The 48975-nt window shown below is 66.9% G+C and carries 47 protein-coding genes (1 of these 47 running past the window's edge); 26 read left to right on the top strand and 21 right to left on the bottom strand.

Annotated features, from left to right (window positions below):
* Window positions 1-137: 137 nt before the first annotated feature.
* Together H3005_RS19605 and H3005_RS19600 are read right to left on the bottom strand one after the other, a co-directional pair.
* Window positions 138-362 carry a CstA-like transporter-associated (seleno)protein gene (locus H3005_RS19605; RefSeq protein ID WP_089236433.1) on the bottom strand — a complete coding sequence of 75 codons (225 nt, stop codon included), beginning with the start codon at window positions 360-362 and terminating at the stop codon, window positions 138-140.
* Window positions 362-2443, bottom strand: a complete 2082-nt coding sequence (locus tag H3005_RS19600) for a carbon starvation CstA family protein (protein ID WP_100460021.1) — start codon at window positions 2441-2443, stop codon at window positions 362-364. Before H3005_RS19600 ends, H3005_RS19605 begins: the two co-directional genes overlap by 1 nt.
* Before the next feature lie 269 nt (window positions 2444-2712).
* Here H3005_RS19600 and H3005_RS19595 point away from each other — a divergent pair, with 269 nt between their 5' ends.
* A complete protein-coding gene (locus tag H3005_RS19595) occupies window positions 2713-3564 on the top strand; it encodes a pirin family protein (RefSeq protein WP_100460019.1) in 852 nt (283 codons plus the stop codon).
* A gap of 84 nt (window positions 3565-3648) precedes the next feature.
* Here H3005_RS19595 and H3005_RS19590 read toward each other — a convergent pair whose 3' ends face one another.
* The 4 genes from H3005_RS19590 to H3005_RS19575 form a co-directional block, all read right to left on the bottom strand.
* A complete protein-coding gene (locus H3005_RS19590; protein WP_180166231.1) occupies window positions 3649-4107 on the bottom strand; it encodes a hypothetical protein in 459 nt (152 codons plus the stop codon).
* 196 nt (window positions 4108-4303) lie between these two features.
* On the bottom strand, window positions 4304-5023 hold the full coding sequence (aqpZ, locus tag H3005_RS19585; protein ID WP_089236428.1) for an aquaporin Z: 720 nt from the start codon (window positions 5021-5023) through the stop codon (window positions 4304-4306).
* Window positions 5024-5144: 121 nt separating this feature from the next.
* A complete protein-coding gene (locus tag H3005_RS19580; protein WP_191078835.1) occupies window positions 5145-6008 on the bottom strand; it encodes a pirin family protein in 864 nt (287 codons plus the stop codon).
* Window positions 6009-6629: 621 nt separating this feature from the next.
* Complete coding sequence (locus tag H3005_RS19575) at window positions 6630-8693, bottom strand: 3-hydroxyacyl-CoA dehydrogenase NAD-binding domain-containing protein (RefSeq protein ID WP_191078829.1); 2064 nt, start codon at window positions 8691-8693, stop codon at window positions 6630-6632.
* Between the two features lie 235 nt (window positions 8694-8928).
* Between H3005_RS19575 and rpoE the strand changes: the two genes are divergently transcribed.
* From rpoE to recO, 9 genes are all read left to right on the top strand, one after another.
* Window positions 8929-9549, top strand: coding sequence for an RNA polymerase sigma factor RpoE (gene rpoE, locus H3005_RS19570; RefSeq protein ID WP_025877103.1), 621 nt, complete (start codon window positions 8929-8931; stop codon window positions 9547-9549).
* On the top strand, window positions 9546-10421 hold the full coding sequence (locus H3005_RS19565) for a sigma-E factor negative regulatory protein (protein ID WP_191078828.1): 876 nt from the start codon (window positions 9546-9548) through the stop codon (window positions 10419-10421). The genes rpoE and H3005_RS19565 overlap by 4 nt, the downstream gene beginning before the upstream one ends.
* A gap of 76 nt (window positions 10422-10497) precedes the next feature.
* Window positions 10498-12036: a DegQ family serine endoprotease gene (locus H3005_RS19560; protein ID WP_191078827.1), complete on the top strand. Its 1539-nt coding sequence runs from the start codon at window positions 10498-10500 to the stop codon at window positions 12034-12036.
* A 185-nt stretch (window positions 12037-12221) separates the two neighbouring features.
* Entirely contained in the window at window positions 12222-14015 is a 1794-nt protein-coding gene (gene lepA, locus H3005_RS19555; RefSeq protein WP_165781022.1) for a translation elongation factor 4, read from the top strand.
* Window positions 14016-14069: 54 nt separating this feature from the next.
* Entirely contained in the window at window positions 14070-14864 is a 795-nt protein-coding gene (gene lepB, locus H3005_RS19550) for a signal peptidase I (RefSeq protein WP_059064781.1), read from the top strand.
* A gap of 34 nt (window positions 14865-14898) precedes the next feature.
* Window positions 14899-15282: a DUF4845 domain-containing protein gene (locus tag H3005_RS19545; RefSeq protein ID WP_100553201.1), complete on the top strand. Its 384-nt coding sequence runs from the start codon at window positions 14899-14901 to the stop codon at window positions 15280-15282.
* Window positions 15272-15952 (top strand): ribonuclease III, encoded by a 681-nt coding sequence (gene rnc, locus H3005_RS19540; protein WP_032977092.1) that lies wholly within the window; start codon window positions 15272-15274, stop codon window positions 15950-15952. Before H3005_RS19545 ends, rnc begins: the two co-directional genes overlap by 11 nt.
* Window positions 15949-16845 carry a GTPase Era gene (gene era, locus H3005_RS19535; protein WP_025877117.1) on the top strand — a complete coding sequence of 299 codons (897 nt, stop codon included), beginning with the start codon at window positions 15949-15951 and terminating at the stop codon, window positions 16843-16845. The genes rnc and era overlap by 4 nt, the downstream gene beginning before the upstream one ends.
* Before the next feature lie 18 nt (window positions 16846-16863).
* On the top strand, window positions 16864-17583 hold the full coding sequence (gene recO, locus H3005_RS19530) for a DNA repair protein RecO (RefSeq protein WP_191078826.1): 720 nt from the start codon (window positions 16864-16866) through the stop codon (window positions 17581-17583).
* Between the two features lie 552 nt (window positions 17584-18135).
* Here the strand turns inward: recO and H3005_RS19525 are convergent.
* Window positions 18136-18858 (bottom strand): response regulator, encoded by a 723-nt coding sequence (locus tag H3005_RS19525; RefSeq protein WP_089238050.1) that lies wholly within the window; start codon window positions 18856-18858, stop codon window positions 18136-18138.
* 128 nt (window positions 18859-18986) lie between these two features.
* Between H3005_RS19525 and rlmD the strand changes: the two genes are divergently transcribed.
* Entirely contained in the window at window positions 18987-20321 is a 1335-nt protein-coding gene (gene rlmD, locus H3005_RS19520) for a 23S rRNA (uracil(1939)-C(5))-methyltransferase RlmD (protein WP_099818938.1), read from the top strand.
* Between the two features lie 49 nt (window positions 20322-20370).
* Here rlmD and H3005_RS19515 read toward each other — a convergent pair whose 3' ends face one another.
* On the bottom strand, window positions 20371-20991 hold the full coding sequence (locus H3005_RS19515) for a hypothetical protein (protein ID WP_191078825.1): 621 nt from the start codon (window positions 20989-20991) through the stop codon (window positions 20371-20373).
* Between the two features lie 94 nt (window positions 20992-21085).
* On the opposite strand from H3005_RS19515, the gene H3005_RS19510 reads away from it, so the two are divergent.
* From H3005_RS19510 to H3005_RS19475, 8 genes are all read left to right on the top strand, one after another.
* Window positions 21086-21571: a CYTH domain-containing protein gene (locus H3005_RS19510; RefSeq protein ID WP_191078824.1), complete on the top strand. Its 486-nt coding sequence runs from the start codon at window positions 21086-21088 to the stop codon at window positions 21569-21571.
* Window positions 21572-21663: 92 nt separating this feature from the next.
* On the top strand, window positions 21664-22371 hold the full coding sequence (locus tag H3005_RS19505; RefSeq protein ID WP_191078823.1) for a DsbA family oxidoreductase: 708 nt from the start codon (window positions 21664-21666) through the stop codon (window positions 22369-22371).
* A 162-nt stretch (window positions 22372-22533) separates the two neighbouring features.
* Window positions 22534-23541, top strand: a complete 1008-nt coding sequence (gene nagZ / locus H3005_RS19500; protein WP_191078822.1) for a beta-N-acetylhexosaminidase — start codon at window positions 22534-22536, stop codon at window positions 23539-23541.
* Window positions 23541-24095 carry a hypoxanthine-guanine phosphoribosyltransferase gene (locus H3005_RS19495; protein WP_025879180.1) on the top strand — a complete coding sequence of 185 codons (555 nt, stop codon included), beginning with the start codon at window positions 23541-23543 and terminating at the stop codon, window positions 24093-24095. The genes nagZ and H3005_RS19495 overlap by 1 nt, the downstream gene beginning before the upstream one ends.
* An 81-nt stretch (window positions 24096-24176) precedes the next feature.
* Window positions 24177-24923, top strand: a complete 747-nt coding sequence (locus H3005_RS19490; RefSeq protein ID WP_099818943.1) for an S-methyl-5'-thioinosine phosphorylase — start codon at window positions 24177-24179, stop codon at window positions 24921-24923.
* A gap of 88 nt (window positions 24924-25011) precedes the next feature.
* Window positions 25012-25218 carry a cold-shock protein gene (locus H3005_RS19485; protein WP_019183439.1) on the top strand — a complete coding sequence of 69 codons (207 nt, stop codon included), beginning with the start codon at window positions 25012-25014 and terminating at the stop codon, window positions 25216-25218.
* Between the two features lie 384 nt (window positions 25219-25602).
* The gene (locus tag H3005_RS19480; protein ID WP_191078821.1) at window positions 25603-26871 is read left to right on the top strand and encodes an NAD(P)/FAD-dependent oxidoreductase; all 1269 of its coding nucleotides are present in this window, start codon (window positions 25603-25605) and stop codon (window positions 26869-26871) included.
* Between the two features lie 177 nt (window positions 26872-27048).
* Window positions 27049-27318, top strand: a complete 270-nt coding sequence (locus tag H3005_RS19475) for a hypothetical protein (protein WP_100554172.1) — start codon at window positions 27049-27051, stop codon at window positions 27316-27318.
* Between the two features lie 33 nt (window positions 27319-27351).
* Here H3005_RS19475 and pdeM read toward each other — a convergent pair whose 3' ends face one another.
* The 4 genes from pdeM to H3005_RS19455 are packed head-to-tail and all read right to left on the bottom strand — an operon-like array spanning window position 27352 to window position 33041.
* Window positions 27352-27993, bottom strand: a complete 642-nt coding sequence (pdeM, locus tag H3005_RS19470; protein WP_191078820.1) for a ligase-associated DNA damage response endonuclease PdeM — start codon at window positions 27991-27993, stop codon at window positions 27352-27354.
* Window positions 27983-30442 (bottom strand): ligase-associated DNA damage response DEXH box helicase, encoded by a 2460-nt coding sequence (locus tag H3005_RS19465; protein WP_191078819.1) that lies wholly within the window; start codon window positions 30440-30442, stop codon window positions 27983-27985. The genes pdeM and H3005_RS19465 overlap by 11 nt, the downstream gene beginning before the upstream one ends.
* Complete coding sequence (locus H3005_RS19460; RefSeq protein ID WP_191078818.1) at window positions 30439-32046, bottom strand: ATP-dependent DNA ligase; 1608 nt, start codon at window positions 32044-32046, stop codon at window positions 30439-30441. The genes H3005_RS19465 and H3005_RS19460 overlap by 4 nt, the downstream gene beginning before the upstream one ends.
* Window positions 32043-33041 carry a ligase-associated DNA damage response exonuclease gene (locus H3005_RS19455; protein WP_191078817.1) on the bottom strand — a complete coding sequence of 333 codons (999 nt, stop codon included), beginning with the start codon at window positions 33039-33041 and terminating at the stop codon, window positions 32043-32045. The genes H3005_RS19460 and H3005_RS19455 overlap by 4 nt, the downstream gene beginning before the upstream one ends.
* 114 nt (window positions 33042-33155) lie before the next feature.
* On the opposite strand from H3005_RS19455, the gene H3005_RS19450 reads away from it, so the two are divergent.
* The gene (locus H3005_RS19450) at window positions 33156-34793 is read left to right on the top strand and encodes an acyl-CoA dehydrogenase family protein (RefSeq protein WP_191078816.1); all 1638 of its coding nucleotides are present in this window, start codon (window positions 33156-33158) and stop codon (window positions 34791-34793) included.
* Between the two features lie 319 nt (window positions 34794-35112).
* On the opposite strand, the gene H3005_RS19445 is transcribed toward H3005_RS19450, so the two are convergent.
* The 3 genes from H3005_RS19445 to H3005_RS19435 form a co-directional block, all read right to left on the bottom strand.
* Complete coding sequence (locus tag H3005_RS19445) at window positions 35113-35523, bottom strand: hypothetical protein (RefSeq protein WP_089236410.1); 411 nt, start codon at window positions 35521-35523, stop codon at window positions 35113-35115.
* 149 nt (window positions 35524-35672) lie between these two features.
* The gene (locus tag H3005_RS19440; RefSeq protein ID WP_089236409.1) at window positions 35673-36014 is read right to left on the bottom strand and encodes a hypothetical protein; all 342 of its coding nucleotides are present in this window, start codon (window positions 36012-36014) and stop codon (window positions 35673-35675) included.
* A 124-nt stretch (window positions 36015-36138) separates the two neighbouring features.
* Window positions 36139-37314, bottom strand: coding sequence for a thiolase family protein (locus H3005_RS19435; RefSeq protein ID WP_100553193.1), 1176 nt, complete (start codon window positions 37312-37314; stop codon window positions 36139-36141).
* Window positions 37315-37495: 181 nt separating this feature from the next.
* Here H3005_RS19435 and H3005_RS19430 point away from each other — a divergent pair, with 181 nt between their 5' ends.
* A complete protein-coding gene (locus H3005_RS19430) occupies window positions 37496-40333 on the top strand; it encodes an autotransporter serine protease (protein ID WP_191078815.1) in 2838 nt (945 codons plus the stop codon).
* Between the two features lie 85 nt (window positions 40334-40418).
* Here H3005_RS19430 and H3005_RS19425 read toward each other — a convergent pair whose 3' ends face one another.
* Entirely contained in the window at window positions 40419-41516 is a 1098-nt protein-coding gene (locus H3005_RS19425) for a Glu/Leu/Phe/Val dehydrogenase dimerization domain-containing protein (protein ID WP_100553191.1), read from the bottom strand.
* Between the two features lie 269 nt (window positions 41517-41785).
* Between H3005_RS19425 and H3005_RS19420 the strand changes: the two genes are divergently transcribed.
* On the top strand, window positions 41786-42865 hold the full coding sequence (locus H3005_RS19420) for an HDOD domain-containing protein (RefSeq protein ID WP_100553190.1): 1080 nt from the start codon (window positions 41786-41788) through the stop codon (window positions 42863-42865).
* Window positions 42866-42868: 3 nt separating this feature from the next.
* Here the strand turns inward: H3005_RS19420 and H3005_RS19415 are convergent, their stop codons facing one another.
* The 3 genes from H3005_RS19415 to H3005_RS19405 all read right to left on the bottom strand — a co-directional run bounded on the left by H3005_RS19415 (window position 42869) and on the right by H3005_RS19405 (window position 45804).
* Window positions 42869-44437, bottom strand: a complete 1569-nt coding sequence (locus H3005_RS19415; protein ID WP_191078814.1) for a phospholipase D family protein — start codon at window positions 44435-44437, stop codon at window positions 42869-42871.
* A 121-nt stretch (window positions 44438-44558) separates the two neighbouring features.
* On the bottom strand, window positions 44559-45257 hold the full coding sequence (locus H3005_RS19410; RefSeq protein WP_100461343.1) for an RNA pseudouridine synthase: 699 nt from the start codon (window positions 45255-45257) through the stop codon (window positions 44559-44561).
* A gap of 46 nt (window positions 45258-45303) precedes the next feature.
* On the bottom strand, window positions 45304-45804 hold the full coding sequence (locus H3005_RS19405; protein WP_191078813.1) for a M48 family metallopeptidase: 501 nt from the start codon (window positions 45802-45804) through the stop codon (window positions 45304-45306).
* Window positions 45805-45865: 61 nt separating this feature from the next.
* Here H3005_RS19405 and H3005_RS19400 point away from each other — a divergent pair, with 61 nt between their 5' ends.
* A complete protein-coding gene (locus H3005_RS19400; RefSeq protein WP_100554171.1) occupies window positions 45866-46423 on the top strand; it encodes a DUF2058 domain-containing protein in 558 nt (185 codons plus the stop codon).
* Between the two features lie 106 nt (window positions 46424-46529).
* Window positions 46530-46796, top strand: coding sequence for a DksA/TraR family C4-type zinc finger protein (locus H3005_RS19395; RefSeq protein WP_025879161.1), 267 nt, complete (start codon window positions 46530-46532; stop codon window positions 46794-46796).
* 530 nt (window positions 46797-47326) lie between these two features.
* On the opposite strand, the gene H3005_RS19390 is transcribed toward H3005_RS19395, so the two are convergent.
* Window positions 47327-47920: a mechanosensitive ion channel family protein gene (locus H3005_RS19390; RefSeq protein WP_080353823.1), complete on the bottom strand. Its 594-nt coding sequence runs from the start codon at window positions 47918-47920 to the stop codon at window positions 47327-47329.
* A gap of 35 nt (window positions 47921-47955) precedes the next feature.
* Complete coding sequence (locus tag H3005_RS19385; RefSeq protein ID WP_100553187.1) at window positions 47956-48135, bottom strand: hypothetical protein; 180 nt, start codon at window positions 48133-48135, stop codon at window positions 47956-47958.
* A gap of 126 nt (window positions 48136-48261) precedes the next feature.
* Here H3005_RS19385 and H3005_RS19380 point away from each other — a divergent pair, with 126 nt between their 5' ends.
* Both H3005_RS19380 and H3005_RS19375 read left to right on the top strand, forming a co-directional pair.
* On the top strand, window positions 48262-48840 hold the full coding sequence (locus H3005_RS19380; RefSeq protein ID WP_191078812.1) for a sigma-70 family RNA polymerase sigma factor: 579 nt from the start codon (window positions 48262-48264) through the stop codon (window positions 48838-48840).
* Window positions 48837-48975 carry the start of a hypothetical protein gene (locus H3005_RS19375; RefSeq protein WP_191078811.1) on the top strand. 389 nt of this gene lie beyond the right edge of the window, so 139 of the gene's 528 nt are visible here — the first part of the coding sequence; the start codon lies at window positions 48837-48839; its stop codon lies off the right edge, out of view. Before H3005_RS19380 ends, H3005_RS19375 begins: the two co-directional genes overlap by 4 nt.

Genomic DNA, 48975 nt, shown 5'->3' with positions numbered 1-48975 from the left:
TCCTGCAAGCCCACACCGCCCCACCAACCAAACAGAAACCCAGAGCCGACGCTTCGGCCGTTGCAGTTGCAGTTGCAGTTGCAGTTGCCGTCGCTTCTGCGGGCGCCGGGCTGCAAGCCCGGCACCCACTTCACACTTCAACAGCAGCGACCGCCGTTGCGCCCGCCATACCGCGCTTCCTGCCGCTCGCGGAAGAACGTCTTGTAGTCCATCGGCTCGCGGTCCGGATGCTTCTCCCGCACATGCCGCACATAGTTGTCGTAGTCGGGAATGCCGCAGCACAGCCGCGCCGTCTGCACCAGGCGTCGCCATAGACGGCGATGCGCCTGGTACTGCCCCACCGGAACCAGTTGCGTACTCATTACAGGTCCACCATTTCATGCGGCTTGAGGGCCACGTACGGGGTCTCGCGGTCGCTGCGCTGCGGATTGCGGCGCGCCGCCACGATCGTCTTGATCGAATACACCAGCACCGACGCCACCACCAGCAGGAACAGCGCAGTCAAGCCGGTGTTGACATAGGCGTTGACCACGATCTGCTGCATCTGTGCGACCGACTTTGCCGGTGCGGTGATGGTGCCGCTGGCCAGGGCGTCCTGGAACTTGTGCGCCTGGGCCAGGAAGCCCTGCGCCGGATTGCTGTCGAAGATCTTGATGAAGCCGGCGTAGGTGGTGCAGATCAGCAGCCACACTGCAGGCAGCGCGGTGACCCACGCGTAACGGTCACGCTTCATCTTGAACAGCACCACCGTGCCCAGCATCAGCGCGATGCCCGCCAGCATCTGGTTGGAGATGCCGAACAACGGCCACAACGTCTGGATGCCGCCGAACGGATCGACCACGCCGGTGTACAGCAGGTAGCCCCACAGCGCCACGCAGCCGGCCGTACCGATGATGTTGGCGGTCCACGACTCGGTCTTCTTCAGTGCAGGAATGAAGTTGCCGAGCAGGTCCTGCAGCATGAAGCGACCGGCACGGGTACCCGCATCCACAGCGGTGAGGATGAACAGTGCCTCGAACAGAATGGCGAAGTGGTACCAGAACGCCATCATCGCGTCGCTGCTGCTGGGGATCGCCTCATGCAGGATCTGCGCGATGCCCACCGCCAGGGTGGGCGCACCACCGGCACGGTGCAGGATGGTTGGTTCACCGATGGCTGCGGCCGTGGCCGTCAGCTGTTCGGGAGTAATGGTGAAGCCCCAGGTATTGGTGATGTAGTGCGCGGCCGACGCTGCATCGGCACCGATCACGGCTGCCGGGCTGTTCATCGCGAAGTAGATGCCCGGATCGATGATCGAAGCGGCCACCAGTGCCATCACGGCCACGAACGATTCCATCAACATGCCGCCGTAGCCGATGTAGCGCATGTGCGCTTCATTGGCCAGCAGCTTCGGTGTGGTACCCGAAGAAATCAGTGCATGGAAGCCCGACACCGCGCCGCAGGCGATGGTGATGAACAGGAACGGGAACATGCCGCCCTTCCACACCGGCCCGTCGCCGCTGGCAGCGAACTGGGTCAGTGCCGGCATCTTCAGTTCCGGCATCACCACCAGGATGCCGATGGCCAGCGCGATGATCGTGCCGATCTTCAGGAAGGTCGACAGGTAGTCGCGGGGTGCCAGCAGCAGCCACACCGGCAGCACCGAGGCGACGAAACCGTAGCCGATCAGCATCCAGGTGATCTGGGTGCCGGTGAAGGTGAAGGCCGGGCCCCAGGTCGGGTCTGCTGCCACCTTGCCGCCGAACCAGATCGCGGCGAGCAGCAGCACCAGGCCCACCACCGAGATCTCACCGATCTTGCCTGGCCGGATGTAGCGCATGTAGACGCCCATCAGGATCGCGATGGGCATCGTGGCGATCACCGTGAACATGCCCCACGGGCTTTCCGCCAGCGCCTTGACCACCACCATCGCCAGCACGGCCAGGATGATGATCATGATCAGGAAGGCACCGAACAACGCGATGGTGCCGGGCACCTGGCCCATTTCTTCGCGTACGAGGTCACCCAGTGAGCGGCCGTTGCGGCGGCTGGACAGAAACAGGACCATGAAGTCCTGCACCGCCCCGGCCAGCACCACACCGACCACCAGCCACAGCAGGCCGGGCAGGTAGCCCATCTGCGCGGCCAGCACCGGGCCGACCAGCGGACCGGCACCGGCAATGGCGGCGAAGTGGTGGCCGAACAGCACGTGCTTGTTGGTCGGGACGTAGTCAAGGCCATCGTTGTTGATCACCGCCGGGGTGGCCCGGGTCGGATCGATCTGCATCACCTTGTCGGCGATGAACAGGCTGTAGAAGCGGTAGGCGACCAGGTACAGCGATACCGCCGCCACCACGATCCACAACGCATTGATGTGTTCACCGCGTCGAAGCGCCACCGTACCCAGGCAGAACGCGCCGAGCAGGGCGAGGGCCGCCCAGCCTATTTTGGAAAAACCTTTCATGAGGTGCTCTCTCCCGGAAAGACAGGCAAAGAGTCCCGCGTGCCCTTGGCAGGGTCAATGTGCACGGGACCATTCAGCGGTAGTACTTTGGTCGTACATGGGTGTGGCAGGTGGCGATGTTCCCTCGCTGCCCACAACGCAGGCGGTGCCGGCGTGCGGACATGACATGCGGCGAACACCAGGGATGGAACAATCGGTTGCGACGGCATCCATTGGCGTTGCGCGCTGCAGCGTCCATTTTTACTGGCATCCATCCAACAGGAGTCACCATGAGCCTTCCCGAGCCGGTCCGCGTCCTGCGCACCATCCGCGGCATGCCCACCTCCGACGGTGCCGGTGTCCGCCTGACCCGGGTCATCGGCGGTCCGTCGCTGCCCGACCTCGATCCGTTCCTGCTGCTCGATGAATTCGGCACTGATCGGGCCGAGGACTACATCGCCGGTTTCCCGGAGCATCCGCATCGTGGTTTCGAGACCGTTACCTACATGCTCGATGGCCGCATGCGGCATCGCGACAATCACGGCAACGAAGGCCTGCTGACCCCGGGCAGCGTGCAGTGGATGACCGCCGGCCGTGGCCTGGTGCATTCGGAGATGCCCGAGCAGGAAAGCGGGCAGATGCGCGGCTTCCAGCTGTGGGTGAATTTGCCGGCGCGCGACAAGATGACCGCGCCGAAGTACCAGGAATTCGCTCCCGAAAAGATTCCGGTGGTGCGGCCGGCCGAAGGCGTGCAGGTCAAGGTGATCGCCGGCACGGTCGAGGGCACGGCGGGCCCGATCGCGCAGCCCGCCACCGATCCGCTGTATCTGGATATCGAACTGGCCGCCGACCGCGCCTGGACCTATGCGCTGCCGGAAGGCCACAACGCGTTCGTCTACGTGTTCGAAGGCGGGCTGACGGTGGGCGAGCAGGATGCAGCGCGCGACGTGGCGCGGCAGGAACTGGCAGTGCTGGGCGGCGGCGAGCAGCTGCATCTTTCGGCAGGTGCTGAAGGTGCGCGGTTGATCCTGGTGGCGGGTCGCCCGCTGCGCGAACCGGTGATGCGCCACGGCCCGTTCGTGATGAACACCCGCGAAGAACTGATGCAGGCCTTCGTTGATTTCCAGGAAGGCAGGTTCTGAGGGGCAGCGCCGGGCCATGCCCGGCGGATGCCCGGTGTGCCGGATCCTGCGGGGACGCTGCCAAGCAGTCATCCCCGCACCCTCTCAGCGGCCGTCGGCCACGGCAGACGGCGTCAGGTTCATGCCCTGCGCAAGCTGCTGCAGTGTGCCCAGTTCCTGGGAGCTGTCGGGATACAGCGCGATCTGCGCGTAGCGACCCTTGTCCAGCTTGACCACGCTGATGCGGCGTTCGGCATAACCCGGTGGCTCCTGGCCGCCCAGATCCGGCTGGTACCAGTACATCGATTCACCGGCAAAGCTGCCCTTTTCCTGGCGCAGCGAGCGGGTCAGGGGAATGCCCGGATCGCGCTGGCTGAGCATCAGGCTCAGCACTTCGCGACCGTCCCCGGTGGCCGCACGGCAGATCAGGAAACCGGACTGTACCTGCTGCTGCCATTGCAGGCCGCTGCTGGCGGGCAATGAAGGGCATTCGACCGGGGCCTGCGCGCAGGCAGACGCCGCAACGAACAGCAGGCTCGACAAAACAACAGGCGCGAACTTCATGCATCCCCCAAGGTGGCGTGTCGTTGGCACCGCCGGTGTCACCGGCGGCTGAGGCATCCCATCCCCGGATGCCGTCCTGCCCGGCGAAAGCACGGGCGGATGACCAGACCTTAACGGAACGTGAGCGATCGCACAAATCGCGGTTACATCCGTAACCATTGCGGCCGAAGGTCGGCCGCAATGGCACGGTCACGGCTCAGCGGTCGTTGCCGATCCACTTGTAGATGATGCCGCCGATCGCACCGCCCAGCAGCGGGGCGACCCAGAACAGCCACAGCTGGCCGGTTGCGCCGCTGCCGGCGAAGAAGGCCACCGCCGTGGAGCGGGCCGGGTTCACCGACGTATTGGTGACCGGAATGCTGATCAGGTGGATCAGGGTCAGGGCCAGGCCGATGGCCAGCGGCGCGAAGCCTGCCGGCGCCTTGCCATGGGTCGCGCCCATGATCACGATCAGGAACACTGCCGTGAGCACCACTTCGCACAGGAACGCGGCAGCCACGCTGTAGCCACCGGGCGACAGCGCACCATAGCCGTTGCTGGCGAACGCACCCGCCTGGCTGCCATCAATGGCGAAGCCGCTGGCACCGGAGGCGATCTGCAGCAGGATGAAGCCGGCCAGCAGGCCGCCGGCCACCTGGGCGATGATGTAGGGCAGCAGATCCTTGGTCGGGAAGCGGCCGCCGGCCCACAGGCCCACGCTGACCGCCGGATTGAAGTGCGCACCGGAGATATGGCCGAACGCGTAGGCGCCGGTCACCACGGTCAGGCCGAAGGCCAGCGCCACGCCGAGGAAACCGATACCCAGCGGATTGCCGTCGCCACCGAACTTGGCGGCCAGCACAGCACTGCCACAGCCACCCAGAACCAGCCAGAACGTGCCGAGGAACTCGGCGGACAAGCGTTTACCCATGCTCATGTGTTGCACTCCTTTGACGGTCGAAAGTGTGATTTATGTCACATTTCAGTGATCAGCGGGTGACTGTAGCGTCAACGCCGGGTGCAGGGATACACCCTCGGATGTGTGCAACACGCGATGCTCAATGCTCGGGCAGGGGAATGAATTCCTTGTCGTCGCCGGGAATGGTGCCGAAACGCCCGGCTTCCCAGTCGTGCTTGGCCTGCTCGATACGTTCCTTCGAACTGGAAACGAAGTTCCACCACAGATGGCGCGGGCCATCCAGCGGCTCGCCACCGAACAGCATCGCCTTCACCGGCGTCTTCGCGCGCAGGCGGCCGCGCGCACCGGCTTCGGGAATCACCAGGTGCTGGGCCGGAATGTCCACGCCATCCAGCTGCGCTTCGCCCTCGAGGATGTACAGCGCACGCTCGCGGTGACCATCATCGATGTCGATCTCTGCATCCGGGTCGAGGTCGATCGCCACGTTGAGCGTATCGGCGAACACCTTTACCGGCGACTCCTCGCCGTAGGCGCGTCCGGCGATCACCCGCAGCCAGGCACCGTTGCGACGCTGCTCGGGCAGGGTGGCAGCCGCATGGTGGTAGAACGCCGGTTCGATTTCCTCATGCGACTTCGGCAACGCTACCCAGGTCTGCGTGCCGTGGATCGGGTTGTCATGGTCACGGTCCAGTTGTGGCGTGCGCTCGGAATGGGCGATGCCACGGCCGGCGGTCATCCAGTTGACGTCGCCGGGACGGATCACCTGGTCTGAACCCAGCGTGTCGCGGTGGCCGATGGCGCCCGACCACAGATAGGTGACGGTGGCCAGGCCGATATGCGGATGCGGGCGCACGTCGATGGCCGTACCGGGGTGCATGAGTGCCGGGCCCATCTGGTCGACGAACACGAACGAACCGATGCTGCGGGCCTGCAGGGTGGGCACTGCACGGCGCACTTCCAGGCCGCCGATGTCGTGTACGCGCGGGGCGATGATGGTGGTCATGCGGGCGTTCTCGCTGGCAGGGATCAAGGCGGTCAGGATCGCATGCTGTCGTGACGGTGACATTCCCCGTTCGGGTAACAGGTTGTTCCAGCCAACGGCGCAGCCCCTCGTGGCTGTTGGTTGGTCGCTGAAGGCAAAAGCAGAAGCCGCGCTTGGCCGGGCGGGTGGGTTGCGCAGGGGGCGCTGCAAGTACGTCCCTGTAAGCTCGGGCGCCGCATCCATGCGGCTCACGCCCCTGCGCAACCCACCCGCCCGACCTCTGACAGTTTCCGTGTGCCGTCCAGCCACGGAGAAGAAAAAAGAAAATCAAAATCAAACGCTGGTCGCTTCGCTCGCATCCACGCATGGCGTGGATCAAGCGTGTCGACCAAGGTCGACGTCTACCATCAATCGCAGTTCACGAACCGTCACCGGGAAACTGTCAGGGGTGGGGCGGTGTGGGTTGGCAGGACCGTTGGCCATGGATGGCGCCATCGAGCCCCCATGGATGGGTTTACGGCGTGTCCTGCCAACCCACACCGCCCCGCCCAACAAACAGAAAAGCCAGAGCCGCTTCGGCCCTGGCTTTTGCTGTAGCTGTTGTTGTTGCCTCTGCGGGTGCCGGGCCGCAGGCCCGGCCGATCACACCACCGGTTCGCGCAGGAGCGGGTTGTCCCAGCCTGGGCGCGGTGCGAAACGGTCGCCGTGACGCTGCTGCAACGCCTTCAGGCGTTCCACCAGTGCATCGGCACCGACTGCACGTATGTGCTGGATCGGACCGCCGCGGAACGGTGCGAAACCGGTACCGAAGATCACGCCCGCATCCAGCAGGTCCGCGTCGGCCACCACGCCTTCGTGCAGGCACGCCACTGCCTCGTTCAACAGCGGCAGGATCAGGCGATCTTCCAGATCGGCAGGCGCCTGGTAGTCGCGCGCCACGTCCGGCTTCTTGGCCCGGCCGTTTTCCCAGGTGTAGATGCCCTGGCCATCCTTCTTGCCGCGCTTGTCCGGTTCCACCGTCTGCAGCGCCGCCGGAATCTGCAGGCTCAGGAACGGTGCCAGTTCCTTGCCCACGCCAGCGGCCACGTCCAGGCCCACGGTGTCGATCAGTTCGATCGGGCCCATCGGCATGCCGAACTTCACCGCCGCCTTGTCGATCACCGGTCCCGGAATGCCTTCGGCATACGCGGTAGCGGCTTCCAGCATGTACGGGAACAGCACGCGGTTGACCAGGAAGCCGGGGGTGCCGGCCACCGGCACCGGGAACTTGCCCAGCGCCTTGCAGAAGGCGGCCAGGCGACGCTCGGTCTCAGCGGCCATGCCGTCGTGATGGATGATCTCCACCAGCGGCATCTGTGCCACCGGGTTGAAGTAATGCAGGCCGGCGAACTGCGCCGGACGCTGGATGTGATCGCGCAGTTCCACCAGCGGAATCGACGAAGTGTTGGTGGTCAGCAACGCGTCGAGCTTCATCTTCGGCTCCAGCGTCTGGTACAGCGCACGCTTGGCTTCCGGGTTCTCGATGATCGCCTCGATCACCAGATCGGCCTGCGCCACGCCGTTGCCTTCCAGGTCCGCACGCAGGCGCGCGGCTACGGCCGGGCGCTTGCTCTCGTCGCGCACCTTCTTGGCAAACAGTGCCTGCGCGCGTTCCATGGCAGGGTCGATGAAGCGCTGCTCGCGGTCCTGCAGGGTCACGTCGAAGCCCTTGTAGGCGGCCCACGCAGCGATGTCACCGCCCATCACGCCGGCACCGACCACGTGCACGTGGCGGATGCCGGAATCGCCACCGCCCAGGCCCTTCAGGCGTTCGGTGAGGAAGAATATGCGGATCAGGTTGCGCGCGGTCGGCGTGCTGGCCAGCTTCACCACCGCGCGTCGTTCGGCGTCCAGGCGTGCCTGCACCGGCTTGCCGCCGCTGCGCTGCCAGGTGCTGATCAACGCATACGGCGCCGGGTACTGGTCCTTCTTCGCCTTGCGCGCAACCTGCTTGACCATCTGCGGCGCCAGCAGCTGGCGTGCAAGCCAGGTATTGGTCGCCCACGCCGTCGCGCGCTGCTTGAACGGGCGGGTGGTACCGGACAAGGCCAGCGCCACGGCGGTGTCGAGTACTACGGCCGGTGCCACCACCTTGTCGACCAGGCCGATGCCGCGTGCGGCCGAGGCCGACAGCGTGCGTCCGGTCAGCATCATGTCCATCGCAGCGGGCGCGCCGACCAGCTGCGGCAGGCGCGCGCTGCCACCCCAGCCCGGGAAGATGCCCAGCTGGGTTTCGGGCAGGCCGATGCGGGTGGAGCTGTCATTGGACGCGACGCGGTAGCGGCAGGCCAGGGCCAGCTCGGTGCCGCCGCCCAGGCAATGGCCATGGATGGCGGCCACGGTCGGGCAGGGCAGTTCGGCCAGCTTCTGGTAGGTCGACTGGCCACGGCGGATGGCATCGTTGACGGTGCCGCGGCGATCGAATTCCTGGAATTCCTTCAGGTCGGCGCCGGCGATGAAGCCTGCCTTCTTGATCGACTGGATCACCACGCCCTTGGGCGGGTCCATGGCGATGCGCTCAAGCAGATCGCCCAGCTCCAGCAGGACATCCTGCGACATTGCGTTGACACTGCTGTCCTGACGATCAAGGGAGAGGACCACCACGCCATCGTCGCGGATCTCGGGGTGCCAGTGGCTGAAGCGGAGACCATCGAAGCTTGAGAGCATGGACGTTCCATCCGGTTGTGTATGGAGAAGGGGGCTATGATCCAGAGGTTGTTTCCCCCGCGTCAAATCCCAATAGCAGGGGTGTGGCGCCCCGGATCGCAGGCCTTGGACCGGAACGTTAACGGAACGGTGGTTAAAAGCTGGTGCGGCGCCAGGTGATCGGCGACTGAACTTTTCCCGGGATTGGCAGTCTCATTGCCCGACGTCGGTTGGGCTGACAGGAGTGCGGCCCCTCATGGCCGATGTTGATACACCACAGGAGCTGGATCTGGAACTGGTCCGGCGCGTGCAGCACGGCGAGAGTGCCGCCTTCGATGTCCTGGTGCGCAAGTACCAGCATCGGGTCGTGGCCCTGGTCGGTCGCTACATCGCCGACTGGAGTGAATGTCAGGACGTGGCCCAGGACACTTTCATCCGTGCTTACCGTGCGATTGGAAGCTTCCGTGGCGACGCCCAGTTCTCAACCTGGTTGCATCGGATCGCCGTGAATACCGCCAAAAATCATCTGGCTTCGCACAATCGCCGCCCGCCGACCGATGACATCGACATCGGTGACGCCGAGCAGTTCGACAGCGGAACACGCCTGCGCGACACCGACACGCCCGAGCGCGAGTTGATGCGCCAGGAACTGGAACAGACGGTGATGAAGGCCGTCAATGCGCTGCCGGAAGAACTCCGGTCAGCGATCACCCTGCGCGAGGTGGAAGGCCTGAGCTACGAGGAAATCGCGCAGAAGATGGGGTGCCCGATCGGCACCGTGCGTTCACGGATCTTCCGGGCGCGCGAGGCGATCGACACCGAACTCCGGCCGCTGTTGGACATCGGCAGCGCCACCCGCGAGAAGAGCCGTATATGACCCGCATTCCGAACAACGAATCGCACAACCACCAGTCTCCCGCCGGGCAACGCCTGGACGAACGCCATCGCCAGCAGTTGTCGGCGCTGGTCGACGGTGAGCTGGGGGCAGACGAGGCGCGCTTCCTGGTGCGCCGCATGGAACATGATCCGGAACTGGCTGGCTGCCAGGAACGCTGGCAGCTGCTGGGTGACGTCATGCGTGGCCAGGCGTCACTGCTGGCACCGGCCGGTTTCAGTGCCGCCGTGGCTGCCGCCATCGCCGCCGAGCCTGCGCCGCAGGCTAAGCCGAAGCGTCAGGCCCGCCGCAGTGGTTGGCGTGCCTGGGGTGGTGGCGCGCTGGCGGCTTCGGTTGCCGCCGTGGCGCTGTTCGTAGGCCGCGAAAAGCTGCAGGAGGCGCCGCCCGTCGATGTCTCCGCACCGCAGGTGATCGCCAGCCAGGCGCAGTTGCCGCCGGCATCCGGGCAGCCTGCGGCTGTCACCGAGGCGTCGGTGGACACTGCCGCGATGGCCGTGGCCAGCGTGCCGGCGGTGGCCATGGCAGCGGCCAGCCGTCGCCAGGACGCGCGCCGCGCCAGCGCCACCCGCAGCCAGCAGGCCGCACGCGTGGCCCAGCGCGATGACGCACCGCTGCGCGCGGTCGCCAGCCAGGCGCCGCTGACCCCGACCGTGCCCGCCAGTAGCGCGCGCAACCTGCCATTTGGCGAGGTCGGCAGCCTGCAGGCACGGCCGTGGCCGCGTTCCAGCCTGGCGCCCGCCGCCGGTGGCGCTCTCAATGCCAGCTTCCCGGCCCATGCCGGTGGCGCCGCGTTCTATCCATTCGAGCCACGCCTGCAGGACGACCTGCCGGCGTCGCAGCGCCCGCGCGACTGAGCCGGGTGCCGTCCCACGCCCCGCCGTCGGCGGGGCGCTTCTTTCCCTTTCCATCCGACCCGGAGGTTGCCGTCCGATGACTCCCCGACTGCGCACACATGCCATTGGCCTGTTCGCCCTGACCCTGCCGCTGGTGGCCTGTGCCCAACCGGCGGCGCCTGCCGCCCAGCCGCAGGCCGCAGCCGCTGCTGCGGCGCCCCGCGCACCGGCGCAACCGCTGGTCAGCGGTCTGCCTGATTTCACCAATCTGGTGGAACAGGTCGGCCCCGGTGTGGTCAACGTCGACACCACCATCGTGCGCAGCAACCGCCAGGCGCGGGGCGGCATGGGCCCGGGTGATGACGAGATGCCCGAGTTCTTCCGCCGCTTCTTCGGCCCGGATTTCCCGATGCCGGGGCAGGGGCCCGGCGGCCAGGACGGTGGACCCAGCATCAAGGGCCGCGGCATGGGCTCGGGCTTCATCATTTCGCCTGACGGCTACGTGCTGACCAACTACCACGTGGTCGCCGACGCCAGTGAAGTGAAGGTCAAGCTCGGCGATCGTCGCGAGTTCACCGCCAAGGTGGTCGGCAGCGACCAGCAGTACGACGTGGCCCTGCTGAAGATCGACGGCAAGAACCTGCCGACCGTGCGCGTGGGTGATTCCAACAGCCTGAAGCCCGGTCAGTGGGTTGTCGCGATCGGCTCGCCGTTCGGCCTCGACCACGCGGTCACCGCCGGCGTGGTCAGCGCCCTCGGCCGCAACACCGGTGGGCCGGATCAGCGCTATGTGCCGTTCATCCAGACCGACGTGGCGATCAACCAGGGCAATTCCGGCGGTCCGCTGCTGAACACCCGCGGTGAAGTGGTCGGCATCAACTCGCAGATCTTCTCGGCCTCGGGTGGCTACATGGGCATCAGCTTCGCGATCCCGATCGACCTGGCGATGAGCGCGGTCGAGCAGATCAAGAAGACCGGCAAGGTCACCCGTGGCCAGCTCGGCGCGGTGGTCCAGGAAATCGACGGCCTGAAGGCACAGGCGATGGGCCTGCCCGACAGCCGTGGTGCACTGGTCAACCAGATCGTGCCGGACAGCGCTGCGGCCAAGGCCGGGGTCAAGATCGGAGACGTCATCCGCACGGTGAATGGTGCGCCGGTCAACAGCTGGTCTGACCTGCCGCCGCTGATCGGTGCGATGGCGCCGGGCAGCCGCGTCACCCTGGGCGTGATCCGCGACGGCAAGCCGCGTGACCTGAGCGCGACCCTGACTGCCCTGGCCGAGGATGCGCAGGGCAATGCCCGCAGCCCGTCCGCAGGCAATGACACGGCCGCTCCGCAGACCGGTGCCAATGCCCTGCTGGGGCTGGAGGTTGCCGATCTGACCGCGCCGCAGCGCAAGCAGCTGGGTCTTGAGGCGGGCGAAGGTGTCCGCATCACCGCAGTGAAGGGCGAAGGCGCCCGTGATGCCGGCCTGTCCGGCGGCATGGTGATCCTGCAGGTGGCAAGCACCCCGGTCGGCAGCGTGGAAAGCCTGAACCGTGCACTGTCCGGGTACAAGAAGGGCGACGTGGTCATGCTGCTGGTCCGTACCGGCAGCGGCAACAGCGCCTTTGTGGCGGTCAAGGCCGGCCCGTAACAACGGATGGCCGCCTTCATGGCGGCCCTTGTGGTATCCCCGAAGCCCCGCCCCGGCGGGGCTTCGGCCATTCCGGGGGCGGTCCGGCCAGGCCAACCACGCGGCCACCCTCCGGGCGTGCGATAATCGACCGTTACCCTGACGACGCCGCGCGCCGCCGCCACCTCTCTATGTCCTCTGATTCGATGCGGAACATCCGCAACTTCTCCATCATCGCCCACGTCGACCACGGCAAGTCCACGCTGGCCGACCGCATCATCCAGCTCTGTGGCGGCCTCCAGGCCCGCGAGATGGAAGCGCAGGTGCTCGACTCCAACCCGATCGAGCGCGAGCGTGGCATCACGATCAAGGCGCAGTCGGTGTCGCTGCCGTACGTGGCGAAGGACGGCCAGACCTACCATCTGAACTTTATTGACACCCCCGGCCACGTCGACTTCTCCTATGAAGTCAGCCGCTCGCTGGCCGCCTGCGAGGGCGCGCTGCTGGTGGTCGATGCAGCACAGGGTGTGGAGGCGCAGTCGGTGGCCAACTGCTACACCGCGGTGGAGCAGGGGCTGGAAGTGGTGCCGGTGATCAACAAGATCGACCTGCCCACCGCCGATATCGAGCGTGCCAAGGCCGAGATCGAGGCCGTGATCGGCATCGATGCCAGCGACGCAGTCCCGGTCAGTGCCAAGACCGGCCTGAACGTGGTCGACGTGCTGGAAGCGATCGTGCATCGCATTCCGGCGCCGGTGCCGCGTGATACCGACAAGCTGCAGGCGCTGATCATCGACTCGTGGTTCGACAACTACCTGGGCGTGGTCTCGCTGGTGCGCGTGATGCAGGGCGAGATCAAGGCCGGCGACAAGCTGCAGGTGATGTCCACCGGCCGCAACCACCAGGTCGACAACGTCGGTGTGTTCACCCCGAAGCGCAAGGTGCTGCCGGCACTGCGTGCGGGCGAAGTGGGCTGGGTCACTGCCAGCATCAAGGACGTGCATGGCGCACCCGTCGGTGACACCCTCACCCTCGCTGCCGATCCGGCGCCGAAGCCGCTGCCGGGCTTCCAGGAAATGCAGCCGCGCGTGTTCGCCGGCCTGTTCCCGGTCGATGCCGAGGATTACCCTGACCTGCGCGAAGCGCTGGACAAGCTGCGCCTGAATGATGCCGCGCTGCGCTTCGAGCCGGAAAGCTCCGAAGCGATGGGCTTCGGTTTCCGCTGCGGCTTCCTCGGCATGCTGCACATGGAAATCGTGCAGGAACGCCTGGAACGCGAATACAACCTGGACCTGATCAGCACCGCGCCGACGGTGGTGTATGAAGTCCTGAAGACCGACGGCACGATCATCAACATGGACAACCCGGCCAAGCTGCCGCCGTTGAACCATGTGCAGGAGATCCGCGAGCCGATCATCCGCGCCAACGTGCTCACCCCCGAGGAGTACATCGGCAACATCATCAAGCTGTGCGAAGAAAAGCGCGGCAGCCAGATCGGCATCAACTACCTGGGCAGCCAGGTGCAGATCAGCTACGAGCTGCCGATGGCCGAAGTGGTGCTGGACTTCTTCGACAAGCTGAAGTCGGTCAGCCGTGGCTATGCCTCGCTGGACTACCACTTCGTGCGTTTCGATGCCGGCCCGTTCGTGCGCGTGGACGTGCTGATCAATGGTGACAAGGTCGATGCGCTTTCGCTGATCGTGCACCGCAGCCATGCCGATCGTCGTGGTCGCGAGCTGTGCGAGAAGATGAAGGACCTGATCCCGCGCCAGCAGTTCGACGTCGCCATCCAGGCCGCCGTCGGCTCGCAGATCATCTCGCGCACCACGGTCAAGGCCATGCGCAAGAACGTTCTGGCCAAGTGCTATGGTGGCGACGTTTCGCGCAAGAAGAAGCTTCTGGAAAAGCAGAAGGAAGGCAAGAAGCGCATGAAGCAGGTCGGCCGCGTGGAAATTCCGCAGGAAGCCTTCCTGGCCGTGCTGCAGATGGACAACAAATAAGCCCCGAAACCGGCCTTCGGGCCGATCGTCCGGTGACGTTGCAAAGGACCCTGAATGAAACTGTTTGAGATCCTCCTGGTCGTGCTGACCCTGGCCTCCGGCCTGATCCTGCTGGCCGACAAGCTGTACCTGGCCAAGCGTCGCGCCCAGCGCGCCGGCCTGCTCGACACCGAGCCGGTGCTGGTGGACTACTCGCGTGCGTTCTTCCCGGTGCTGGCGATCGTGCTGATCGTGCGCAGCTTCATCGCCGAGCCGTACAAGATCCCGTCCAGCTCGATGATGCCGAACCTGCTGATCGGCGATTTCATCCTGGTCAACAAGTTCTCCTATGGCCTGCGTCTGCCGATCACCAATACCCGCTTCGTGCCGGTGGGCGATCCGGCCCGCGGTGACGTGGTGGTGTTCCACTTCCCCGGCCATGGCGACAACGACCCGGCCAAGGGCGAGAACTTCATCAAGCGCGTGATCGGCGTGCCGGGCGACACCATCGTGTTCGAAGGCGACGGCGTGATCCTCAACGGCGAACCGCTGAAGTACGACAACAAGGGCATCTACGCCGGCCACAAGGGCCAGGGCGAGGGCGCCAACCTGCTGGTCGAGCACCTGCCGGGCCGCACCCACACCGTGCTGGAGACCGACTATCCGCGTGGCCAGGGCCAGTGGACCGTGCCGGCTGGCAAGTACCTGGTGATGGGCGACAATCGTGACAACAGCGACGACGGCCGTTTCTGGGGCCTGCTGCCGGAAGAGAACCTGCGTGGCAAGGCATTCCTGATCTGGCTGAACTGCCAGGGCTGGTTCTGCAAGGACGGCTTCGAACCGTCGCGGATCGGCTCGAGCATCAACTGACTTCACATCCACTCGCGTATCTGGGGAGAACGCAATGAAGACGATGAACACGCAGCGCGGCATGACCCTGACTTCGTTCCTGGTAGTCCTGATCGTGGTTGGCTTCTTCCTCTACGTCGGCATGAAGCTGTTCCCGATGTACCAGGAGTATTACGCGGTGCGCTCGGCGATGAAGAGCCTGGCCAAGGAACCCGGTATCGGCAGCATGGCGCCGGCCAACATCCAGGACCTGTTCTTCAAGCGGCTGTACATCAACTACTCGGACAATGTGAAGCCGGCCAACGTCAAGTTCGACCGTCGCGACAATGGCTGGACCCTCAAGGTCAACTACGAAGTGCGCCGCCCGCTGGTCGGCAACCTGGACGTGGTTGGCAAATTCGATTCTTCCCAGGACCTGACCCGTAGCGGTGCCGAATAAATCTTTCCAACGTGAAGACCTGATCGGTCATGCCTTCCGCGATCCAGACCTGCTCAAGCAGGCGCTGACCCATCGCAGTGCCGGCGCGCCGCATAACGAGCGGCTGGAGTTCCTCGGCGACAGCATCGTCAACATGATGGTCGCCGAGGCGTTGTACCTGCGCTGGCCCAAGGCAGACGAAGGCGCGATGACCCGCGCCCGCGCCGAGCTGGTGCGCGAAGGTGCGCTGGCGGTGATCGCGCGCACCCTGCAGCTGGGCGACCGGCTGACGATGGGGCCTGGCGAAATGAAGTCCGGCGGCCATCGCCGCGACTCGACCCTGGCCGATGCATTCGAGGCCGTGGTCGCGGCGATCTACCTGGACGTGGGCTTTGAAGCCTGCCGGGCGATGGTCCTGCCCTGGTTTGCCGCCTCGATGGAGGCGCTGCCGGCCACCGGGCGACCGGAGAAGGATCCCAAGACCCGCCTGCAGGAATGGCTGCAGGGCCGACAGAAGGCGTTGCCCCAGTACGAACTGGTGTCAGAATCCGGTGACGACCACGCCAAACACTTCCGGGTACGCTGCAACGTAGCCGACCCCGCCGCCAGCACCGAGGGCGAAGGCTCCTCGCGGCGGATCGCCGAACAACAAGCGGCTGCGGCCGTCCTTGAACAACTGGATTCCAAGTGAGCGAACAAACTCCCCATCATTGCGGCAGCGTGGCCGTCATCGGCCGCCCGAACGTGGGCAAATCGACCCTGACCAATGCGTTGGTCGGGGCCAAGGTCAGCATCGTGTCCAACCGGCCGCAGACCACCCGTCACCGCCTGCTGGGCATCGCCACCTACCCGGAAGGGCAGCTGGTGCTGGTCGATACACCTGGTCTGCACAAGGTGCAGAAGCGGGCGATGAACCGGGTCATGAACCGCGCCGCCCGCGGTTCGCTGGAAGGCGTCGACGCCGGGCTGCTGGTGATCGAAGCCGGTCGCTGGGACGAAGAGGACAGCCTGGCCTTCAACGTGCTGCGCGACGCCGGTATCCCGGTGGTGCTGGTGGTCAACAAGATCGACCGCATGAAGGACAAGGGCGCACTGCTGCCGTTCCTGCAGGAAGTGACTGCCGGCCGTGACTTCTCGTCGGTGCATCCGATTTCGGCGCAGAAGCGCAACGGCCTGGAAGCCCTGGTCCGTGATGTGCTGGCGCTGTTGCCGGAAGCCCCGCCGATGTTCGGCGAAGACGAAATCACCGACCGCAGCCAGCGCTTCCTGGCTGGCGAACTGGTGCGTGAACAGCTGATGCGCCAGTTGGGCGAAGAGCTGCCGTACGCCACCACGGTGGAGATCGAGCGCTTCACCGAGGACGGCAACCTGCTGCGCATCGGTGCGGTGATCTGGGTCGAGCGCGAAGGCCAGAAGGCGATCGTGATCGGCAAGGGCGGCACCCGCCTGAAGGAGATCGGGGCCAAGTCCCGCCTGCAGATGGAGCGTCTGTTCGGGGCCAAGGTGTTCCTGGAAACCTGGGTGCGCGTGCGTGAGGGCTGGTCCGATGACGAGGCCGCGCTGAAGGCCTTCGGCTACGAATAAGCCGCGACGGTCGCTTCGATGCTGATCGAGGACGACACCGGCTTCGTGCTGCATGCGCGGGCCTATCGCGAGACCAGCTTGCTGGTCGAGGTATTGAGCGCCGAGCACGGCCGGATCGGCCTGCTCGCGCGCGGCGTTTCCACTGCCAAGGGCCAGGTGCTGCGAGCGGCCCTGCAGCCCCTGCAGTGGATCCGCTTCAGCGCGCTGCAGCGTGGCGAACTGGCCCAGCTGCGCGGTGCTGAAGCGCTGGATGTGGCGCCGCGCCTGCTCGGCCAGGCCATGCTGGCCGGGTTCTATTTGAGTGAACTGACCCTGCGCCTGTCGCCGCGCCAGGATCCGCTGCCGGAGTTGTACCTGGCCTACGGCGAAGCGCGTGCGCGCCTGGCCGTGGGTGCCGGCCTGGCCTGGACCCTGCGTCGTTTCGAACGCGAGCTGCTGGCGGCGCTGGGCGTGGGCTTCGATCTGGAGACCGCCAGCGATGGCCAGCCGATCGACCCGGCGGCGCGCTATGAGCTGGACCCGCAGGAAGGGCCGCAGCGCCTGCTCAGTGAGCGTGGCGGCGAGCGTCGCGCGGCGGCTACGGGTTCAGCACTGCTGGCCCTGGCAGCTGACGACGAGCCGGACGCCGCCGATCTGGCCAGCCTGCGCCTGCCGATGCGGCGGGTGCTGGCTCATCACCTTGGCGCACGCGGCCTGAAATCGTGGGAGATGCTGGAGCAGCTCGCGCCCAGGCGGTGAGGGGTGTTCGGCAGGGCTTGCAGCCCTGCACCTGCCGAATCAACGTCAACGGCAAGAGCTGGCTATCCGTGGGTAGGCGGGGTGGGTCCGGTGGCAGGGGACGCCGTAAATACGTCCCTGTAGGCTCGGTCGCCGCATCCATGCGGCTCACGCCCCTGCCACCGGACCCACCCCGCCTTCGACAATTGTCCGCGAGCTGTCGGAACAGCTTTCGGCTCTGGTAGGTGTCGACCTTGGTCGACACGGTAGATCCACGCCATGCGTGGATGCTCTTCGTTCAATTCTCGAAATATTCGATTTCGATGGAGATTCATCCACGCATGGCGTGGATCTACCGGCCACCGGGAAACTGTCGAAGGCGGGGCACTGTGGGCTTGCGGGGTGTGAGCCGCATGGATGCGGCGACCAAGCCCCCATGGATGGGTTCACGGCGGCCCCGCAAACCCACAGTGTCCCGCCATCCCGCAGGAAGCCGCTTTGGCTGTTGCTGTTGAGGTTGCCGGCCAGCGGCCGGCACTACCACGGGTGCCGGGCGCCGCCCGGCCGAACCCCTCAGTGCAGCAGAGCCGCTACGGCGGCGCGGAACACCGCCTGTGCCTGCCCCGATTCGGGCGTGTGGTGCAGCTGCCGCACCGCGCGTGCCAGTCGCGCTGCACCCACGAACCCGCAGCTGGCCTGCAACCGGTGCAGCTGGCTGCGCAGCTGGCGCTCGTCGTGCTGGTCCACGGCCTGTTCGACCGCGTCGCGCACGCCCGGCAGTTCGGCCAGGAACAGTTCGCGCAGGGCGATCAGGTGGTTGCGCTGGCCATTGAGCGCGGCCAGAGCGGCGGTTTCATCCCAGTCCTCCAGCGCCAGCTCGACCGCCGCTGGCGGCACCGTGGAACCGGCGGGGCTGTTGACCAGCGCACGACGGACGGCCTTCAGCAGCTGGTCGCGGCCCAGTGGCTTGACCAGGGTGTCGCTGAAGCCAGCCTCGCGCAGGCGTGCGTGAATGGCGGCATCGCCGTCGGCGGTGTGCGCCAGCGCCGGGGTGTCCGGGTGCGAGCGGCGCAGCTGGTGCAACAGCTGGGCACCATTGCCATCGGGCAGGTTGACGTCGATCAGCCACAGATCGTGGGCACCAGGCTCGGCGCGCGCCAGGGCGCTGGCCAGTGAGTCGGCGGTGTCCACATCCGCTGGTAACGTTTCCAACGCCGCTTTGAAAAAACCACGGCTGATGATGTCGTCCTCGACAAGCAGGAAGCGGGGTCGACTGGCCCGCGGGGTCATCTGCATCAGGGCTGCCTCCATGTCAGCTGGGGTCAATCATCAAGCACGGCGGCGGCGGGCGCAAGCGGCCAGCGGCCCCGCCGGTCAGGATCTGCGACAATACGGCCCCACTTTTGCCCGCAGCCTGTTGCCACGTGGCCCGATCCCGCTCCCGCATCGACCGTACTCCCTTCCAGACCGAGATCCTCGACCTCAGCCATGATGGTCGCGGTGTTGCCCGCCGTGAAGGCGAGGGCGGCAAGGTCACCTTCATCAGCGGCGCCCTGCCGGGCGAAGTGGTGATGGCCGAACAGACCGCCCGCAGCCGCCACTTCGATGAGGCGCGCACGGTGCAGGTGCTGCAGGCCTCGCCGCAGCGGGTCACCCCCAAGTGCCCGCATTTCGGCACCTGCGCCGGCTGCGTGCTGCAGCACCTGGATGAAGACCAGCAGATCGTCGCCAAGCAGCGCGTGCTGATGGACAACCTGGAGCGCATCGGCCATGTGAAGCCGGGCACCGTGCTGCCGCCGCTGGTCGGCGACAGCTGGGGCTACCGCCGCAAGGGCCGGTTCTCGGTGCGCCGGGTCGAGAAGAAGGACAAGACCCTGGTCGGCTTCCGCGAGCAGGACCCGCGCTTCGTCGCGGACCTGCAGCAGTGCCTGACCGTGATTCCGGAAATCGGCACCAAGGTGGAGGTGCTGTCGACTTTCATCGAATCCCTGGACGGCAAGCGCGACATCCCGCAGATCGAGTTCATCGCCGGTGACCAGGCCGTGGTGCTGACCGTGCGCCACCTGCAGCCGCTGAGTGACGCTGATCGCGCTGCCTGGGCGGCCTTTGGCCAGCAGCAGGGCTTTGTCATCTACCTGCAGTCGGGTGGCGTGGACACCGTGCAGCCGCTGGACGGGCAGGGCGTGGCGCTGTCGTTCCGGCTGGCGCCGTGGGATGTCGAACTGGCGTTCCGTCCGCTGGATTTCATCCAGGTCAATGCCAAGCTCAACGAGAAGATGATCGCGCACGCGCTGGACCTGCTTGAGCCGGGTGCCGACGAGCGCGTGCTGGACCTGTTCTGCGGCCTGGGCAACTTCACCCTGCCGCTGGCGCGCAAGGTGCGTGAAGTGGTTGGCGTGGAGGGCGATGCCGGGCTGGTGGCGCGTGCGCGCGAGAACGCCGAGCGCAACGGACTGGCCAACGCGCAGTTCTACAGCGCCGACCTGACCCAGGACCAGCGCAGCACGCCGTGGATGCGCCAGGGCTTCGACAAGCTGCTGCTGGATCCGCCGCGTTCCGGTGCCATCGAAGTGCTGCAGCAGCTGCCGTTGAAGCAGTTCAAGCGCATCGTCTATGTCAGCTGCCATCCGGGCTCGCTGGCCCGCGATGCCGGCTACCTGGTCAACGAACAGGGCTTCACCCTGGTCAGCGCCGGTGCGATGGACATGTTCCCGCATACCGCGCACGTGGAAAGCATCGCGGTGTTCGAAAAGCGTTGATGAATGCAGCGCCGGGGTCTGCCCGGCGCCTGCTGCGGAAGCAACGCGCTCAGTCGGCCGGGGCGTTCTGCCACTGGCCGTCCACGCGCACGAAGGCCATGGACTGCTCGCCGTGCTCGTTGCCGTCGCCCGCGCGCACCGTGCATTCGATGACGGCCCTGTCGCTGGCGACGTCGCAGCTCCTCACGTCCTGCACCTGCAGGGCGCCGGCCGCCTGCTCGTAGCGTGCGCGCAGGGCGGGGTCGGCCTGCTGCTGCGCCTGTGCGGCGATCCGTTCCCGCAGCAGGGCCTGCACCCGATCCTTCGGCGGCGCCGGAACCGGGACATCGCGCTGGTCAGGCAGGGTCCACACGCCGCCCACCAGGGCCAGCCGCAGCAGCTGCGGTCGCGAATTGATGCCTGCACTGGCGGTGGCGATGCAGTCGACGGCGTCGCCGGCCTCGGCGGCTGCGCAGCTGTCCAGCGCCTGCAGGCGCGGCCGGAAGGTCTCGGCGACCAGGCGGCTGCTGTCGTTGGCGGGGCGATCGGCAATGGCCTGATCGAACATCCGGTCCATCGCGGCCTGTGCCTGTTGCAGCGATGGCATCGCCGTTGATGCGGCATTGGCGGCCACACACGGCAGCAGTGCCGACAGGGCAAGACAGCGACGAAGACGACGGGAAAGTGTCATGCGCGACCATTCCTTGGTTTGAGGGCCGCGCAGTGTAGTCGTGCCTGTCGCCGCGCCGATAGGCAGCGTCTGGCGTGAGCCGCATACTGTGCCCATGGGCATTGAAATCGAACGCAAATTCCTCGTCACCCATGATGGGTGGCGCACCGCCGCGCACCGGGTCATTCCGATGGCGCAGGGCTACATCAACGATCTGGGCGCGCTCGACCGCGGCACCCAGAACGCCTCGGTGCGGGTCCGCATTGAAGGCGAGAAGGCCGCACTGAACCTGAAGTCGCGAACGCTGGGCCATACCCGGCAGGAGTTCGACTACCCGATCCCGGTGGAGGATGCGCGCGACCTGCTGGCGCTGTGCGTCGGCGGCCTGATCGACAAGCGCCGGCATCTGGTCGAGTACGCCGGCCTGACCTGGGAAGTGGATGAGTTCCTTGGCGACAACGCCGGCCTGGTGGTTGCCGAAGTCGAGCTCGACAGCGCTGATCAGGCGATCGACCTGCCGGACTGGATCGGCGCTGAGGTGACCGACGACGCGCGCTACTACAACGTGGCGTTGGCCAATAATCCCTATTCACAGTGGTGAAGTAGAGAGGCGTCTTGATCCCAGCTGTGCAGAATGCGACTTAATTCCCTCCGTCCCCTTTTTTCGAGGCGAGCAGGCCACATGTCGCAGGGATGAGAATCGACATCTACTCCGACGTGGTCTGCCCCTGGTGCTGGATCGGCAAGCATCGCTTCCAGCAGGGTGTGCAGTTGCTGGGCGCCGACGCGCCCGAACTTGAGATCCACTGGCAGCCGTTCCAGCTCGATCCGGATGCGGACGCCACCCCGGTGCCGCTGCGCGAGGCCTATGAGCGCAAGTTCGGCGGTGCCGAGCGCACCGAGCAGATTCTTGGCCAGACCCAGACCACTGCGCGGGCCGAGGGCTTGCCGATGGACTTCGGCCAGGGCCAGGTGCGGGTAACCACGCTGCCGGCGCATCGCCTGTTGTGGCTGGCTGGCCAGCACGGCGTGCAGGAGGCGGTCGGCGAGGCGCTGTTCCGCGCCCACTTCGAGCATGGGCGGAATCTGGCCGACCCGGCGGTGCTGGTCGAGGCCGGCGCTGCTGGCGGTCTGGCTGCAGACGAGATCCAGCAGATGCTGGCCGGCGATCGTGGCCTAGCCGAAGTGGAAGCGGGCCTGGCGCAGGCCCATGCCCTGGGTATCTCCTCGGTGCCCACCTTCGTCATCGACGGCCGCTGGGCCGTATCCGGCGCCCAGCCGCCGGAAGCCTTCGCCAACGCGCTGCGCCAGATTGCCGCCGAGAAGGCGGCAGGGCAGGGCGCGCAGGGTGCCCCGGATGGCAGCGACGACGCCTGCGGCGCGGACGGTTGCAAGGTCTGACCGGACCGCAACAGGGGACGGAGGGGATTAAGTCGTATTCGGCACCAGTGGGTCGATTGCGCGTTAATCCCCTCCGTCCCCTTTTTTGACCACTGCGCCTGTTGGCCGGTTCTGCGACAATGCGGCACTGCGCCATGCGGGCGCCCGTTGTGGAGATCGACCATGCTGCTGATCGGCGTTGCCGGCACTGAACTGACCGCCCAGGAACGTGACTGGCTGCAGCACGATGCTGTGGCCGGGGTGGTGCTGTTCAAGCGCAACTTCGCTTCGCGGCAGCAGGTGACCGAACTGTCGGCGGCGATCCGCGCTGCCGCACCGCGCCCGCAGTTGATCTGCGTGGACCAGGAAGGGGGGCGCGTGCAGCGCTTCCGCGAGGGCTTCAGCGAGCTGCCGCCGCTGCAGGACATTGGTGTCCAGTACGCCAGGGACCCCGACGCTGCGCTGGCACTTGCCGAGCAGCACGCCTGGCTGATGGCCAGTGAAGTGCGTGCCAGCGGCGTGGACCTGAGCTTCGCGCCGGTGGTCGACCTTGGCCGTGGCAATCGCGCCATCGGCAACCGTGCCTTCAGTGAAGACCCGCAGGTCGTGGCCGCGTTCACCGCCGCCTATGTGCGTGGCATGCACGCGGTCGGCATGGCCGCCACCCTCAAGCATTTCCCCGGCCATGGCACCGTGCTGGAAGACACCCATGTGGATACCGCGATCGATCCGCGTGCGCTGGATGAACTGCGCACACAGGATCTGGTGCCGTTCGCGGCCGGTATCGCCGCCGGCGCCGACGCAGTGATGATGGCGCACGTGATCTATCCGCAGGTCGCGCCGGAGCCGGCTGGCTACTCGCCGCGCTGGATCCAGCAGATCCTGCGTGGCGAGCTCGGCTTCCGCGGCGTGGTGTTCTCCGATGACATCGGCATGGCTGCCTCGCACAGCGCCGGTGGCGTGCCGGCGCGCGTGCACGCGCACCTGGATGCCGGCTGCGATGTGGTGCTGGTCTGCCACCCGGAACTGGTCGATGAAGCCCTGCACGCGGTGCAGGGACGCTCCCTCAATACCGCTGCGCTGCTGGGCCTGCTCGGCCGCGGCGCGCTTGGCTGGGATGGCCTGCTGGCCGATGCCCGCCATGGCGACACCCAATCCCGTCTGCTTCAAACCCTTGGAAGAACCGTCTGATGCCGAACCTCACCATTTCCCAGGCCCTGGCCCAAGCTGACCTGCTGGTCGACCGTCCCACCATCGACAAGGCCATTGCCGGCATCGCCGACGCCATCGCGCGCGATTACCAGGGCGAGGTGCCGCTGTTCCTGTCGATCATGCATGGTGCGCTGCCGTTCGCAGGCCAGCTGGCACTGGAACTGGGCGCGCGTGGCCAGGACGTGCAGTTCGATTACCTGCACGCCACCCGTTACCGCGGCGAGACCACCGGTGGCGACCTGGTGTGGAAGCACAAGCCGGCCACCGCGCTGTTCGGTCGCCGCGTGCTGCTGGTCGATGACATCCTCGACGAGGGTTACACCCTGCAGGGCGTGCGCACCTGGTGCCTGGAGCAGGGCGCGACCGACGTGCGCATTGCCGCGATGACCGTGAAGAAGCACGATCGCGCGCTGCCGGACGTCACCGCCGACTACGCCGGCATCGAACTGCCGGATCGCTACGTGTTCGGTTTCGGCATGGACGTCAACGAAACCCTGCGCTGCGTGCCGGCCATCTACGCGATGAAGGAATAACAACGCGGCCGCCTGCGGCCTGCGTTTCCTGCCGCCGGCATCCTCGGGTGCCGGCGTTCTTTTTTCTCTGGAGTGCTTTTCATGCAACAGATCGCCCTGGCCGTGATTGGCGGCACCGGTGTCTACAACCTGGCCAAGCTTGACGACGTGCAGACCCACGAAGTCTCGACCCGTTTCGGACAGCCGTCCGGCCCGGTGCGGGTCGGGACATTGCTTGGTCATCGCGTGGCTTTCCTGGCGCGCCACGGTGAAGGTCATTCGCTGCCGCCGCACAAGATCAACTACCGCGCCAACCTGGCCGCGCTGCAGCAGATCGGCGCGCAACGGGTGTTGGCACTGAATACCGTGGGCGGCATCGGTGACGATTTCGGTCCGCGCGTGCTGGCCTGTCCGGATCAGGTAATCGATTACACCTGGGGCCGGATCAGCACGATCTGCGAAGAAGAAGGCACCGACGTGGTGCACGTCGACTTCGGCCATCCGTACACGCCGATGCTGCGCAGCAAGATCCTGGCGGCGGCGAAGGTGACCGGCGTGAAGGTCCACGATGGCGGTTGCTACGGCGCAACGCAGGGCCCGCGACTGGAAACCATCGCTGAAATCGCGCGTATGCGCCGCGATGGTTGCGACCTGGTGGGCATGACCGGCATGCCCGAAGCGGCGCTGGCACGCGAGCTGGGGCTGGATTATGCCTGCCTGGCGATCGTTGCCAACTGGGCCGCCGGGTGCGGTGACGGCGAGGAAATCACCATGGCCGAAGTACTGGCCAATGTGCAGGCCGCCAGCAACGGACTTCCGGAACTGGTCGGCGAATTGGCGCGGGGGTGATTGTCTTCGCGTAACAAGCTTTGCATACTCAGCTTGTGCGCGGGTTCAGCGTACACCACCCATTCATTGCATAAGGTCACGCATCACCATGCCGAACGGTACCGTCAAGTGGTTCAACGACGCCAAGGGATTTGGCTTCATCTCGCCGGAGGACGGCAGCGCCGACGTCTTCGCGCACTTCTCCGCGATCAACTCCAAGGGCTTCCGCAGTCTGCAGGAAGGCCAGAAGGTCACCTACGACGTGACCCAGGGCCCGAAGGGCGCCCAGGCCTCGAACATCGTTCCGGCCGAGTGATCCACTCGATAGTGCGTTGAAAACCCCGCTTCGGCGGGGTTTTTTTTTGCGGGCCGTGAACGTGAAGATGCCCTTGCTGTGGGAGCGCCTGTCCTTGCGTGCGAATGTCCCCCGGCGCCGGCCTGCGGCCATCGCCTCCTCCTTTACTTCGCACGCAAGGACAGGCGCTCCCGTTGCGGAATCGCGCGCGCCAGCAGAGGCCATGAAAGCCGAGCGCCGCCACCACTGCAGGCTCTCCTGCGAAGTAAAGGAGGAGGCAGCCGCGCAGAGGCTGCCGGGGGACATTCGCAGGAGAGCCGGCAGTGGTGGTGGAGCCCGATGCAAATCTGCTCGGAAGAGGAGGCGGTCGATGTACCGCCCCTGCGCCGATGGCACAATGCGGGCATGACGGAACGACTGCGCATCGCCGTAATTGGATACGGCACCGCTGGCCAGGCATTGGCCATCCTGCTCATCCGTGATGGCCACGAGGTGGAGATCTTCGAACGCGTGCCGACGCCAGGGCCGGTGGGCGCGGGGTTCCTGCTGCAACCCAGCGGACTGCAGGTGCTGTGGCAGATGGGCCTGCTCGATGCGGTGCGTGGCTACGCCATGCCGGTGCGCCGGCTGTATGGCGATACTCCGTGCGAGCGCGCGGTGATGGACATGGGCTATGACGGCCTGGATGCACGCCTGCATGGCCTGGGCATGCAGCGGGGCGCGTTGTTCTCGGTGCTGGACCAGGCGCGCGAAGGCGCCGGCGAGCTGCACGTCGGTACGACCATCGTCGAGGTCGACCACCAACAGGGGCGGCTGCGCGACAGCGACGGCCGCACGCACGGACCGTTCGATCTGGTGGTTGCCGCCGACGGCGCTGCGTCCACGCTGCGCAACGGTATCGACGGTGGCGCGGCGCTGGACCGGGTGTACCCGTGGGGCGCGCTGTGGTGCCTGTTGCCGGCCGAAGACTGGCCGCACATGCAGCAGCTGCGGCAGCGCTACGTCGCCGCGCGCAAGATGATCGGCCTGCTGCCGGTCGGTACCCGTCCGGGTGACGATACGCCTCGCCTGAGCTTCTTCTGGAGCCTGCCGCGCGCGGATTTCGAGCGCTGGCAGGGCGACGGCATGGCGCCCTGGCTGGAAGAACTGCATACGCTGTGGCCACAGGCGGGCGCGCGCTTTACCCATCTGCAGGACGCTGGGCAACTGGCGCGCGCGGTGTACCGCGATGCCGTGATGAAGCGTTGGCATCAGGGCCGGCTGGTACTGGTCGGTGATGCAGCACATGCGATGAGCCCGCAGCTGGGGCAGGGCGTGAACATGGCGCTGCTGGATGCGCTGGCACTGCGCGACGCGTTGCGCACCCACGGTGCAGGCGAACCGGCATTGCAGGCCTATCAGGCGCAACGGCGCGCGCATGTAGCGGTCTATCAGCGCTGGAGCCGCTGGCTGACGCCGCTGTTCCAGTCCGATCGTGATGCGTGGGCGAAAGCCCGTGACGTGCTGCTGGGGCCGATGGGACGATTGCCTGGCGGGCGCGGGCACATGCTGCGCGTGCTCAGCGGTACCCAGCACGGGTGGCTGGGCGCGTTGCCGCTCGATCCGGCATTCATCGACGCGCTGGCCGCCGCGCCCTCGGCGGCACAGAGCGTGGCAATTCCGGCCACCGCGTGAATCTTTCGTCACGTCGATTAACGATTACCTCACCCCGTATATGCGACAAGAGATGAGCACGCGGCAGCCGCGTCGCCCGTTTTCCTTTTCGTGATCGATCATCGCGTGGCCCGGGTGGCATCGCCGTCGCTGCCTGCTGCGGCCCGGATGTGCCGCACGATGCACGAGGAGGACGCCATGTTGTTCGCGGTCGAGAAGCTGGAATCGGAAATCTGCAAGCTGCGCGGTCTGCTGCGGATGCTGCACGAGGACCAGCCCGACGTACTGGAAGATGTGTTCGAGTTCCATGTCGGCAGTTTGATCAGCCACGCATCACCGGAAAGCCACGACCATATCCGCGCCTGCGCCCACGAGATGCTGGTGGCGATACAGGCGCTGCCGCGCCACGCTGACGAGGAAGTGTCGGATTTCAGCCTGATGCCCGGGATCGTCGCCCGCCCGTCGTAATGCAGGGCAGGCCTCGACGCAGGCCTCGACGAGTCAGCGAACCGGCAGCGGCACCACGCTGTCTTCCACACAGGCGAGCAGCTGTTCGCCCGGTGCCAGTACAGGCACGACACCGGCGGTGAACGCCGAGAACGCCGGCAGGACGGTGATGCCCTGGCGCAGCCAGAACGCGGGGAAGCGTCGACGCAGTGCCGGCAACGCAACCTGCGGGTGCACATGGCCGGCCAGCACGTGCGCGGAGGCATCGGCCAGCGGCTCGTGCCGCAGCAGGAACGGCCCCAAGCGTGCGTCGTCATGCATCTGCACCTGCAGCGCGGCCTTCGGCAGATCACGGTCGTGATTGCCGCGTACCACGTGGATGTCCAGCGCAGCATGCTGCTCGCGCCAACCAAGCCATTGCTGATACCAGGCCGCGCGATGCGCCGGGCCATGCAGGACGTCGCCGAGGATCCATAGGTGCTGGCACTGGTGCAGGGTCACCATGTCCTGCAGGCGCTGCAGGTCATTGCCGGTACCGCCGGCCGGCAAGGCGATTCCCGCACGCCGGAATACGTCCGCCTTGCCCAGGTGCAGGTCGGCGATCAACAGCGTACGACGCGCCGGCCACAGCAGCGCCCGACCACCCAGCAGCAGCATCGACTCACCGCCCAGCTGCAGCGGCAGATCAGCGGCCATGACGGCGCTCCAGCTGCTGCGCGGCACGCTGCACGCGCGTGCGCCAGTCTTCATTGCTGAACTGCCCTCGCAGGCGCTCGGCCCACAGCGGAAATGCCAACGGGGTCAGTGAAGATGGCTGCTGCAGCGACAACGAACGTGTGGCGATGCCGGCCAGCACCTGCTGCAGCCCGGGCAGATTCAGGCTGTCGTGCAGCACTTCATGCTCGGCCAGTGCCAACAGCAGATGCTCCGGGTCGTGCTCGCGCAGTACGTCATGCAGCAGTCCGGCGGAGGCCTGCAGCTGGCGCAGCGAGCGTGGCATGCCACCAGGAAGGCTGGGCACCAGCAGGCCCGACACGCGTGCGATGCCGCGGAACTGACGGCGCGCCAGCTCGCCCAGGTTCACCGCTTCGCGCAGGTCCGGCAGCAGACCTGCAGCGTCCAACATCGCCCGCCAGTCCTGTTCCTGCAGTTCCACCGGCGTTGCCGGCGCGAGCACCAGACCATGGTCGTTCACCGCATAGCCGATGCTGTTGCGCTGCCGTCGGGTGCAGCGCAGCGACAGCAGCGCGGCCAACGCTTCGTGCACATGGCGGCCCGCAAAGGGATAGACGAACAGGAACTGGCCCTCGCGTCGGCGCACGTCTTCCACCAGCAGGTGGCCGGGCGATGGCGGCGCAGACAGCTGCGACTGCAACGCCAGCAGCGGCGCAAGCCAGCGCGACTCCACGCTCTGGTCGGCGCCTGACAGCACCATCTCCAGTTCGCGCCCCAGTGGCATCGACAACGGCAACTGCCCGCCCTGCCAGCGCGGCACCACGCCATCACCACCGCCGCGTGCCACACGTACGAAAGCGGTCATGTCGCGCAGCTGCACCAGCTCCAGCAGGCGTCCTGCAAACTGGAAGCGGTCGCCCCGGCGCAGGCGGCTGGCGAACTGCTCTTCCACCGCGCCCAGGCTGCCGCCACGCAGGAATTGCACGCGCACGCTGCCGTCGCTGCTGATGGTGCCGATCGACAGCCGATGGCGCAGCGCCTGGCGGCGATCGGGCATGCGGTAGATGCCATCGGCATCGCGTACTACCTTGTGGAACTCCGGATACCGGGACAGCGCACGTCCGCCCTGCACGATGAAATCGAGCACGGCATTCCATTGCGCGTCTTCCAGCGCGGCGAAGGCATGCGTGCCACGAACCTGCTGCAGCAGTGCATCGGCGTCGAAGCCGCCAGCCAGTGCGCGGCTGACCGCGTGCTGGGCCAATACATCCAGCGACAAGGTGGGAGGACGTCGTGCTTCGATCACCCCGTCATGCAGCGCGCGTCGGGCAGCCGCGTACTCGGCCAGTTCCAGCGCGTGGCTGGGAATGCACAGTATTTCGCCACTGGCACCGGGCCGATGGCGCGCACGCCCGGCCCGCTGGCGCAGGCGGGCCACGCCCTTTGGGCTGCCCAGCTGCAGCACCTGGTCCACTTCCGGAAAGTCCACGCCCAGATCCAGGCTGGACGTGGCCACCACGCACCGCAGCGTGCCCGCACGCAGTCCGTCTTCCACCTGCTGGCGCAGCGTGGGATCCAATGAGCCGTGGTGCAGGGCGAGCGTGCCGGCATCTTCCGGCCACACCGCTGCGAGGGCCTGGTGCCACAGTTCCGCCTGCGCACGTGTGTTGGTGAAGAGCAGGCTGCTGCGCGCGCGGAACACTGCATCCAGCACGCGCGGAAGCTGGGAAAGGCCTAGATGCCCGGCCCACGGAAAGCGTTCGCCGGGTTCGGGCAGCAGGCTGCGTATCGTCACCGGCCGCTGCCGTGCGCCCTCCACGATCGGTGCCTGGGGCCGGTGTGGCAGCAGTACGTCGCGTGCCTGCGGCAGGTTGCCCAATGTTGCCGACAGCCCCCACAGCTGCATCGTGGGGGCTGCCTCACGCAACAGCGCCAGGTTCAACTGCAGCAGCACGCCGCGCTTGTTGCCCAGCAGTTCGTGCCATTCGTCCACCACCACGCAGCGCAGCTGGCGCATGCGCTCAAGGGTGTCGGGATAGCTGAGCAGCAGCGCCAGCGACTCCGGTGTGGTCACCAGTACATCGATACGACCTTCGCGGACCAGGCGCCTGTCGCGGTTGCTGGCATCGCCGCTGCGCAGCCCCACGCGCCAGCCCAGGCCAAGGCCATCGATCGGTGCCTGCAGCGCGCGTGCGGTATCGCTGGCCAGCGCACGCAGCGGCGTCACCCACAGCACCTGCAGCGGGCGTACCGCGCTGGCACGACGCGGTGTGGGGGGCGGGTCGAGCATCGCCTGCAGCAAGGGGCCGCCGAACATGGCAAGGGTCTTGCCGCTGCCGGTGGGGGTGTGCAGCAGGCCCGATTCGCCAGCCAGGTAGTGTCGCCACATCGCGCGCTGGAAGGGCAGGGGGCGCCAGCCGCGGCTGCCGAACCAGTCTTTCAGGCGCTGCAGCGCTTCACTGCGCTTCATCGCGCCAGCGCCTGCAACTGGGCCAGGTGGTCGGCTTCGGCAGCCGGTTTGTCGTGGCGCCAGCGCAGGATGCGTGGAAAGCGCACGGCAATGCCGGACTTGTGGCGCGCGCTGCGGTTTACCGCTTCGAAGCCGAGTTCGAACACCTGCTCGGCACTGACGCTGCGTACCGGGCCGAAGCGCTCGCGGGTATGCGCGCGGATCCAACGATCAAGGGCGAGGATTTCCTTGTCGTCCAGACCGGAATAGGCCTTGGCCACCGGAACCAGCGTGTCGCCGTCCCAGACCCCGAAGGTGTAGTCGGTGTAGAGCGTGCTGCGCCGGCCATGACCCGCCTGTGCATACAGCAGTACGGCATCGATGGTGAGCGGCTCGACCTTCCACTTCCACCAGTCGCCGCGGCGACGCCCGGACTGGTAGATCGAATCGCGGCGCTTCAGCATCAGCCCTTCCACGCCGCGCTCGCGCGATGCTTCGCGCAGCTGCGCGGCATGCCGCCAATCGTCGGCGGGTACCTCGGGTGACAGCTGGATGCGCGGATCGCCGAGCGCGCCGACCACCTCGGCCAACTGCGCGCGACGTTGCTGCAGCGGCAGCGCACGCAGGTCTTCACCGTCGCGTTCAAGCAGATCGTAGGCGAGCACGCGCACCGGTGTGTTGCGCAGGGTGGCGGCGCCGGGTTTGCGGCGCTGGATGCGGGTCTGCAGCGCGGTGAATGCGCGCGGAAGATTGTCAGCGTCGTCCCATGCCAGCAGCTCTCCATCCAGCACGCAGCCATCGGGCAGCAATGCGGCGGCCTGTTCGATCTCAGGGAAGCGACCGTCCAGCCGTTCTTCGCCGCGTGACCACAATGCCACCTCACCCTGGCGCCGCAGCAGCTGCAGGCGGATGCCATCCCACTTCCATTCCAGCAGCCAGTTGCTGATCTCGCCCAGCCGCTCGGTGGGCTCACCTTCCAGCGGTGAGGCGAGGAAGAATGGATAGGGCTGCTGGCGATCGGTCGGCAGTTCTTCGGCAGACAACAAAGTGGCCAGCAGGCCGGGGGAGGGCACCCAGTCGCCGAGCATGCGCTGGGCGATGCGGGCGATGTCCAGCCCGGACCATTCGGCCAATGCCTGCTGCACCACGCGCTGCGACACGCCAACGCGCAGTGCGCCGGTCAGCAGCTTGTTGAAGACCAGGCGTTCGGCCGATGCAAGCTGTCGCCAGCCCTCGACTACAGCGGCACGACGCACGGGCTCCGGCTGGTTGGCGACGGCAAGCAGGTGCTGTTCGATCCAGTCGGCCAGGGGGCGATCCTCGCCTTCGCTGGCAGGATCATCCAGCAGCAGCGTGAGCGTTTCGGCAAGGTCGCCGACCTGCGCGTAGCTGTCCTCGACCAGCCATGGCGGCAGGCCGGATTCTTCAGCGATCCACGTCCGCAGTTCGCCACTGCCTGCGATCTTGCGGCGCGCGCCGCCCACCTTGCCACCGCTGAGCAGGTACAGCGCCCACGCCGCGTCGTGCGGTCGTGCATGCTGGAAGTAGTCGATCAATGCCGCGCGCTTGTCCAGCGTCGCGGTGCTGCGATCCAGCCGCTGGTACAGCGCGGCGAAGGCCTTCATTCCTCGCCTCCGAAATCGGTGCGGAAGGCTTCGGCGGCAATGCCGCGTTCGCGCAGGTACGGAATCAGCGCATCGGTGTTGCCGTGGGTGGCGATGATCCTCCGCGCCCCGGTCTGCGTGATGGTCTGCAGCAACGCAGGCCAGTCGGCATGGTCGGAGATCACGAAGCCACGGTCGACGTTGCGGCGGCGGCGGTTGCCGCGCAACTGCATCCAGCCCGAGGCGAAGCCGAGCTGGTGGCGGCCGAACCGGCGCAGCCAGGGCGTGCCGGCGGCCGAGGGTGGCGCCAGGATCAGCTGGCCTGCGGCATCGGGCTGACGTCCCTGCTCGGCAACCGTGAGCGTTTCCAGCATCGGTACACCGGCCTGGCGATAGACGGCGACGCCGTTGGCGATGGCGCCATGCAGCCAGGCAGGCTGGTCATCCACCGCGCGCAGCTCGGCAAGCACACGTTGCGCCTTGCCCAGTGCATAACAGAGCAGCACGGCCGCTTCCCCACGCTGCGCACACTCGCGACGCCAGGCGGCGATCTCGGCCGCCACTGCGCGGGTATCGGGCCAGCGATAGATCGGCAGCGCAAAGGTCGCTTCGGTGATGAAGGTATCGCAGGGCACCACTTCGAACGGTGTGCAGGTGGGATCGGGTTGCCGCTTGTAGTCGCCCGATGCCACCCAGACCTGCTCGCCGTCGTCGATGCGCACCTGCGATGAGCCGAGCACGTGACCGGCTGGATGCAGCGATACCTGCACCCGGCCCAGCGCGAACGGCACGCCCTCGGCATGCGCGTGCAGCGGCACATCGCCCAGGCGCCAGCGCAGGATCGGCACGCTGCCGGTGCTGCAGTGGTACTCGCCCATGCCGGGTCGCGCATGATCGCCATGGCCATGGGTGATGACCGCGCGCGGTACCGGCCGCCAGGGATCGATATGGAAATCGCCTGCCGCGCAGTACAGCCCTTCCGGCCGCAGTACCACCAGATCGTCATTGCCTGCCATGCCATCACTGTGGCGTGGCGGTCGTGCACGCGGCGAGAATCGGCCTGAACGCGGGGTTGCCGGACGATACGGCACAATCGGGCCGCACACCTCTTGCCGGCGGGGAAGGAACCGATGAGTGGACCGAGCTTCAACAGCAGCGCTCCCTACGAAACCCACGTGGTGCTCAACCAGCCGCCACCGTTCGCCGGTCGCCAGTTGTGGACCGACGACATCGCACTGATGGAGGCCGTGCAGCGCGAGGGTGCGGCAGCGTTCGCGCCACGCCTGGCGGTGTACGGAGGGTTGGCTGGCGACGAGCTGTACCGCATCGGCTTCGACGCCAACCGCGACCGCCCACGCCTTCGCACGCACGATGCGCAGGGCCATCGCATCGATACCGTGGAATTCCATCCGGCGTACCACCAGCTGATGCAGACGGCGAAGGAGCATGGCGTTGCAGGACTGTCCTGGCATGAGCCGCAGCCCGGCGCCCATGTCGCGCGCGCTGCACTGAGCTACCTGCACCACCAGGCCGAGGCAGGCACCAGCTGCCCGCTGACCATGACCCATGCCGCAGTGGCCGTGCTGCGCGGGCAGCCGCATCTGGCCGAGTGGTCGCGCAAGGCCGCTGCACCGGTATACGACCCGCGTGATGTGCCGGTGGCCGACAAGGCCGGCATCACCCTGGGCATGGGCATGACCGAGAAGCAGGGCGGCTCGGACGTGCGCGCCAACACCACCCGCGCCGAACCCATCGATGGCGAGCGCTATCGACTGGTCGGGCACAAGTGGTTCTTCTCCGCACCGATGTGCGATGGCTTCCTGGTACTGGCGCAGGCGCCGGCCGGATTGACCTGCCTGTTGATGCCACGGCGGCTGGCCGACGGCGATCGCAATGCGTTCCGCCTGATGCGCTTGAAGGACAAGCTGGGCGACTGGGCCAACGCCTCCAGTGAAGTGGAGTTCTGCGGTGCGCAGGCCTGGCGGGTGGGCGAGGAAGGGCGTGGCGTGGCCACCATCATCGGCATGGTGATGATGACCCGGCTGGACTGCATGCTGGGCGCTGCGGCGGAAATGCGCATGGCGCTGGCACAGGCGCTGCATCACGCGCGGCATCGACGCACCTTTGGCAAGCCACTGATGGACCATCCGTTGATGGCCAACGTGCTGGCCGATCTGGCGCTGGAATCGGAAGCCGCCACGGTGCTGGCGATGCGTATCGCGCGCGCGGTCGATCACGCCGGCAGCGATGCGTCCGAGGCCGCGCTTGCGCGGCTGGGTACGGCATTGGGCAAGTACTGGATATGCAAGCGTGCGCCTGCGTTCGTCAATGAAGCACAGGAATGCCTGGGCGGTGCCGGCTACGTGGAGGAATCGATGTTGCCGCGGCTGTACCGGCAGGCGCCGTTGAATTCGATCTGGGAGGGCAGCGGCAACATCCAGTGCCTGGATGTGCTGCGCGCGCTGGCGCGCGAACCGGAGGTGCTGGCGGCACTGCGCGGTGAACTGGAGGCGGTGGCCGACCGTGATGCGCGCTATGCGGCGGCGCTGCAGCAGTGGCGCGATGCGGCGGCACCGGAGGAGGCACAGGCGCGGGTGTTCTGCGAACGCACGGCCTTGCTGCTGCAGGCGGCGTTGTTGCTGCGTGCACGCAGTCCGATGGCAGAAGCATTCATCCGCAGCCGGCTGCAGGGCGAACATGGGTTGGCGTTCGGCACGCTGCCGGCCGGGGTGGATGTGGCGGGGATGCTGGCGCGCGCGTTGCCGTAGGTGAGGGCCAACGGCGGAGCCCCTGGTGGTGGTCGGCGCGGAGTCTGCATCGTGAGCGGGCCGTGCGGATGGGCTGCGCAGGGGACGCCGTGAACCCATCCCTGGGGGCTTGGCCGCGGCATCCATGCCGCGGACACCCCTGCGCAGCCCACCCGCGCGGCCTTGGACGGTTTCCGTGCGCGTCCAGCACGGAATCAACAGAAGAAGCGAAAAGCAGAAAGCAGAAAAGCCGCGGCGATGCCGCGGATTTTCCTGTAGAGCCGAGCCCGTGCTCGGCTTTTCCGGTAGCGCCGGGCCATGCCCGGCGAACGCGAATGCCTTAGTGCTTGGCTTCTTCCTTGGCGGCGGTGGCCTTGGCGTCGTCGGCCACATCGCGAGCCTTGTCGGCAACCTTCTGCGCGGCATCGGCAGTGGCGTCGCTGGCGTGCGCGGCGGCATCGGTCGCTGCGACCTTGGCCTTGTCGGCCGCGTTGGCGGTGGCGGCGGCGGCGCTGTCCAACGCCTGCTGGGTATCGGCGGCGGCCTGCTCGGAGGCGGCGGCGGTCTTGTCGGCGGCGTCACGGGTGGCTGCGGCGGCCTTGTCGACGGCATCGCGTGCGGCGGCACCGGCGCTGTCGGCGGCCTGCGCGGCATCCTGCTTGGCCTGTTCGGCTTCCGGGCCCTTGCAGGCAGCCAGTGCGAGCAGCAGGGAGGCGGCCAGCAGGGTGGTGGTCAGCGGGCGAATCTTCATGGCGGTCTCCGGTACTGCAATGGATGGGGACGCCAGCCTATTCATACCGTTGTGAAGACGTGGTGGTGACCTGCACACGAAACGGCGCGCAAAGAAAAAGCCGCTGGCGAACCAGCGGCTTCTTCAGAACAGCTTGAAGAAAGAAGTTATTACTTCTTGGCTTCTTCAGCAGCGTCCTTGGCCTTCTCGGCGGTGCCTTCAGCAGCCTTGGCAGCGTCGGCAGCAGCGCCGGCAGCAGCGTCGGTGGCAGCGCCAGCAGCCTGGGCAGCGGCGTCAACCGAAGCGTCAGCAGCGGTGGCGGCGGTGTCAGCGGCCTGCTGGGCAGCGTCGGCGGTCTGGGCGCCAGCAGCGGCGGCCTGGTCGGCAGCAGCCTGGGCTTCGGTGGCGGCCTGGTTGGCCGAAGCAGCGGCGTCCTGGGCAGCTTCCTGCTTCGAGCAGGCGGCCAGGGCCAGAGCCAGGGACATCGCGACCAGCAGCTTGTTGATGCTCATTGTGTAAATCCTCGTCGTTAGAATTAGGCAACGCGCATGCTGCGCGCCGACAACATGATGACAAGCCAAGATTGGGTGTCAAGCGATCCCGCATTCATTTTTGCGAAATAGACGTTAAACCCTTTCAGATCAACTCGATGGCGATAGCCGTCGCTTCGCCGCCGCCGATGCACAGGGTGGCAATGCCGCGCTTGCCGCCGCGCGTGCGCAATGCGTTGACCAGGGTGACCACCAGGCGTGCGCCGGAGGCACCGATGGGATGGCCCAGCGCGCAGGCACCGCCATTCACGTTGAGCTTGTCGTGCGGGATGCCCAGTTCGCGCATCGGTGCCATCGCCACCACGGCAAAGGCCTCGTTGATTTCGAACAGATCGATCTGGTCCAGCGACCAGCCGGTCTTCTCCAGCAGGGTGTGGATGGCGCCGATCGGGGCGGTGGTGAACCACTCCGGTTCCTGCGAATGGGTGGCATGGCCGACGATGCGCGCCAGCGGCTGCAGGCCGCGTGCGGCAGCATCTTCTTCGGTCAGCAGGACCACGGCGGCGGCGCCATCGGAAATGCTGGAGGAACTGGCGGCGGTCACGCTGCCGTCCTTCTTGAAGGCCGGGCGCAGGGTCGGGATCTTGGCGATGTCCGAACGGCCGGGCTGTTCGTCGCTGGCGACCTCGACTTCACCCTTGCGGGTGGCGACCTTCACCGCAACGATTTCGTCGGCGAAGGCGCCGTTGGCCTGGGCCGCCTGTGCGCGCTTGACCGATTCGATGGAGTAAGCGTCCTGCTCTTCGCGGGTGAACTGGTACTTGTCCACGGCGCATTCGGCGAACTCGCCCATGGCCTTGCCGTCATAGGCGTTGACCAGGCCGTCGTGGGCCATGTGGTCCACGGCCTGGAAGTTGCCGAACCGGTTGCCGGTGCGCGAATTGGGCAGCAGATGCGGGGCGTTGGACATCGATTCCATGCCGCCGGCGACCACGACCTTGGCCGAACCGGCCTTGATCAGGTCATGGCCGAGCATGATGGCCTTCATGCCCGAACCACAGACCTTGTTGAGGGTGGTCGCGCCGACCGACAGCGGGATGCCGGCGGCGATCGCTGCCTGGCGGGCAGGCGCCTGGCCGAGATTGGCCGGCAGCACGCAGCCCATCAGGACTTCGGAGACGTCGCTGGCAGGAACGCCCGACTGTTCCAGCGCGGCGGCGATGGCGGCCGCGCCGAGGGTCGGGGTCGGAACGCCGTTGAACTGGCCGAGGAAGGAGCCGATGGCGGTGCGCTTGGCGGCGGCGATGACGATGTTGGACATGGCAATCTCGTTGATGCGTGAGCAATGTTCGGAAAGGAGACGACGGGCGTTGGAAGCGGCGCCGTTTCCCGGCAGACTGCGTGGGGGTCGGCTCAGTATAGAGGGTCGGCGAAGACTGCCGCTGGGCAGTCCTGGATGCCTGCCCGGATGGCGGCAGGCCAACGTTCATGGGAAGGAAACGATGGAACGTAAGACGATGGGAAGGTCGGTCCTGGCATCGGCGCTGGCGGTGGCGCTGTCGGCGTGTGGCGGTGGAGGGGGCGGCAGCAACGTGCGCATCGACCCGCCACCGGTTACGCCACCGGTCACGCCCCCGGTCACCCCGCCTCCCGCGTCCAAGCCGCTGGAGCCGGCGGTGGATGCGCATCTGGCACAGACCAACGCGCGTGCCGCACAGGCCACTGGCGTGACCGGCCGCGGCGTGCGCATCGGCATTGTCGATTCGGGCGTGCTGCGCAACGCCGAGGCACTGAACGGACGGGTAGTGGCCAACCTCAACTACATCGACCCGAGCCGCAACAATCTCAACGTCGATGACGTGCTTGGCCATGGCACGGCCGTCGCCAGCCTGGCTGCCGGTGCATCGGTGGGTGTCTGGCCCGGAGGCATCGCACCGGGTGCGGAGATCGTCTCGGCGCGCATCATTTCCGACACCACGCCCCAGGATGACGGCAGCGGCAAGGGCAACTCCTTCAGCGGCACGCTGGGCGTGGCCGGGGTCCACCAGGACCTGATCGGCTACGGCGTGAAGGTGATGAACAATTCCTGGGGCGGCCTGTACTGGACCGACCTCGGCACCACCGCGCAGGTCGCGGCCGAATACCGCCCCTTCATCATCAACCACGGTGGCCTGGTGGTGTTCGCCGCAGGCAACGAGGGGCGCGACCAGCCCAGCAGCGTGGCCGCGCTGCCCAGCCAGCGTGGCGTCGGCGGATCGCTGCCGGCAGCCGATCTTGAAAAAGGCTGGCTGGTGGCCACCGCGATCGATCCGAACAAGCCGGGTGAGCGTGCCCCCTGGGCCAATGCCTGTGGCGACGCCGCGCGTTACTGCCTGACCGCTCCCGGCAGCGCGGTGTTCCCCGAACCGGGTACCGGCAAGTATCTGTGGAACTACGGCACGTCCTTCGCCGCGCCGCTGATCTCCGGCGCTGCGGCGCTGGTCTGGCAGCGCTACCCGTACTTCGACAACGACCTGGTGCGGCAGACCCTGCTCGGCACGGCCACCGACATCGGTGCGCCGGGCGTCGATCCGATCTACGGCTACGGCCTGCTCAACGTCGGCAAGGCGGTGAACGGTCCCGGCCGCTTCGACTGGGGCGATGTCACGGTCAATGTCGACGCGCCATCCTCGGGCTCGATCTGGAGCAACGACATTGCTGGCGCTGGCGGCCTGGTCAAGCGCGGCGATGGCCGGCTGGAGCTGAGCGGCAACAACAGCTACAGCGGCGATACCCGCATCGAGCGCGGCAGCCTGGCCCTGCGGGGCGGCGCAGTGATCCGTTCCAACGTCAGCATCTCTGGTGCCGGCGGTGTCTCGATGGCCGGCCTGCAGTTCATGCCGGGCACGCCGCGGGTGATCGGCAACGTCGACAACGGCGCCAGCGTGGTGCTGATCAACGCCAACACCACCGCGACCATCGAAGGTAATTACAGCCAGCGTCCGGACGCGCGGCTGATCGTCGCGCTGGGCGTGAACGCGCTGCAGGTGACCGGTACCGCACGGTTGGCCGGCGGCGTGGTGGTCGATGGCATCGTTTCCGGTTACGTGCCGCAGGTCGGCAGCCGCCAAGGGCTGATCCACGCCAACGGCGGTATCAACGGTACGTTCACCACACCGGTGTCCAACACCGCCGCCAACGGCCTGACCCTGCTGCAGGCACAGTACGGCTATGGCAGCAACGACGCGTGGATGGACCTGACCCAGGTCAATGTTTCCGCCGCTGCGTCCGGCCTGGGCGCCAATGCACAGGCATCGGCACTGCGGGTGGAGTCGGCATTCACCGCGCTGGACCGCAACGCGAATCTGCAGGGTTCGGCGTTCGGTACGGCCGCCGGCGCGCTGCAGCGTACGGCGGGCGGGACCGAGGGCCTGTCGGCGAGCCTGGAAAGCCTGTCCGGACAGGCGCATGCGCGCGCTGAAGCGTCGACCTTCGACAGTGTGGACATGTCGCGCCGTGCGGTTGCCGAGCGCTTCGACCGCGTGCAGGCAGCGCCGAAGCTGCGTGGTGCCTGGCAGAGCGCGCTGGGCGAAGCCGGTCAGGGCAGCTTTGCCGGCAACGCCGCCGACAGCCAGGGCTGGATGGCAGGCCAGGACGTGGCATTGGGCAGCAATGGTCTGCTGGGCATGGCCTTCGGCGAAACCCGCAGCAACGGCGGCAGCAACTTCAGTGGTGATCGTGGCCGCGACCGCCAGACGCAGGCACAGCTGTACGCCGGCTGGAACCTGGGGCGTGGCTATGCGCTGGCCCAGTTCGGCACTGGTCAGTTCACCCGTGAGCTGGACCGCCAGTTGCTGCTGGGTGCCGGTGCCTACGGTGTGTCCGCGCGCTACGGCGGGCGTTTCAGCAGTGCCAGCGTCGAAGGCGGCTATCGTTTCGGGCGCATCGGTGCGTCGTTGACCCCGTACCTGGGGGCCAGCAGCACGCGCCTGGATACCGATGGCTTCAGCGAGCAGGGTGGCTTCGGCTTCGGCCTGCGCGGTGAGGCGTCACGTGCACAGCGCAGCGAGATGCTGGCGGGCCTGCGCGGCGAGCGGCAGTGGGGTCGTTGGACCCTGCGCGGCCATGCCGAATGGCAACAACGGCTGGATGGCAGTGAGCAGGCCTGGCAGGCAAGCTTCGTCGGCGTTGATGCCTGGGCGCCGTTGGCCGGTGTCGACGCACCGCGGGGCAGTGCCTTGTTCGGCCTGGCGCTGGAATCATGGTGGGGCCGCAATGGCCGCCTGAGCCTGGGTATCGACCAGCGCGTGGGTGGCAATGATGCACGGCAGGCGGCGCTGCGCTACAGCACTGGCTTCTGATCGTAGCGCCGGGCCTGCTGCCCGGCGCGTTCATCCGGCGGGTGCCGACCATGGGTCGGCACCCGCACGGTTCGCGAGGCGGCGATCAGCCGCCGCGCAGATTGCCCAGGCGCGGCGTGCTGCGGCCCAGCGGCATCTTCAGCTTGCCGATCGACAGGATGCGCGCTTCGGCGATCCGGTCGGCGGCGCGCTGCGGGGCGATGTTCTCGCGCTGCGACAGTTCGAAGATGCGCGTCAGGTTGTGGTAGATGCTGCGGATCAGCCGCATCGCGCGCTCGCGGTTGTAACCGTCGATTTCCAGCGACACGTTCATCACGCCACCGGCGTTGACCGCGTAGTCAGGCGCATACAGGATGCCGCGCGCATGCAGTTCGTCGCCGATCTCCAGGCTGGACAGCTGGTTGTTGGCGGTGCCACAGATGATCTTCGCCTTGATCCGCGGCAGGGTGTCGGCGTTGATCGCGCCTTCCAGCGCGCACGGCGCGAACACATCGGCGTTCACTTCGTGGATCTCGTCCGGCTTGACGGCCTCGGCGCCGAAGTCGTTGACCGCACGATCCACCAGCGCGCTGTCCAGATCGGTGACATACAGCTTGGCGCCACGGTCGCGCAGCAGCTTCACCAGTTCCATGCCGATATGGCCCAGGCCCTGCACCGCAATGCTGGTCTTGCCCACTTCCTCATGGCCGAACTTGAAGCGCATCGAGGCCATCAGCGCCTGCAGCGCGCCATAGGCGGTGAACGGGGCCGGATCTCCCGAGCCGCCATGGACCTGGTGCACGCCGGTGACGAACTGGCTCTCCAGGTAGATGTTCTCCATGTCGTTGACGTCGGTACCGACATCCTCGGCGGTGATGTAGCGACCGCCCAGCGAATCGACGTAGCGGCCGAAGGCGCGGAACAGCACTTCGGTCTTGTCGACCTTGGGGTCGCCGATGATCACCGCCTTGCCGCCACCGACATTGAGACCGGCCAGCGCATTCTTGTAGGTCATCGTGCGGCTCAGCCGCAACACATCGGCCAGCGCATCGTCGGTGCTGGCGTAAGGGCGCATGCGAACCCCGCCCAGGGCGGGGCCCAGGGTGGTGTTGTGGATGGCGATGATCGCCCGCAGGCCGGCATCCTGGTTGTGGCAGAACACCACCTGTTCGTGGCCGGTGGTTGCGAGGGTTTCGAATAGCATGGGGTCTCCGATGGCGCGATCTGCGGTGAACTGCGGCGAACTGCCAATGAACGGTAGGGTCCGAAAACAAAAAAAGCGACGTCGTCGGTACAGGGGGACGGGTCGCGCGGCGCCATTCTAGTCCATTCGCCCGGGATATGCCGTCGACGCAGGAAGCGCCCGGGTTAAAGAAGATGAAAGTGCGGCCGATGCTGCGACGACGGCAGGTGGCCGGATGTGATGAAGGCGCAGGCAGTGGCAGCAGCAGGAAAACGACAGGGTGGGCGGCGATGACCGCAGCGTGGTGGCGATCTGTGCTGCGTTGGCTGTCGCAGCTGACCGGGCAGGCCCCGGCACGTCTGGCCGCAGCCCCCCGCCAGGCCGTGGCCGCGGCGGCGGCCAGCCTGCAGGGTGACGCCTTGCCGGCGGCCGAGGTCGCCGCTCACCTGCAGCGCGGGCTGCATGCGCTGGCCCTGTATCCGCGTTTGGCCGGCGAACCGACCGCGGTCAGCGCGTCGGGTCTGGCCGAGGCGGTGGACCGCGCGCTGCAGGACCGCGACTGGGCTACCCGGCAGCTGCCGCGGCGCCCGCAACTGCTGCCGCAGCTGATCCAGACGGTCAATGACGACGTTGCATCGGCGCGGGTGATGGCCGCGATCATCGGCCAGGATCCGGTGCTGACCGGCAACCTGCTGCGGATCGCCAACAGCCCGGCCTACAAGGTGCACGAGCGGCCCGTGGAAAGCCTGCAGCGGGCGGTGACCCTGGTCGGCACCGAAGGCGTGCGGCAGATCATCAGTGCAGTGCTGGTGCAGCCGGTGATGCAGGTGCAGTGCGAGGTGTTCCCGCAGTTCAGTTCGATCATATGGGAGCACGCGCTGCTGGCTTCGCGCGCGGCCGCCGACCACGCGCGCACGGTCACCTTCGGCGATGCCTTCGCTGCGCAATGGCTGGGCCTGGTGCAGGGCCTGGGCGCAGCGCTGGTCATGCGGCAACTGCTGCAGGAAGCGCAGGCACGCGGCGAAGAGGTGGAGCCGGCGCTGGCCCTACAGTTGCTGCAGCAGTGGTCACTACCGCTGGCACAGCGGGTGGCTGCCGCCTGGGAACTGCCCGAGCCGGTGCATCAGGCCCTGGCGCCTGACGCTGACGGTCCGCTGGCCGACAGCCTGCGACTGGCCAGCGCCGCTGCGGCGGCCAGCCTGCTGTGCCGGCACGGGCATGCCAGCCAGGGCCGCATGCTGGCCTTGCTGGAACAGCTGCCGGCAGCGCCGCCGCACGCCCTGCGCTGGATCTGGCGGCGCCTGCACGGGCGCAATGTGGAAACCCTGGACGAGAGCCTGCACGGCGATGGCGAAGGGCTCGCCCGCTGATCGTTACAGCTGCGATTCCAGCGGTAACCAGCTGATCACCCGCGCCGTCCAACGCTTGCCGAGGCTGCTGCCGGGCTCGGCTTCGACCCAATGCGGTGGCGGCTCGCGCTGCAGCCAGCGCAGTTCATCATCAGCGCCCAGTGCCAGCCACCAGCTGTGTTCCGGGCTGGCCAGGCGCAGGTATTCCGCGCGCAGCTGCGCGCCCAGCACCGGGTCGTCGAACAGCACGCCCATCTCGGTGTTGAGATAGGCCGAACGCGGATCGAGGTTGAACGATCCGACGAACCCGCGCTGGTCGTCGACCAGCAATGCCTTGGTGTGCAGGCTGGCGCCACTGCTGCCGAACAGGCTGCTGTCACCGGTCTGGCCGCTCGCCTTCAGTTCGTACAGCTGCACGCCGGCCTTCAGCAGCGGCACCCGGTAGCCCATGTAACCACCGTGCACGGCAGCCACATCGTTGGCCGCCAGTGAGTTGGTCACCACGCCGACCTGGGCGCCACGCCCGGCCATCGCCGAAAGGCCGTCCAGCCCTTCGCTGCCGGGCACGAAGTACGGCGAGATCAACAGTGCCTTGTAGCGCGTCGACTGCAGCTGCCGGACCAGCGCGGTGACCAGCCAGTCGTCATGCGCATCGCCGTGATGCTTCATCGGTGGATCGGACAGGATCCGTACCTGCGTGCTCCAGTGCAGCGGCTCGGGGCTGGCGCGCTGGCGCTGGCGCGACTCTGCCACGCGCTGCAGGTACGGTTGCGCCTGCGCATGCAGCGCGTCCAGATCGGACTGGCGTACCAGCTGGCGCAGCTGCGCATCGGTGTAGGTCGCCAGCGCCGAGATCGGAATCGCCGCGTCGCTGTTCCAGTAGACGTCGAAGATCTGGTTGGCCTGCTGCACGGCCGGGCCGGCCACCACCAGGTCCAGGTCCTGGAAGTTCACGTCGCTGCGCGCGCTGAAATACTCCTCACCGATGTTGCGGCCACCGACGATGGCGATGCGCCCATCGGCGATCCAGCTCTTGTTGTGCATGCGGTGGTTCACGCTGAAGGCGCGTTGCACCAGCTCCAGCGTGCGGGCGATGCCGCTGCGGTTGCGGAACGGGTTGTACAGGCGAAGCTCGATGTAGGGATGCGCATCGAGCGCCATCATCAGCGCATCCTTGTCCTTGGCGTTCATGTCATCGAGCAGGATGCGCACGCGCACGCCACGTTCGGCAGCGTCGTACAGCGCCTTGGCCATCAGGTGGCCGATCAGGTCGTCGTGCCAGATGTAGTACTGCAGGTCCAGGCTGCGGCCTGCATGTTCGGTGATCATCGCGCGGGCGGCGAACGCATCCATGCCATCGCTGAGGAAGGCCACGCCGGATTGCCCCGGATGGGCAGCCTGCAGGGGCATGATCTGTCGATCGATGGGCGTCTGCGCAGGCTGCAGTGGCAACACCTGCGACGCTTCACCGCGCGCCTGCGGGGCCAGGTGGTCGGCCAGCAGCAGGCCGGACAGGACCAGCAGAAGCAGGGCGGCGATGATGATCGCGGCGACGCGCAGCAGGCGCCGCCATAGGGGTTTGCGCAGACTCATGACGCCGATGGTAGTTCCACACCGCGCGTAGATCCACGCCGCGCCTGGAAGTAGATCCACGCCATGCGTGGATGAGTCGCCATCAGTAGATCCACGCCATGCGTGGATGGAGCGCCGTGACTCAGAACCGCTCGTCGCTGCCCAGATAGCGCCACTGGCCCACGGCCAGCGGGCCCAGCGCCACCCGGCCGATGCGCAGGCGGCGTACGGCCACAACCTGCAGGCCGGCGGCCGTCACCGCAGTCCTCAGTCCCCTCGCGGTCAGCCCCTTGCCTGCAAAGCGCAGGCGCTGCTCGCTCTGCCAGCTGACCTTGGGGCCGCCTGCTTCATGCTGCAGCCGGGCCATCAGCCACGGGCCACGTTCCGGGCCGCCTTCGGCCACTTCGACCAGGTACTCCTGTTCGGTGCGGCCCAGGTTCCGCTGCAGGTGCGCCAGCACCGCCGGATCCTGGCTGACCACCACCAGCCCGTTGTCGTCGGCCGGCAGCGAGGATGCCAGCTGCAGGCCGTGGAAGTGCCGCTGCAGCGGACGGATGTCACTGGCATCCAGTTCGCTGCGGGTCTCGGTGCGGATCAGCGCGCACAGGGCATCGGCCGGCACGCCTGCCGGCTTGTGCAGCAGCATGCTGGCGCGCTCGGCCTTGCTGTCGCTGGCCTGCTCGGCCACCACGATGCTGGCGCTCTCGTCCACCGGGCGCTGCGGCTGTTCCACCACCTCGCCATCGACGCTGACCCAGCCGCCCTCGATATAGCGCCGCGCTTCACCACGCGGGATGCCGAGCAGGGCGGACAGGCGTTTGTCGAGTCGGGTCGGTTCCATGGCGAAAGGTCGGGCAGGGGGCGCGCAGTGTAGCCGCTACGCCGTTTCAGCGCTGGCCACGGTTGGCCAGCTCGGTCAGGTACAGCCGGGTATCGAACTCCAGCTGCAGGTAATCGGGCTCCATGTGCTGGCACAGCTGGTAGAAGGCCTTGTTGTGGTCGGCCTCCTTCAGATGCGCCAGTTCGTGCACCACGATCATGCGCAGGAAGGCGGCTGGCGCCTGCCGGAACACGGTGGCGATGCGGATCTCGCGGCTGGCCTTGAGCCGGCCCCCGTGCACGCGGGAAATGGCGGTGTGGGTGCCCAGGGCATGCTTGATGACTTCCAGCGTGTTGTCGTAGCAGACCTTGTTGAGCGGCACCGACTTGCGCAGATAACGGTCCTTCATGTCCCGGGTGTAGTCGTACAGCTGGCGGTCGCTGCGCACCTCATGCGGGTCCGGATAGCGCTGCTGCAGCCAAGGGCCGAGCTTGCCCTGGGCCAGCAGGTCGCTGACCTGGGCGACCAGGGGTTCGGGGTAGCCGGTGAGGTACTTCAGGACAGCCATGCAGGGGCGTCGGCGCGTCGGTAGAATGGGGCATCCAGATTACACGCGGTACGTATCGACCATGGCAAAGCCCAACGCGCTGCAGGAACAATTGCTCAAGGCCGGCCTGGCCAAGAAGTCGCAGGCCAGCGCCGCCGCGCGTGAACAGGCCAAGGCCCGCCAGGGCAAGGCCGAGTCGACCTCGGCCGAGGTCCAGCGTGAAGCTGAACGCGTCCGGGCCGAGAAGATCGAGCGTGACCGTGCGCTGGCTGCCGAGCGCAACGCGCAGGCCAAGCAGGCGGAGCGCAAGGCGCAGGCCAAGCAGATCATCAGCGCCCACGCCGTGCCTCACAAAGGCGAGGACGAGTACCGCTTCAGCGATGGCGCGGTGATCCGCACCCTGTTGATCGATACCAAGCTGCGCAAGGCGTTGTCGGTGGGCGTGCTGGTCATCGTGGCCCATGGCGACAGCTACGCGGTGCTGCCACGCGCGGCGGCTGAAAAAGTACGTGAACGCGCCCCGGAAGCCATCATCGTCGACCATGGCACGCCCGGCTCCAGCGCCGAGATTTCCACCGGCAACGCCGAGGATGACGCCTACTACGCGCAGTTCCAGGTTCCCGACGATCTGGTCTGGTAAGGCGGCGCTGAACCGGCCGCAGCGTCCGCCGGGCATGGCCCGGCGCTACCGATTGCGGCGGGGGGTATCGTCCCCATATCAGGCGACACCCCTGCGGAGGATGGCCATGGCTACCGGTTGGGCCGGAGATGGCGCGGTCCAGGACCAGATCGACGCCACCGTCGACGATGCGATTGCCCGCGCGCGGCGCCAGCTGCGCCAGGGCCCGGGCCTGGAACACTGTGAGGAATGCGACGCGCCGATTCCGTTGGCGCGGCGTCAGGCGGTGCCTGGGGTTCGGCTGTGCGTGAACTGCCAGCAGGCGCACGACGAAGAGGAACAGGCGCAGAGTGGCTACAACCGGCGCGGTAGCAAGGACAGCCAGTTGAGGTGAAGGGGGGGGCGGCAGGGCTGCGCCCTGCACCTGCAGAGGCCTTCAAACCAAGGCAAAGGCAACAGCAAAAGCTGGCATTCCGTGGGGTGGTGGGGCGGTGTCGGATTGCGGGGACGCCGCAAGTACGTCCTTGTAGGCTTGGCAGCCGCATCCATGCGGCTGACACCCCGCAATCCGACACCGCCCCACCTCTGACAGTTTTCCGGTGCCTGGTAGATCCACGCCATGCGTGGATGAATTCCGATGGAAATCGAATATTTCGATATTGGAATTTGATGAAAGAGCATCCACGCATGGCGTGGATTACAGATCGCGGAGATCTGTCGAAGGCGGGGTGGGGCCGGTGGCAGGGGCGTGAGCCGCATGGATGCGGCGACCGAGCTTACATGGACGTACTTGCAGCGGCCCCTGCCACCGGGCCCACCCCGCCATCCCACAGGAACCCAGCCTTTGCTGTTGAGGTTGCCGGCCAGCGGCCGGCACTACCGCCTCTGCAGGTGCAGGGCGCAGCCCTGCCGACCAACCCGACCTCAGCCGTCGCCCTGGATGCCGCCGGGCGCCTGCGTCGGATCGCGCCAGCGGCGCACGGTGCGCTGGAAGAACAGGTTGTTCGGCAGCTGCAGCACCGTGCCCTCGTGGCCGTCACCGGTTTCCTGCAACGTGGTGTAGATCAGGTTGACGTCGATCACCCGGCCCTTCAGTCCGGGCTTTTCGCCGTTCTCCAGCACTTCGATGTAGTCATGCAGGCGGAACGGCCGCGTGGTGAAGATCAGCAGCGTGCAGAAGATGTTGGACAGCACGCTCCAGGCCGCGAAGAACGCCACTGCGCCCACCGCAGCAAAACCGGTGAAGGCCGTCCACAACACCGAGGGGGATGCGCCGAGCAGGCTGAGGATGTACAGCACCGCGCTGAAATAGACCACGAAACTGGTGATCCGGCGCGCACCCATCACCATTTCAGGTGGCAGCGTGTAGTGATCGGCGAAGCGGCGGATCAGCCGCCGGGCCAGCACCCGCAGCAGCCAGGCGGCGAGCAGGGTGATCAGGATCTGCAGGGCGATCCCGATGTCATGCAGCCAGGGGTGGGTCCAGGCGGGCAGGTGGTCCTTCAGCGACAACATCATGGGGCGACAACATGTGACGGAAACGGGGCTTGATGTTACCCGGCGCGTGTCGACGTTTCGACCGCCTGTGCCCAGGCAAGGCAGACGAGGTCCTGTTTGTGCTGCTGCAGGCAGGCGCGGCCGCTCTCGGCACGCCAGTGCAGGGATAGGCCGAACGCCTGCAGCAGCATGCAGGCCACGATCGCCAGCAGGGCGGCGCAGGAAGGACTGGACATGGGAGGCTCCTGGCCGGGAAGGCCTGCGGGGGACCTGTGATGGATGCAGCCAGCCGCGAAAAGGTTGCAAGCAGAAAGCGCGTCGGCAGATCTAAACCTTTTTCCGGCTGGCCGCATCCAACGGATATGCTCGACACCACCATGCCCGCGCCGCCTGCCGCCACCGACGCCGTCGACGAAACCGCCTTGGTGCGTGCGGCGGCGGCCGGCGATACCGCTGCTTACGAACTGCTGTATCGGCGGCACTCGCCGCGGGTGTTTGCCTCGTTGTGGCGCCTGTGTGGCGGCCAGCAGGCACGCGCCGAGGATGCACTGCAGGAGGCGTTCCTGCAGGCATGGAAGGCACTGCCCGGCTTCCGTTTCGAGAGCAGCCTGTCCACCTGGCTGCATCGGTTGGGGGTCAACGCCGCGTTGATGGAGCTGCGCGGGCGTGCCGCCGGGCATGACCACGACAGCCTGGACGACGTTGACGGTGGGATACCAGAGATGGCGGTGCATGACGGCTGCGCCGGCACCGAACGCGATCTGGAACGCGCGTTGGCGACCCTGCCGCCGCGCGCACGTGCAGTACTGGTGCTGCACGATATCGAAGGCTGGAAACACCATGAAATCGCCGGCCAGCTGCAGATGGCGGTCGGTAGTTCCAAAGCACAGCTGCATCGCGCGCGTGGCCTGCTGCGCGCGCGCCTGGGAGACATGACATGAGTACGCACGACCCCGATCACGACCTGCTGGCGCGCCTGCGCGCCCTTCCCACTGAACGCGGCACACCGGCGGATGGCTGGGAACGCCTGTCGGCGCGGTTGCCGCCCCGCGAACCGGTTGCCGCACAGGTGCCGA

Source organism: Stenotrophomonas sp. Br8 (genome assembly GCF_014763005.1).
Lineage (GTDB): Bacteria > Pseudomonadota > Gammaproteobacteria > Xanthomonadales > Xanthomonadaceae > Stenotrophomonas > Stenotrophomonas lactitubi.
The sequence above is the reverse complement of the archived record's forward strand: the minus strand, read 5'-3'. Positions and strand labels throughout refer to the sequence as shown.

Bases quoted from the DNA above. Each gene is read 5' to 3' on its own strand.
- H3005_RS19565 (WP_191078828.1), top strand. From the start codon at position 9,546: ATGACCCGCATTCCGAACAACGAATCGCACAACCACCAGTCTCCCGCC.
- nagZ (WP_191078822.1), top strand. From the start codon at position 22,534: ATGCTGCTGATCGGCGTTGCCGGCACTGAACTGACCGCCCAGGAACGT.
- H3005_RS19560 (WP_191078827.1), top strand. From the start codon at position 10,498: ATGACTCCCCGACTGCGCACACATGCCATTGGCCTGTTCGCCCTGACC.
- H3005_RS19495 (WP_025879180.1), top strand. From the start codon at position 23,541: ATGCCGAACCTCACCATTTCCCAGGCCCTGGCCCAAGCTGACCTGCTG.
- H3005_RS19390 (WP_080353823.1), bottom strand. From the start codon at position 47,920: ATGATGTTGTCGCTGAAGGACCACCTGCCCGCCTGGACCCACCCCTGG.
- lepB (WP_059064781.1), top strand. From the start codon at position 14,070: ATGAAACTGTTTGAGATCCTCCTGGTCGTGCTGACCCTGGCCTCCGGC.
- H3005_RS19505 (WP_191078823.1), top strand. From the start codon at position 21,664: ATGAGAATCGACATCTACTCCGACGTGGTCTGCCCCTGGTGCTGGATC.
- pdeM (WP_191078820.1), bottom strand. From the start codon at position 27,993: ATGGCCGCTGATCTGCCGCTGCAGCTGGGCGGTGAGTCGATGCTGCTG.
- H3005_RS19400 (WP_100554171.1), top strand. From the start codon at position 45,866: ATGGCAAAGCCCAACGCGCTGCAGGAACAATTGCTCAAGGCCGGCCTG.
- H3005_RS19595 (WP_100460019.1), top strand. From the start codon at position 2,713: ATGAGCCTTCCCGAGCCGGTCCGCGTCCTGCGCACCATCCGCGGCATG.
- aqpZ (WP_089236428.1), bottom strand. From the start codon at position 5,023: ATGAGCATGGGTAAACGCTTGTCCGCCGAGTTCCTCGGCACGTTCTGG.
- H3005_RS19450 (WP_191078816.1), top strand. From the start codon at position 33,156: ATGAGTGGACCGAGCTTCAACAGCAGCGCTCCCTACGAAACCCACGTG.
- H3005_RS19580 (WP_191078835.1), bottom strand. From the start codon at position 6,008: ATGACCACCATCATCGCCCCGCGCGTACACGACATCGGCGGCCTGGAA.
- H3005_RS19440 (WP_089236409.1), bottom strand. From the start codon at position 36,014: ATGAGCATCAACAAGCTGCTGGTCGCGATGTCCCTGGCTCTGGCCCTG.
- H3005_RS19460 (WP_191078818.1), bottom strand. From the start codon at position 32,046: ATGAAGGCCTTCGCCGCGCTGTACCAGCGGCTGGATCGCAGCACCGCG.
- H3005_RS19510 (WP_191078824.1), top strand. From the start codon at position 21,086: ATGGGCATTGAAATCGAACGCAAATTCCTCGTCACCCATGATGGGTGG.
- H3005_RS19415 (WP_191078814.1), bottom strand. From the start codon at position 44,437: ATGAGTCTGCGCAAACCCCTATGGCGGCGCCTGCTGCGCGTCGCCGCG.
- H3005_RS19480 (WP_191078821.1), top strand. From the start codon at position 25,603: ATGACGGAACGACTGCGCATCGCCGTAATTGGATACGGCACCGCTGGC.
- H3005_RS19435 (WP_100553193.1), bottom strand. From the start codon at position 37,314: ATGTCCAACATCGTCATCGCCGCCGCCAAGCGCACCGCCATCGGCTCC.
- H3005_RS19425 (WP_100553191.1), bottom strand. From the start codon at position 41,516: ATGCTATTCGAAACCCTCGCAACCACCGGCCACGAACAGGTGGTGTTC.
- H3005_RS19490 (WP_099818943.1), top strand. From the start codon at position 24,177: ATGCAACAGATCGCCCTGGCCGTGATTGGCGGCACCGGTGTCTACAAC.
- H3005_RS19420 (WP_100553190.1), top strand. From the start codon at position 41,786: ATGACCGCAGCGTGGTGGCGATCTGTGCTGCGTTGGCTGTCGCAGCTG.
- H3005_RS19455 (WP_191078817.1), bottom strand. From the start codon at position 33,041: ATGGCAGGCAATGACGATCTGGTGGTACTGCGGCCGGAAGGGCTGTAC.
- H3005_RS19465 (WP_191078819.1), bottom strand. From the start codon at position 30,442: ATGAAGCGCAGTGAAGCGCTGCAGCGCCTGAAAGACTGGTTCGGCAGC.
- recO (WP_191078826.1), top strand. From the start codon at position 16,864: ATGCTGATCGAGGACGACACCGGCTTCGTGCTGCATGCGCGGGCCTAT.
- H3005_RS19590 (WP_180166231.1), bottom strand. From the start codon at position 4,107: ATGAAGTTCGCGCCTGTTGTTTTGTCGAGCCTGCTGTTCGTTGCGGCG.
- H3005_RS19485 (WP_019183439.1), top strand. From the start codon at position 25,012: ATGCCGAACGGTACCGTCAAGTGGTTCAACGACGCCAAGGGATTTGGC.
- H3005_RS19575 (WP_191078829.1), bottom strand. From the start codon at position 8,693: ATGCTCTCAAGCTTCGATGGTCTCCGCTTCAGCCACTGGCACCCCGAG.
- H3005_RS19395 (WP_025879161.1), top strand. From the start codon at position 46,530: ATGGCTACCGGTTGGGCCGGAGATGGCGCGGTCCAGGACCAGATCGAC.
- H3005_RS19380 (WP_191078812.1), top strand. From the start codon at position 48,262: ATGCTCGACACCACCATGCCCGCGCCGCCTGCCGCCACCGACGCCGTC.
- H3005_RS19600 (WP_100460021.1), bottom strand. From the start codon at position 2,443: ATGAAAGGTTTTTCCAAAATAGGCTGGGCGGCCCTCGCCCTGCTCGGC.
- H3005_RS19545 (WP_100553201.1), top strand. From the start codon at position 14,899: ATGAAGACGATGAACACGCAGCGCGGCATGACCCTGACTTCGTTCCTG.
- H3005_RS19445 (WP_089236410.1), bottom strand. From the start codon at position 35,523: ATGAAGATTCGCCCGCTGACCACCACCCTGCTGGCCGCCTCCCTGCTG.
- H3005_RS19405 (WP_191078813.1), bottom strand. From the start codon at position 45,804: ATGGCTGTCCTGAAGTACCTCACCGGCTACCCCGAACCCCTGGTCGCC.
- H3005_RS19515 (WP_191078825.1), bottom strand. From the start codon at position 20,991: ATGACACTTTCCCGTCGTCTTCGTCGCTGTCTTGCCCTGTCGGCACTG.
- H3005_RS19475 (WP_100554172.1), top strand. From the start codon at position 27,049: ATGTTGTTCGCGGTCGAGAAGCTGGAATCGGAAATCTGCAAGCTGCGC.
- H3005_RS19385 (WP_100553187.1), bottom strand. From the start codon at position 48,135: ATGTCCAGTCCTTCCTGCGCCGCCCTGCTGGCGATCGTGGCCTGCATG.
- lepA (WP_165781022.1), top strand. From the start codon at position 12,222: ATGCGGAACATCCGCAACTTCTCCATCATCGCCCACGTCGACCACGGC.
- H3005_RS19430 (WP_191078815.1), top strand. From the start codon at position 37,496: ATGGAACGTAAGACGATGGGAAGGTCGGTCCTGGCATCGGCGCTGGCG.
- H3005_RS19605 (WP_089236433.1), bottom strand. From the start codon at position 362: ATGAGTACGCAACTGGTTCCGGTGGGGCAGTACCAGGCGCATCGCCGT.
- H3005_RS19525 (WP_089238050.1), bottom strand. From the start codon at position 18,858: ATGCAGATGACCCCGCGGGCCAGTCGACCCCGCTTCCTGCTTGTCGAG.
- H3005_RS19410 (WP_100461343.1), bottom strand. From the start codon at position 45,257: ATGGAACCGACCCGACTCGACAAACGCCTGTCCGCCCTGCTCGGCATC.
- rpoE (WP_025877103.1), top strand. From the start codon at position 8,929: ATGGCCGATGTTGATACACCACAGGAGCTGGATCTGGAACTGGTCCGG.